Genomic DNA, 56868 nt, shown 5'->3' on the forward strand with positions numbered 1-56868 from the left:
TTTGGGGCAGGCCTGGGTATGGCGCTGCCGGATCTTGCCAGACCTGCGGTCAAGGCAAGGCATGCGAAGCCCAGCACGGCATAGTCGGGGGTCAGCCGATCCATCAAAAAGCCAAAGAGTGGGGCGCCAGCCGTCTGGCCGATCGCGATGGTCAGGAAGCCGATCATCAGGCCTGTGGCGGGCCGGTCGGGCAATGCCGTGACGCCCCATACCAGATAGACACCTGTCACCATGATGTAAGCAGCGCCGAACAGCATGCCGCCGACGATTGCCAGTAGAGGAGTGGTGGCGCTGGTACCAACCAAAAGAATGCCTGCTGCCAATACGCCCAGAAAGAGCCAATGCACCCGGTCGATCCCGAAGCGCGTCACTAACGTGCCTGCGCCGGCACCCACAATACCGGCGGTGCCGATAGCGATCCAAAGCAGCCCGGCTCCGGTATTGTCCCAGCTAAGCTGCAGCGCGACGAGTTTGCCGCCAAAAGACCAAATAGCGGTGCTGGACGCGCCCATCAGAAAAGCAGCGGCGATCAAGCGCATAATAACGCTGTTAAAGGGGGGCAAGCCGCCCGAGACCTGGGTCGCCTTGGTGCCGCCTGGTACGCTGAGCGCGGCAACTACCGCCATCACAAAAGCGGCCACGGCAAAACAAGCGAAAGCCAGCCGCCATTGACCTCCCATCAGTAACGCGACCGGCCCTGAAAGCACCACACCGGCACTCGTTCCGGCATTAATGATCGTGTTGGTGGCACTTTGCCGATCACGTCGCACGGCAGTGGCCACCGCTGCCGCCATGGGCGGCGATGCTAGCCCCGTACTTGAGCCTGCCAGCATGACCGCGCTGGCGAGCAATAGTGGGGAGGGCGCCGTGGCGATGCCTGCCATGCCGACTGCCGCGACCAGTGCCGCGCCAATGGCGACGGCGCGGGCGCCGATGCGTTCGGTTAGGTACGCTGACAAAATGATGGCGAGACAGTAGCCCAGAAAAGCCCCGCCCGATATGAAGCCACTCAAGGTGGGCGTGAGAGCAAGGTCAGTATCGATCTGGGGCAGAAAGAGCCCGAAGGCGAAGCGTGCAAAGCCATAGCACACTGCAATCAGTCCAAACCCCGCCGCACCGAGGTACACGCTGGGACTCATGATCGTGCCTGCTTGAGCAGTGCTGATGCGGCTTTGTGTGCCGAGACTACCGCCTTGGGGCCACGGTAAATCGCGGCCGCGGTGGCGCCTTCGTACAGGATAAGGATCTGCTCGGCGAGTTCCGGTATCGCCTGACCATCGGTTTCTATCGCGACAATGTCCTGGATCTTGTCATAAAGCCTTGCTTTGTGAGCCAGTACGGCCTCAGTGATTGCCGGTATGTCTCCGCCGGTTTCGCCGTAGGCACGCAGAAAAAGGCATCCTCTTGCGCTCTCGCTCCTTATCCATTCTTCCAGCGCGTCGAAGAGTGCATCAACGCTGCCCACTTCGATGTGTGGCTGGAACCGTCGATGGCGCTCTTTAAGCACCTCCGTTATTAGCGCCGTTTTACTACCCGCATGCTTGTAGAGCGTTCGGCTCGACATGCCAGCCGCCTTGATTAGCTTGTCCATCCCGGTAGCGGTAAAACCGTGCCGGTCGAAAAGCTGCTCTGCTGTCGAAATAAGCTTTGTTTTGGTATCCATGTGAGCAGTGTAAAACGATCATTTTACATCGTCAATTGTTACCTACTCGTACTGAAATACGAAGAACTCACATCTTGTTGAGCATCTCCACCACTTCATCGAAGTGGCCGTCGCGCTCCGCCCAGCGCAGGAAGTTGACGTTTTCCACAAGAATTTCCTTGGGTGTGGGTTTTTGTTGGAACAGCGTAATGACTTCGTCGATAAAGTCATCGAGCGGCATATAGCCTTCGCGAGTCGACTGGCCGGGTGTCAGTTCCGTCTGCACGGCGGGGGGCGCCAGCTCAATGAGCTCGACCTTGCCCTTGAGCTGTTCGCGGAGCGAAATCGTATAGGAGTGAATGGCCGCCTTGGTGGCGTTGTAGGTAGGCGTGCCGCTTAACGGCACAAACGCCAACCCGGAGGATACGTTCACGATCGTCGCGTCTGGCTGGCTTACCAAGTGGTCGGTCAGTGCGTTGGTCAGCCGGATAGGCCCTAGCAGATTGGTGACGACCGTCTGTTCGGCATCAATGAGGTCATGGGTACTGGTCAAGTCCTCGCGGCGCATGATACCCGCATTGTTGATCAGAATGTTAAGGCGGGGGTGCTCGGCGATAACACGCTCAGCAAAGGCCACAATTGCTCGCGGATCCTCTACATCGACGACCATCGCGTGCATGTTCTGCTGACCGGCAATGGTTTCCTCCAGCGTTTCCATGCGCCGTCCAGCGACGATGACGGTGTTGCCCAGCGCGTTAAAGCGTAGAGCAAGCTCACGGCCAATGCCGGAGCCACCGCCGGTGATGAGAATGGTGTTTCCTGATGTTTTCACTGTTATACACTCCGCCTATCATTAGGATTCAATGCCATCAATATCGATAGTCGCGCTGCTCGAACCGCTTCGTTGGTGAGGCCCCTGAACGGCTGCGCTTACCTTTACTTTTTAACAATTCCACGGCGGCAGGGCTTGCCAACCCTTGCGCAAAACTTGCCTGATCCTGCAGGGGCGGGTGAATACCTTCAGCATCTTGCTAACGTTGAGTTGAAAAGCGGGAGAAAATCAGACGAATCCACTCAAATAGGCCACCCGGACGTATGCCAAGCGCAGCTAAACAGGCTGCGCTGTCAGAAAACTATCGAGGCAGCCAGTAACCATGCAGCGATGTCCCTGCGAATAGGCGCTTGTGCCACATGGCACTTGATTACTCGGGTAGTCTGGCAATGACCTTGATTTCAAAATCGAAACCCGCCAGCCAAGTGACGCCGACCGCCGTCCAGTTTGGGTAGGGTTTTTCTGGAAACGCGCGCGCCTTGGCTTCCAACCAGATAGGGAATTGGGCCTCCGGGTCAGTATGAAAGCTCGTCACATCGACGATATCGTCAAAGCTTGCGCCCGCTGCTTCCAGTACTCTCTGTAGGTTGTCGAAAGCAAGCTGCACCTGAGCAGCAAAATCTGGCTCGGGCGAGCCGTCTTCACGACTGCCGACTTGGCCCGAGACAAACAGCAAATCGCCCGAGCGAACGGCGGCGGAATAGGTATTCTGGTCATAAAGTGCCTGGCGGCCCGAGGGGAAAACAGCGTCACGCTTAGCCATGTGAATCTCCATCAGTAGGTCAAAACCGACCCGTTGTTTACGATGAAGTCACTTTAGCCCTCTATTTTTGGTGGATAAACGACGAATTCTGTTCAACATTGTTTGTAGTTTTCAAACAATCACAAGGACTGGTATAGCCATGGATCGCTTTAACGCCATGCAGGCATTTGCCCGGGTAGTGGAAACGGGCAGCTTTACCAAAGCAGCTGAAACACTGCACATGAGCAAAACCAGCGTGACGCAACTGGTGCAACAATTAGAGGCAAGGCTGCGGGTAAAGCTGCTCAACCGCACCACGCGTAAGGTTAACGTCACGGCTGACGGTGCTGCCTATTACGAGCGCGTTATAAAGCTATTAGCCGATATGGATGATGCTGAAACGAGCCTGTCCAACGCCTCGGTGTTGCCTCGCGGCCGACTAAGGGTGGACGTGCCCAGCCCGTTCGCGCGGATGATCTTGATACCAGCGCTACCTGCTTTCCACGCTCAATACCCCGATATTCAAATCGATATGGGGGCGAGTGATCGCATGGTGGATCTGATAGGTGAAAGCGTGGATTGTGTGGTGCGTGGTGGAGAACTCACGGATTTATCGTTAGTGGCGCGCCGCGTAGGCGACCTGAAGATCGGTATTTACGCAGCGCCGAGCTATCTGGAAAGTGCTGGTTTGCCTTCGCACCCGCAAGAACTCTCAGCTCCCCCTCACTACATTGTAGGGCTCCGATGGGCCCGTGCCGGGGTGGGTTCTCCCTACGCCATGTACCGCAGCGGAGAGCGGGTCACTGTACAAGGGCGCTATGTGATTTCGGTTGATGACGGAAATGCTGGTCTTGCAGCAGGCATAGCGGGGCTCGGCGTAGTTTGGCTTCCTGACTACATGGCCAGTGAGCACGTATCTCGCGGGGAGCTGGTTCGCCTATTTGATGGCTGGCATCTCGACCCAATGCCGATGTACGTCGCTTTCCCACCGAATCGGCACGTAAGCGCCAAGCTGCGCGTGTTTATCGATTGGATCGTAGAGTTGATGGCTCAGCATGCGCCCATGGTGGATCGACGGGAGCAACCGCGATACAAGTAACTAGTTCACTCGCGCTTTACTCTGGTAATTCCATGAGAGGACACTTATTTTTTTAGCACGGGAGCGCTCGTGGCTTTAGGCATAGACTTAATCTGTGGCCGCTCCGCCATAATGCGTGCAAGGCGCTCTAGGGCTAGTTCGAGCCGCTCAATCAAGCCTTCCAGCAGTACCCGGCGGTCGGCGGGGACATCGCCATAGGCCATAATCGCTTCGTCCAGCTGTTTACCTGCTTCACGAATCCCTTGGGGCGGCCGCCCGTTGGCGCTCTCTTCAAACCCGCTAGCTAGCGTGCCTAGTAGGTGGCGATGCGCCTTGCGGATGCGCGGGTGAGGTGCATCATCAAGCCGATCACGCAGGCGTAGGGTAGCGGTGCCAACATCCAGCCCGGTCAGGCCTAGAATAAATAGGTGGCGCTGGTCTTCAGGCAGCATGTCGTCATGCTGCGCCAGTTGCAGCAGTCGATCCGCCATGTGGCCGCTGAAGCGGGTTTCGGCGTCGCGAATCGAGCGCTGGCTTAGCTCATGGATATCGGTGGAAATCGCCTTGATTAAACGCCGCCGCCGAAGTCGAGTACCCAGCCCCGGCAGCAGGCGAAAGCCCATGACCACACAGCTTAGCCCGATTACTACGGCCACCACCCGGTTGGCAAAACTATCGAACGAGAAGTCCATGCCGTTTCCGGGCATGGTGAGCAGAATATTGAAAATGGTAAATGCCAGGCAGTAACCCATGGTCGCCGGGTTAGTGGCGCCCAGCAGGCCTAAAAACAGCGGCGTGCCAAACAGCATGGCCAGCATCGGGAAGCCATTGGCCTGGGAGAGCAGCACATGGCCGAACAGAAAAGCACTGGGAATCGCCGCCAGCATACCCTTATAAAACATCATGGTAATGGCGATGGGATTGTCGCGGCTGGCGAAAAAGGCGGAAAACAGTGTGCCCAGCATCATCGCGATCATGGCGCTCTGCCAGGCGGTGACGATCCAGAAAGTCGCCAGTAGCGAAAATACTAGCCCTGAGCGAATGGCGTTAATACCGGCGGCGAGGTGATCGCGGTGCCAGGCCAGCGGTGATGAGCGCAGTTTATGGCTCTCCGGGGAGGCAATCGCTTCCCGGGCATCAAGCATGATCATGGCGTGGCCGATCGATTCACGTAGCCCCAACCGCAGACGCCGATCGAGGGGTGCTAAGCTGTTCTCTTCTTCGCTTTCATGAACCCGGTGGCGTAGCGACTGGAGGGCTTTTCTGGCCTCAACGACCCCTTTGACGTGTTCGGCATCGCGAAAGCCTTTTGCGATCTTGCCCGCGAGTTCGATACTTTGCGGAGCTAGCCGGTCAGCGTGGTCGTGCATCAGTTGGTGCAGCGCTTGCAGGTTGGCGAAAAAGCGCAGCGTGCGGCGGGTTAGCACGTGGGTTGCGCGCACTCGGCCGGGGCCTACCGGGCCTTCAAAGCGGGCGGCCTGGCTGTCGGTTTCCAGCAGGGTTAACGGCACGAGGCTGCTGCGCAGGGCTTTCTGCATCGCTGGAATATCGTCGCTGGCTTCTAAACGCAGGGCGGCATGCTCGAAGGCTTCGTTGATCACGCTGTCGGCCTGAGTAGCCAGGTGCGTGCCCACATGGGATGGCCAGAGCAGTGAGCTAACCAGCATGGCACAGATAGCGCCTAGCCCCAGCTCGGTAAGGCGCGCCACGGCGATATCGAATATTCCGGCGGGCGAACTGCCGCTGGAGATGACCACGATCAGCATGGCCGTTACGGAGGCCATCAGGCAGCCGTAAGTGTAGTTATTACGCCACAGCGAGCCCACGTAGGTGCACAGCATAATCCAAGCGGTCAGCACGATAAGCGCAGGTACGCGGGCCTGAGCGAATAGGGCCATGATCGCGATGCCCGCAACGGCACCAATAAAGGTGCCGACAAGCTGGCAGATGCCTTTCTCTACCACCATGCCACTCATGGGGCGGACCTGCAGAAACGCCGCCGACATCAGCGCCCAGTAGGGGCGCTCCAAGTCGAACATCAACGCGATATAGAGAGCGAGCATCATTGCCAGAGCGGTCTTGATGGCAAACTTGACCGCCGTGGCGTTAGGCGTCAGATAGGTGCTAACAAACGGCGACATGGGTTACTCAGGCTGCTCAGCAGCGTTTCCGGCAGGGCGGACACGCACGGTTGCCGTCATGCCGACGCTTAGCAGAGTGTCATCAGGGACGTCTTCCAGTGAAATGCGCACCGGAATACGCTGAGCCAGGCGCACCCAGCTAAAGGTGGGCTCCACTTGCGGTAGCAACTGCTGGTTAAGGGTTGTGTTGCTATCGGCAATGCCTCGGCCAATACCCGCCACTCGGCCCTCCAGATGGGTGTCGCCGTTCATCAGAATCACATCCACCGGATCGCCCATGTCGATCGACGTCATTTTGGTCTCTTCGAAATAACCCACGACATAGAAGGAGTTATCCGCGATCAGCGCCATCACCGGCGTGCCGCGATTAGCGTAAGTGCCAGCGGTAAGATGGACATTGAGGATATGGCCGCTAACCGGCGCGGTTATTTGGGTGCGCGCTAAATCAAGCTGGGCGCTGGCCAGCTCCGCCTGAGCCTGCTGTAAATCAGCGGCGGCAATGCGCGAGTTGATCTGGGCAATCTGCTGGTTTTCTGCGCTAATCGCACGATTGTTGCTCAACTGGTTACGTCGGCTCTCCTCGGCGCGGCTTAGCTCCAGGGTCGCCTGGCGATGGTCAACCGTGGCCTGGGCGCTGTCCACCGCCGCTTGGTAACGCGTGTTATCGATCTCAAACAGCGTATCGCCTTGGGCAACCTGATCGGTGTCCACTACTTCAAGTGTGCGTACCCAGCCAGATACATCGGGGGCAATCGTCACCACTTCCGCATGAACCCGAGCGTCGCGCGTCCAGGGGGTATAGAGGTAGTAGTGCCATAGCCATGCACCGGCGGCAACGGCAATGGCGACAATAACGAGGGTGAGCAAAATACGGAGCGAAGGGCGCATCGGCGATTCTCTCAAGGGCTGTCTTAAGGGCTTTGAAGCAAAACAGTAAAAATGAACGTGGTGGCAGCGGTGAGGATGACAAACAATGAAATGTCGAACCACGCCTCGTACCAGAGCGCGTACTCGCCGACCACCCAGTGCAGTAGTGAACGAATGGTCAGCGTAGCCACAAAGCCGATCAGCGCGTAGATCAACAGAGGGCTTAAGTAGATGCCACCGACAGCAATTTCTTGAACACCCATAACATCCTTAAGTGGCCTGGAAGTAACGACAATGCGAGGCGCTAAATGGGCTAATGACGTGCCAGACATTTATCCCCTGCCAGTGAAAGTGACTCAGCACCAGTATAGAGAGCGAGAGCATAGTTTGCCTTATAACGGCGAACGAGGTGTAGGTGCGTGTGCGGTGGCCCTGGTGGGGTTCATTCCCAGCCTTATTCGCGGGTGTGCTAAAGTGCAGCTTCGTCGTTTTCCTTTGTTTATCCGCTGAATAGTTGACTGTTGCCCGTGAGAACAGATAGCCGCCTCTCTCGTATGCTGCATGTGCTGCTGCACATCGCGCGGGAATCCCAACCGATTACCTCAGAGCAGATTGGTGCCATGCTGGGCACCAATGCTGCCGTGGTGCGGCGCACTATGGCGGGCCTTCGTAAGGCGGGCTATGTAAAGTCTGAAAAGGGCCACAACGGTGGCTGGCGCATCGCCTGCGATTTGCACAGCGTAACGCTGCTGGATATACACAACGCCGTAGGCGGGCCGCGCATTTTCGCCATCGGCACCGACCGTGATAATCCGGACTGCGCGGTAGAGCAGGTGGTTAATGCGGCGCTTTTTGATGCCATGCGCGAAGCGGAAGCGCTACTGATCGCCCGCTTGGGATCGATCACGCTGGCGGAACTAGCCACTCAGTTTGACGATATTGCGACGCGCAAAGGCTACCAACTGCCGACGCCTTAATACTTCACCACCTACCCGATTAACGTTAATCGGCATTCTCAACATTGCCATTGACCTCTGTGTATCTTTTAATGTATCAATAAAAGATACATGAAATGAGTTTATTCACCATGGGCTTAAAAGGCTGGGTGCACACGGAGGAAGGGCAATGAGTTTTGATGCAGTGGTTATCGGTGGCAGCTACGCAGGCATGGCGGCAGGGCTAAAGCTGGCCCGAGCAAGGCGGAAAATATTACTGATAGATGCGGGACAGCCCCGCAACCGTTTTGCTTCCCACTCCCATGGTTTTTTAACCCAGGATGGTGCACCACCCGCAGAGATAGCAGCAGAGGCCCGTAGCCAACTGATGGAGTACCCAACGGTTGAGTGGCGCACGGGGCGGGTGGAAACCGTAACGGGGGAGCCAGATAACTTCTTGGTGGCACTGGCGGATGGCAGTTCCTATCAAGCACGGCGCATTATTCTGGCCGCGGGTGTCACCGATGAGCTTCCAGGCTTACCGGGGCTCGCCGAACTATGGGGCAAACGCGTTTTTCACTGTCCGTATTGCCATGGCTATGAGCTGGGCAAAGAGGGGATTGGTGTGCTGGCAACCTCGGAACTCGCGATGCACCATGGTTTGATGCTGCCCGACTGGGGCGCAACCACTCTGTTTCTTAATGATGCCTTTGAACCCAATGCCGAACAGCTGGCTCAGCTTAAGGCGCGCGGTACCCATATCGAATATGGCGCAGCAGCACGACTAGACTCCCAAACGGAGGTTGGCGTTGAGCTGGTAATGCAGGATGGTCGGGGTTTCCACTGGTGGGCTTATTCGTCGCGCCGCGTATTCACCTTAGCCCGTTAGCGGCTCAATTGGGATGCAAGCTAGAGGAGTCTCCAATGGGCAGTATCGTCAAAACCGATGCAATGCAGGCTACTTCAATCCCCGGCGTGTCCGCTTGCGGCGACGTAGCGCGTGCTGCGGGCTCTGTCACCTTTGCGGTAGCCGATGGCGCCATGGCCGGGCTTTCTACACACCGGTCGCTTATGTTTGGGTGTTAAGCAAAAGGTTGATCTATGCAGAACCGCCAAGGGGCATGAAGATTGCCCCTTGGGGTGCATGAACGAGTTCATTGTTTTGTGGCACTTGCAGCGCCCAGCCCACAGCCCCCAATAAGGAAACCGCCAGAATGGCCATGGCATGAGGGCTTCGCAAAATAGCGAGTTTGCGAACAAGTGAAAGCACTGGTGCGGATGGCAGTGTAGGCAATTTGGTGTAAAGCCCGCCATAGGCGTCTAACCTGAGTACTGAAATAAGCCACACCGCGGACTCCCAGCCTAAACGTTCGGCCAGCAGCAGGCTGATAGGCACGCCCAGTACCGTGCCACCGCTGGTTCAAACATTGATGGACGACCTGCCTACGCGACCTGCGTATATCCTGAACTTGCGCTGGGATGTGCTGGCGTGGAATAGCGCAGCCAATAAGCTGTTCAGCTTCTCTTACCATGCACCAGAGCGCCGCAATATGCTGTGGCTGTTATTTACCGACCCTGCCATGCGTCAGCGCTTGTCACCCTGGGAAGCGCAAGTCAGCCAAATGCTATCCAGCTTTCGGCGCGACTTTGCCCGAGCGGCGCAAGATCCCGCCATTGATGAGCTGGTTGAAGAGTTATCCAAGGTATCGCCTGAGTTTAAGCAGTTGTGGAAAACCCAAGAGGTCAACGCGCCTTGCCAAGGTGTGCGTCATCTTTATCTTGAGGGGCTGGGTGAGGTGGCGTTTGAGCACACCACTCTCACCGTCGATGAAGAGCGCCACCTACGGCTGGTCTATTATGCCCATAAAGGGAGCGACTCCGAGAGGCAGGTCTTTAATGAGTGGGTAGTGAGCTGATTGATCTTGGAGGTCACCCTTGCAAATACCTACCCGGCAACTGTTCTGCTAGAAACTCCATAAACAGTCGGGTGCGCTGTGAAAGCGTGGTTTGGCGGTAATACACGGCGTTCACAGCTTGGGTCTGTATTTCTGTACAGCCGGGTAGTACATCCACCAGTGTGCCGTTGTGACGGGGAGTGATGGTCATAAAGTCGGCCAGGCAAACGATGCCTTCTCCGGCAATGGCCAGCTCTATTAGCGTACTTCCGCTGGAGGCCGCCAGGGTTGGGGTGATATGTAAGGGTTGGCCATCGGCGCGGCACAGTGGCCAGCGGTTGAGATGATCGAGCTGACTGAAGCCTAGCAGGCTGTGCTGTTGAAGGTCGTCGATGCTTTGCGGTGCGCCGTGGCGTTCAAGGTAGGCGGGGCTGGCCAGAAGGCGCAGCGGGCTGTAGCCAAGGAGGCGGGCGTGCAGCGACGAATCTTCAAGCTTGCCAATGCGGATGGCCAAATCAACCCGCTGTTCCAACAGGTCGACAAAGCGGTCGTGGGTGTCGAGTTCCAGCGTAATACCCGGGTAGCGGGCGCGGAACTCGCCAATCACCGGCACAATCACGAATTGCATAAAGCTGGGTGCGGCGTTGATCCGTAGCCTGCCTTGAGGCTGATTATGGCGATTCAGCATTGCCTCTTCGGCTTCATTCACGGCGGCTAAAATACGGCGGCAGTGACCAAGAAACGTCTCTCCCTCCTCGGTCAGCTCCAAGCGACGAGTAGTTCGGCGCAGCAGGGTAGCGCCGAGTTTTTGCTCCAGGCGGTTGAGCGCACGGCTAACCCCAGAAACGGTAATGCCAAGCCGTTCGGCGGCACCGGTGATTGAGCCGCTATCGACCACCGTCACAAATGCTTGCTGTTCTTCAAGGGTGCTTTTCATAGAGTGCTGTTCATAACGTGCTTTTCATAAACTTACTGGCTGCCTTAATAGTAAATATCAGAACTGTTGATTTTAAATCAAAAGTGTCTTGCTGAAGCGTCGCTATTCTTTCGCATGCCTTGAACTCACAATACCGCTCATTAAACGCCATGCCAAAGAATATAAGCATGGATATTAGGCTGTCTTTAGAGGTTTTATTGATGAAAATTCTGCTGATTAACGGCGGCAAGGCATTTGCCCACTCTGGCGGTGAACTCAACAATACGTTGCACGGTGTGGCGGTGAGTACGTTGCAGGAAATGGGCTATGAATTGCGCGAAACGGTGATTGATCAGGGTTATGATCTTGATACCGAGGTGCAGAACTACCTATGGGCGGACACCATTGTGTATCAAATGCCTGGTTGGTGGATGGGCGCACCCTGGATTGTGAAGCGCTACATCGATGAGGTGTTTACAGAAGGCCACGGTTCGCTCTACGCCAGCGATGGCCGCAGCCGCCAAGACCCGACCAAGCAGTACGGCAGTGGTGGCCTGCTGCAGGGCCGTCGCTATATGCTATCGCTGACATGGAACGCGCCTTTGGAAGCGTTCAATGAGCCTGACAACTTCTTCGAAGGGCGCGGTGTGGATGGTGTCTACTTCTCTTTCCATAAGTCTCAGGAATTTATTGGCTTAGAAGCGTTGCCGACCTTTATCGCCAACGATGTAATGAAGATGCCGGATGTCGATCACGATAAAGCGGCTTATCGTAAGCATCTTCACTGCGTACTTGGTTAGGTTCCGTCGGTTGATTTTTCTTACAAGCCCTAAGTACGACTCAATCGATGGCGAAGTTTAGGCAGTGTACGGGCAATTGGGGGCAGGCGAGTGGACATGATGAGCGCCGAAATAGCGGCATACATGGCCCACTCCTGCATATCCGCGCGCACTACCCAGAAGAAGTGCAGCAGTACCAGACCCAAAATGGCGTAGGAGAATTTGTGCAGCGGCTTCCAGCGTTTGCCCAGGCGCTTCATTGCCCAGCGGTTGGATGTGGCGCCCAGCACGGCAAGGCCGATCAGCGCGATCATGCCGACGATGATGTAGGGTCGTTTGACGATCTCGCTGCCAAGCAGCGCCCAGTTAAGCCCGAGAATAAACAGCGCGTAGCTGAGCATATGCAGGGTGGCGTAGGCGAGCGTCCATAGGCCCAGTTGGCGTCGGATCAGCGCAAAGCCTTTCCAGCGGGTGAGCTTGGTCAGTGGGGTAAGGCTGAGCGTGAGCAGCAGCAACCACAGTCCGCCGATGCCGATATTCAGTAGCAGGTAACGCCCCGGTTCGGGGCCGGCGGCGTTATTGGCTACCTGCCAACTCCAGAACAGCAGCGGTGCTAGCGCGGCCAGAAACACGCCCACGCGCCATGCTAACCATATACGTGGGCTGGCCATTAGTAATTTTCCTTCAAATCCATACCCGCATAGAGCTCGGCGACTTCATCGGCGTAACCATTAAACATTAGAGTGTCGATGGTGTTGGGGTTGAACAGGCTGTTGGGCAGGCGCCGCTCGGTGGCTTGGCTCCAGCGGGGGTGGTCGACGTTGGGATTCACGTTGGCGTAGAAGCCGTACTCGTTGGCAGCAATTGCCTGCCAGGAGTTAACCGGCTGCTCTTCCACCAGCGATATCCGCACAATCGACTTGATGCTTTTGAAGCCGTATTTCCAGGGTACGACTAGCCGCAGGGGGGCGCCGTTTTGGTTGGGTAGCTCGCGGCCATACATGCCCATAGCCAGTATCGTCAGCGGGTGCATGGCTTCGTCCAGGCGTAGGCCTTCCACATAGGGCCAGTCGATGATCGAAAACGAGGAGCGCTGCCCGCGCATTTGCTCTGGATCCACCAGGGTTTCAAAGCGTACGTATTTGGCTTTGCTGGTAGGGTCGGCGCGTTTGATGATATCGGCCAGCGGAATACCCAGCCAGGGAATCACCATCGACCATGCCTCAACGCAGCGCAAGCGGTAAATGCGCTCTTCAAACTGTGAGGGCTTGGCGAAGTCCTCCAGGGCAAAGCGCCCGCCGTTATTGACTTCGCCATCGACCACCACGCTCCAGGGTTGGGTTTCCAGACTGCCAGCATGGCGTGCAGGGTCGCCCTTGTCGGTGCCGAACTCGAAAAAGTTGTTGTAGCCACTGGCGTCGTCAAAGGGGGCGATTTTGTCCTTGTCAGGGTTACTAGGAGTGATGGCGCGCCACTCGGTCTCGCTGATTTTCTCCTTTAGCCACGCGGGTGCATCGCCTTCGGGTACATCGGAGTAGTCTTCATTGGCGTGCACGTGGCCGGATAGGGCGAGCCCTGCGCCTAGGCCTGCCATGCCGCCCATAAAGCGCCGCCGGGAGAGGTAGATGGATTCCGGTGTGACATCGGATTCGTGTAAGTCACTGGGTTTGGCAATCTTAATGAGCATTGGGTGCCTCCACTCGCGATGGATAAGATGTTATAGCTGTGACCATCTTGTACAAGATTTATCACAGAAAATTCGCAAAGTTATTACGTTTTTTAAACGTCGCTTCATAAGGACGTGTATATCGGCAAACGTATGCAGAAGGACGCGCCGCCTGAAGCACGGTTTTCCACACGGATATCACCCCCCTGAAGGGTCATGATTCTGCGCGCAATGGCCAGCCCTAGCCCTGCATGGCCAGAGCCGTCAGTAGCTTCACCACGATAGAAGGGATCAAAAATATGCGGCAGATCCTGCTCTGCAATGCCGGGGCCGCTATCCTGCACGTAAACCTCGGGTTTACCCTCCGCCTGGCCGACAATAACGTCAATACGACTGCCCGGCGGACTGTAGGCAATAGCGTTGCTGATCAGGTTGTCCAACACTCGTTCGGTCATGGCCAGATCGGCGTAGGCGGTGGGCAATGCCGGATCACCACTGAGGCTGAGCTTTAGCTGGCTTTCCTGTGCGGACTGGCCGTGTTTCTGCACTACATCGTGAACTAGCTCGGCCAGCGGGAAGGGCTCCGGCACCGGCTGTTTTTCCTGCGCTTCAAGCGCAGCAAGCTCAAAGAGCTCATCCACCAAGCGACTTAGGCGGCGGCCCTCTTTGAGGGCGATATCCAGAAAGCGATCCTGTTCTTGGGGGCTGAGGCGGTCACGTCTTAATTTCAGACTTTCGATATAGCCCTGTATGGAAGCCAGCGGCGTGCGCAGATCATGGGATACCTGGGCAACCAAGCGGCGACGCTGGGCGTCCTTTTCCTTCAGTTGTTCAATCTGAGTGACAATCCGGCTAGCCATATCGTCGAAGGAAGCCCCTAGGTAGTCGATCTCGTCGCGCACCACGGGCCGTCTGTCGCGCCATCTTGTCGTGTGAAAACCAGCGCTGGGCGAATTCTGGCTCATATCGCTGTTTTCAAATTCTGCTACCAGTCGCGTTAATGACCTCAGTCGGCGGGTCAGTAGGTGGAAAATAGTCAGCCCCGCGACCATTGCCACTGCCAAGCTAACCAGCAATGCCCAGGCGCTCATCTCCAGAATACGGCCACCACGGGCCATGGTCTCCGCCGCGTCATACTCTTCTCCCCGCAGCACCACATAAAGATACCCTTCCGGGTTGTCTGCGGAGGGCACCGGGGTAACGGAAAAGACTTTCTGCCGGTCATGGCTGCGGGGGTCGTCGCCGAGCAGCGGGTAAAGGCTCATGTCATCCATTAGCTTGTGTATGGGCCCCAGAGAGACCTGGTTGCGTTTGATCTTCGCTGGGTCTGCCGAATAGGAGAGGATAGTGCCATCGAGATCCAGCAGATAGATCTCGATGCTGGGGTTAATGGCCATGTAAAGGGCGAACAGTTCTTCCAGGGCGCTACGGTCAAGTTCACCGTCACGGACTAGGTTCCTGTCAGACACTAGGTTCTGGGCCAGATCCTGATGCAGTGCCTGGTTGACTGAAGCACTGTATTCACGCAGCGAATACAGGCTAATAAAGGTGTAAAGCAGGCCGACGGCCAGCAACAGCAGAAATAGGCCGAGGGCGAGCCGGGTGTAGAGTGTTTTCAGCATGGTTTATTCGCGGAAGCGATAGCCCACCCCCCAAACCGTCTGGATAAATGCCGGGTGCGCGGGATCCGTTTCGATCTTGCCGCGCAGCCGATTGATATGGGTGTTGACGGTATGCTCGTAGCCTTCATGGCTGTAGCCCCATACAGCGTCGAGTAGTTGAACACGGCTAAATACCCGCCCCGGATGGCTGGCAAAGTGCCAGAGCAGGTCAAACTCTCGGGCGGTGAGTTCGACGACATGCTCGTGTATAAATACACGCCGACGAGCGGGGTCAATACGCAGCCCATCGGCGGTTAGCGCTTCATTGTTGGTTTCTACTGCAGGCGCGGACGCCATGGCATCCACGCGTCGGAACAAGGCCTTCACCCGGGCAGAGAGTTCGGCCACGCTAAAGGGTTTGGTGAGGTAATCGTCCGCTCCCATTTCCAGGCCTAGAACCCGATCCAGCTCAGTGCTTTTAGCCGTGAGCATGAGTACGGGAACATAGCCTGGGCCGGAGCGGATTTCGCGGCATACGGAAAGCCCGTCCATACCGGGCAACATCAGGTCGAGAATCACCAGGTCGATTCCTCCTTCACGAAAACGCGCAAGCCCAGTATCCCCACGCTCACAAAGAACGGGGTTCATGCCGAGTTCGGCCACGTGTATACGGACGAGCTCACCAATACCCGGGTTGTCCTCAATAATCAGTACGTTTCGTGTCATAGCTGCCTGGCTTTTCAATGTTCGCGATAAGTTTGTGTGCTGAGGCTTACATGCCCTCGCTTTCCATATCCTCTTCCATTTCCATATCACCTTCAGACATGCTGTCATCTTGCATATCACTGTCCATTGAATCGGTCATGGAATCGCCCATGGCGTCATCCATAGAGTCGGACATATCGTCCATCTTCATGTCATCATTATCCATGGACTCATGCTCCATTGACTCATGCATGTCGTCTTCCATCATGCCCTCTTCGGACATTTTCTCATCGGCATGGCTGGCCGTTGCCATTAGGCTGAGCAGGCAGATGGCAGCGAAGGTAGTGAACTTGTTCATGGTGATTTCCCCTGGATTTTAAGTCTGCCGGGTTGGCAGGCTTAAAACCATCCTCGTTGCTCACCATCACAGTAGGGTCACGCGGTGTTAAAGAGTGTATCGCGCAAATCTCACAAAAGTGTCACAGGTGGACGAATGATAGTGCGATGGCAAAAGTATCAACTCCTATATGTCAAAAAAGTTGGATTCAACAAGTTAGTTTCAACAAGGAGCCCCCATGGCATCTACCCGCCGTGAACTGATATCACTGATTGAGCAGGGTGTGATACCGCCTGAACAGGTGACGCGCGCAGTGCAAGCTTCTGGCCTGCTCCCTTCGCCTCGCGCTTGGGCGCTGTTTATTGATCGCCTACTGCTGTGGCTAGGCGGGCTGGCGCTGGTCTTCGCGGTGCTGTTTTTCATCGCTTATAACTGGGCCGAGATGGGCCGTTGGCTGCGCTTTGGCGTGGTGCAGGCAGCGATGGTGCTGGCGGTAGGCATCGCTGTTTGGCCCAAGGCCAGCCCGATGGTTCAGCGTGTGGCGTTAACCTCGGTCACTTTATTGGTGGGTGTGCTGTTGGCGCTGTTCGGGCAGGTGTACCAAACCGGTGCCGACCCCTGGCAGCTGTTTTTTACCTGGGCACTGCTTGCTCTGCCCTGGGTCTGGGTGGCGCGCTTTGAGCTGCTCTGGGTGCTGTGGCTGGGGTTACTTAATTTGGCCGTCGGGCTCTATTTTCGTACCTGGGGCGGGCCGTTTGGTGTTTTGACCAGTAGCGATGCTGCGCTTTGGGGGCTGTTTGGGCTAAACACCCTGGCATTAATAACCTGGGAGTGGGGTGCCCGTTACCGGGACTGGCCACGGCAGTGGGCGGTACGCTTGCTCGCGGTGGGCAGCGGGATGCCGATAACGCTGTTAATGATAGTGTCGATCGTCGATGTAGGCCTCGTATGGTCACCTGTGCTGGTGATTTACTCACTCTGGCTGGCGGTGCTGTATAGCATTTACCGCTATTGGCGGCCTGACCTGTTTATGATCGCGGGTGGCTGTGTCTCGGCGTTAACGGTGACCACGCTGCTGCTTGCCAGGCTGTTGCTCTGGGAAGGTGATTGGCAGGAGGGAAGTCTGCTGCTGATCACCATCGCAGTGCTGGCGATGGGCGCCGGGGCCGTGGTATGGCTAAAGCGGCTACATCGGGAGATTTCCCAGTGACGAACAACGTTAATGATTTAAGCGTTCGGTTGAGCCAAGCAGGCATTCCGTTAAACGAGCCTACTACGCCAGCGCAGTTGCAAACGCCTTGGTTTGTACGTGCGCTGCAGGCCTTTTCCGGCTGGTTGGCGGCGCTGTTCTTGCTCGGCTTTATCGCCATGGGGGTGGTGTTTGTGGTGGAGAGCCCCGCGGCGTCGTTAGGCCTGGGACTTGTGATGATCGGCGCGGCTTTTGGGTTGTTATGCAAAGCTCGCGGTGATGTGCTCGAACACTTGGCGCTTGCGGTTAGCTTAGCCGGGCAGCTGCTAATAGCGTGGGCGCTGGTCGAGTTCTGGAATTCGTCCACTTATTTGTGGTGGTCGCTGCTGGCTTTGCAGTGCGCATTGACGTTGGTGATGCCGAGCCAGGTTCATCGTACGTTTTCAGCGTTTGCCGCCAGCTTGACGCTCTATATGGCTTTGGCAGTGAATGCTATGGCGCCTGTAGCGGGTGGATTGATGCTGTTGGCTTTGGCGCTGCTCTGGCTGAATGAGTTTCGCTGGCCTGGTCGTATTCATGATGTGCAAGCATGGGGCTACGGGCTGTTGATAGGCCTCTTGGTGATCCAGGGATTAGCGCATAGCGGCCACTCCTTTGCCTTCTGGTTTGACGCACAGAGCACTAACGCTTTTGCATGGTCAGCACCCTGGTTGAACGCCGTGTTAGTGGCACTCTCTCTGGCGGTGCTGCTCTATAAAATTCCTCATTCCAAAACCCATTGGGGTTTATATCTTAGTCCTTTCGCGCTGTTGCTGGTCTCATTTTATGCTCCGGGTGTGGGCCAAGGCTTGTTCGTCGTACTGTTAGGGTTTGCTATGGGGCATCGTCGAGTGATGGGACTTGGAGTGCTTTCTCTGCTGACGGGCATTGGCAGCTATTACTACTGGCTGGAGGCAACGCTGTTAACCAAGGCACTCACGCTGTTGGTGTTGGGGGGTGGGCTGCTGGCGCTGCGTTGGGCGCTGCACAAGTGGTTGAGCGAAGCGGAAAATAGTCCGTCGACCTCTGTAGGAGGACACGGGAAATGATGCTGAAAGCCAAGCGAAATCGCTGGATCATAGTGTTAACCACCGTCGTTGTGCTAATGGCGGTGAACTGGGCCGTTTGGCAGAAAGAGCGTCATTTATCCGAGGGAGAAATTGTTTACCTGGAGCTGGCGCCTGTCGATCCGCGCTCATTGATGCAGGGCGACTATATGGCGCTAAATTTTGCACTGAGTGATCAAATTCAAAGCGCGCTTCATCAAAGTGAGCGTTATGAAGACTCGCTGAAAGCTCGTAACGGTTATGTAGTGGTGCGTTTGGATGAAAAGCGTATCGCCCACTTCCAGAGGTTGGATGATGGCTCCTCTTTACGCGACGACGAACGGCGCCTTCGCTACCGTTTGCGCAATAGTCAAGTACGCTTCACCACGGATGCGTTCCTCTTTCAGGAGGGCCATGGGGAACGCTATGAGCCAGCACGTTATGGCCAGTTGAGGGTGAATACCAAGGGCGAGCCCTTGCTGGTGGCTTTATACAATGCGGAATTAACTAAGTTAGGAGAAAGCGTTAAGTAAAGTTTGCTTTATATGACGAGCTCTTCTCACTTCATTTCTCACTATTGCATTCTGTCTTGCTTCATTCAGTAAGGTAGGCTGTACTTTGTTCCTCCACTGACATGGATAGTCCAGTAATGACGCTGGACTGGCTCGACAGGGCCGGTCGGTGGGTAGTCAAACTCACCCACTTCAATGAATAAGGCATTTATGAAAGAAAACAGCTCGTGGCTCGCATGGGGTTTATTGGTGATGGCAATGACCTTTTCCAACCTATGCGCGGCACAAACTCAGGGAGGAGAGAGCGAAAGTGAGCGATGGTTTACGGTCGATGCATTAAATACGGGGCTGGGTGAAGCCCCCGAAGAAGCAAATCGAGTAACACCAAGGGAGTCGATCAGAAGTTTTCTGGATCTGACAGGGCAGGAAGAGTATGAGGCTGCCGCTCACATGCTCAACCTTGCTGATTTTTCAGAAGGCGAACAGCGCGAGCGGGGGAGCGAGCTCGCTCGCCAACTGGCAGAGATTTTCCAACGCGGTGAGTGGCTGAGTGTTTCTGATCTGCCAGGTCGAGAGGACGCCGTTATTGAAGACTCTTCTGGACAAAATCCTCGCGTGGGAGAGACTCGCCGTAATGTCGAAGTGTCATCCATGCAAGCCAATGGAGAAACTTACGATATTCGCCTGGGCAGGTACCGGGTGGGCGATCAGGAGCCTGTCTGGCTCATTATGCCGATCAGCGTGTCTTACATCCCGGTGCTTTATGAGCAATACGGCCCTTCAATGTTGGAAAACTATATCCCCAAACGTTTTCAGGCATCGTTTGGCATTCTTAGAATTTGGGAATGGATTGCGATTCCACTCTTTCTGGTTTTCGTGGTTATGTTTGGGTGGGGAGTTCACCGGCTGATTGGGTTGATGTCGAAGTGGCTGCCTTCAGGGATGTCGAGCATTTTTGCCAGCCAAATTGGTACTCCCGCCGCGCTTATTGCGATGTCTCTAGTCACCCAAATGTTGCTGGATTACGTGGTTTCGTTTTCGGCCGTGGCCACGACCACTTTCCGGGTGTTATTGATCAGTATTTTGGCTTGGGCTGTCGGCACCATTTCATTGCGCTTGGTGGATACCATCATGCTGCGTTTGACGCGACGTATTGTCGGTGAAATCGATGATACGAAGCCCAGGGATCAGCGTAGGCTGTTGACCTCCCTGTATGCGCTGCGTCGTCTTATTATTTTGATCACCGTAACCGGTGTTTCAATTTATATTCTTGGGCAAATTCAGCTCTTTGAATCACTGGGCTTATCCATTCTGGCTTCTGCCAGTGTGCTGGCGGTGCTGGTCGGTGTCGCGGGGCAAGCGGTGTTAGGCAATATCCTTTCTTCGTTTCAGCTGTCGTTTGCCAAGCCGATTCGCATAGGGGATCTGGTGATTTTTGAAGGCCAGTGGTGTTATGTAGAAGGCATTTTTTATACCTTTATTCGCTTAAGGACATGGGACGAGCGGCGTTTAATCGTGCCAGTCACCTACTTTACGTCCAAGCCTTTCGAGAACCTGTCGGTCAAGAGTACCAAGATGTACCGGTTCTTGGAGGTGAGCCTTCATTTGAGCGCAGATATTGATGTATTAAGGAATAAATTCATCGAGTTCGCTAAAGAAGAAGACAGCGTTATCGAGCACCACAAGTTGCTATGCTACGTGACCGCACAAACGGGCACGGCACAAACCGTCACTTGCTACTTAATGACCTCAGACCCCATGGCAGGCTGGGCAGCCGAAATGAGTGTAAGAGAAAAACTGTTGGCCTTTATTCGCGATAATTATCCCGAGTGGTGGCCTAGAGAGATCGTGGTCATCAGTCACAATGACATCGCTCGTGGGACGCAAGGGAAGAACTCGGGGGAAGTGGATAGTGTTGAGGTGAAGCCATCAGAGTAGGTGGCCGCTAAGCAGCGCTGCTTTCTCGTGTATAGCAATTTGCTATTTATCGCATTTTGCTATAATGTAGTCATATAAATGAGGGTTTAGCTAGTGCACGTCATCACACAGAAGCGTATTTGGGAAGCTATAGAAGCAAACCCGAATACTGCCACTGCCCTAGAAGCATGGTATCGGCTGATGAAGTCTAATGACCCAAAAGATTTCAATGCCATGAAAGCGCTATTCCCAGCCACTGATAAAGTGGGAAACTTTCACGTTTTTGACATAGGTGGCAACAAGCTGAGGTTAATCGCTGTTGTTCACTATCAGAGTAAAAAAGTATTTATCCGCCATATCCTTGATCACAAAGAGTATGAAAAGGGTAAGTGGAAAAAGGAGTGACCATGCACACACTCGTTGAGCAAGCGACGGAACACTGGGTTTATCTTGCCCCTCTTCTTAGCGATCCACATACCGAAGCTGAATACGATGCCCGGGTCGAGGCGCTTGATGAAATTCTTGATCTTGTCGGTGACGATGAGACACACCCACTTGCCGGCCTGGCGAATCGCTTGGGTGATATCATTGAGTCCTATGATGAAGTACATCGCCCGATGCCGGAGGTGTCTGGAAGTGAGGTACTTCGCTACCTTATGCAAGAGCATGGGATAGCGCAGAGCGAGCTACCTGAAGTTGGCGCTCAATCGGTGGTGTCTGAAGTTCTCAGTGGGCGCCGCAAGCTTAACTGGCGCCAAATCTGCGAGCTTTCGGAGCGGTTTGGCATCGCAACCGACTCGTTTAAAGAACCCAGGGAAAAGCTACGCGTTTTGACCTGATAAAGCCTTATGGCGCTGAGAGTACCTAGGTACAAGAAGTGACCGCTTTCTACATGACTTTCACTCTTTTTACTGTGCTTGGTAAGTATCATGGTGAGGAAAGAGAAGTTTACGGTGAAAGAGGGGGTGGCTAGATGCCTTTAAATATCGTGCAGCGTTTGATAACCGGCTGGGGCGTTACCTATGGCCCACCAGGCGATGGGCCTTTTCCAGCTGTCATGCTGCTGCATGGTTCTGAAGGCGCATGGGCGGGGTGGAGTCATCGTGACGCGATGCTATTCGCCGCCCATGGCTTCTTGGCGTTCCCTTATGGCTACTCAAGCGGCGGTAATGCCTGGAGCGCGGGGCATATTATCGATTACCCACTGGATCGCAGCGTAGAGGCATTTAAAGCCCTACGGGAATTCCAGTTCGCTGATGAGCGAGTAGGGCTCTATGGCATCTCACGCGGCGCCGAGCATGCATTATTGCTCGGCTCACTGATGGCAAGAGATAAGATCGAAGGTATGCCTGATGCCATCGCCGCCCATAGCCCGCCCGATGTGGTGTGCGGTGCCTTTGATGCTCGTAGCTTTCGCGATGCGGGTGACCCGGGCTGGCAAGCCTGGGATGTCAGCAAACGCGCCTGGACATGGTGTGGTAGTCACGAAGACTTGCTGCCGACCACGCCGATAGAAATCGAACGCTACCCAGGGCCGCTACTGCTTTCCCATGGCACCAAAGACCGAATGTGGTCGGTGGAAATGACCAAACGTTTGGAAGCGCACCTGCTCGAGCATGGCCGCTCCCCGGAAGTGCACTACTACGAAGGTGAGGATCATATACCTAGCAGCTCAGGGCAGAATAAACATCATGAGCTGCTGCTAGACTTCTTTTCAAAACACCTTTAAATCCAGAGTTAATTGAACAAAGGTTCACTATTTTCCCATCCAAAAGAAGCCCCTCTTGGCAGCCAAGAGGGGCGTGCTGGCACAGCATTTCTGTTCTTTAGCGCCTAATCAGCATCTTCCAACTGCGCTTGAGCCAAACGTTTCGCCCCTGCAAAGTCCGCTTTTCCAGAGCCAAGGTGAGGGATGGTCTCTACCGTAAACCAATGGCTGGGGATCATCATGGGTGGCGTACCGTTAGCGAGCATAGTGGCCTTAACAGTTTTGGCGTCTAACGCTGTTTCTGAGAGCAGCACAATGCGCTCACCTTTGCGGCTATCGGGAATATTCACCGCCATCAGTGCGGTGTCTATATCCTCCAGAGCCGCCTGAACCGCCGTTTCAACGACGCTGAGACTGATCATTTCACCGCCGATTTTGGCAAAGCGGGCGTAGCGGTCAATCAGGGTTAAGAAGCCGTCTTCATCGATAAAGCCTTTATCCCCCGTTATGTACCAGCGGTGGCCATCGATCACATGAAGCGCCTTGGCCGTGCGGTTGGGGTCATTGAGGTAGCCCTGCATTATCTGCGGGCCGCTAATCAATATCATGCCTGCCTCGCCGGTGGGCAGCTCTTCAAAGCTCTCCGGGTCGACGATTTTGAAGCTGGTGCCGGGCAGCGGCATACCGACGGTGCCTACCTTGCTGCCCCGCTGCACCTGATGATAGTGAACGCCCATGGCGTCGGGCAGGTTCACTGAGGCGACTGGGGCGATTTCCGTGGCACCGTAGCCTTCATACACAGGCTTGTGGAATTTCAGCGCAAAGCTATTACGCACGTTTTCGTCGAGCTTTTCAGCCCCGGCAACCACCACCCTCAAGCTTTCCAGCATTAACGGATGCACTTTTGAGCTGCGCACAAACAGCCTTAAAAAGCTGGAGGTGCCGAACATGATAGTGGCTTTGTGCTTGGCAATAGCGCCTGCAATGCCGGGGGCATCGGTGGGGTCGGCGTGGCACACCAGCGGTAGCCCTTCAATTAGCGGTAGCAGCTGGGTGACCGTGAGGCCAAAGGCGTGGAACAGCGGTAGTGAGCCCATTACAACGTCGTTGCTCTGAGTGTTGAGTACATCGGAGGTCTGCTTGATATTGGCCATCAGGTTGCGGTGACTGAGCATCACGCCCTTGGGTTCGCCTTCGCTTCCGCTGGAGAACAGGATGGCGGCAGTGGCATCGGCATCTTGGCCGTGGCAGAAGCAGCGCTGTAGTATCCAAGTCGGCAGTAGTCTTACCGCCAGCCAGGTACTCAAGCGCTCAGCGCGGCCAATCGTGGTTTGCAGGTCTTCTAAAAAGACCACCTGCTTCTCGCAAAGCAATTGGCTAACGTCGAGCCCGCGCTGCTCAAGCTTCTTCACAAAGCGCTGTGAGGTGAAGACGGTAGCGATTTCCGCCTGGGAAAGGGCAGAGGCAAGCGCCTCATGGTCGGCGGTGTAATTAAGATTCACCACCGTTTTGCCCGCCAGCAGCGTGGCCATATTGGCGATCACCCCGGCGCTGCTGGTAGGTAGCAGTAGGCCAACGTTCTGTCCTGGGTTGAGCTTGCGAAGTCGTTTTTCCATCAGCAGGCTGGCGGTGAGCGCTTGGCTTGCGTTGAGTGGGCGGCCCAGGGTATCGGCCAGGGCCAGATCGCTAGGGCGGCGCTTAACGCTCTGAATCCAGGCGTTAGGCAGGGTAGGTAGCTCGCCCATGGCCCGTTGCCAAGAGCGGGTAGCCTGCTCAAAAATACGCCGTTTAAGCACATCGGCAGAGGTGTCTTTGGGCAGCGGCTTGCCAAAAGCGACCACTACCGAGCGGTGGAATGGCGAATTGCGCAGCTCTTTAAGCTTGCTGGATGAGCGGGAGAACTGACTGCCCCACAGGCCACGTAAATAGAAAGGCACAATTTTGACATCTGGATTCGCCATTTCACAGGCGCGCTCGTAACCACGACGGAATTCACCTAGCTGACCAGTACGGCTGATCGCCCCTTCAGGAAAGATGCACACCACCTCGCCTGCATTGAGCTGTTCAGCGACATCGGCCAAGGCCTTTTCGGCACCGCTGCCGCGCTCGATGGGAATACAGCCCAAGGCTTTGAAGAACCAGCGCAGGTACCAACGCTGGTAAACCGATCTGAGCATTACAAAGCGCACTGGGCGGGGGCTGGCGATTTGTACCATGGCCCAATCCACCCAGCTGATATGGTTGCCCAATAGCAGCACGCCGCCCTGAGCGGGCAGGTTCTGCAAGCCATGGACGTCTACACGATAGCGGCGTGTCAGCAGGAAACTCAACAGAAAGCGCACCAAGCTTTGGGGCAGCTTAACAATGGTGTAACCACCGCCCACCATGGCCACGGTAGCGATCAGTAGCAGCAGATAGTGGCTATTCACTCCCGCCAACGCGAATAGCGCCGTGAGCACCAAAAAGCCCATCATGGCGATGTTTTGAATCCAGTTATTAGCGGCCAGCACGGTGCCTAGCTCGTTGTCGGCGGCGTGAAACTGAATCAGCGCGTTAAGCGGCACAATGAAAAGCCCGCCCATGATGCCGATAAAAACAAAGTTCAGCGCCTGGCTTACGGGCGTGGTTAACAGCGGCAAGCACCATAAACCCACAGCCACCCCAACGGCGCCAACGGGAATCAAGCCGGTTTCAATACGGTTGTGGGAAAGTTTGCTGGCGAATAGGGAACCCAGCGCAATCCCGATGCCGCTAGCGGCGAGAATACCCTGGAGCACTAAGGTGTTATCGATACTCAGGGCATCTTTGGCATATGCGGGAAAAGCCGCCAGCAGTACTTGGCCCACTGACCAAAAGGTGGCCAGGCCGATAATGGAGAGCCTGATGACAGGCTGGCGAGCGATAATCCGCAGATTGTCTTTTAGGGCAGTGCCCCTGATGTAGCGCTGCCAGGTCAGCGGTGTGTCTGACCGAGTGGTGTGATCAGGCGGAAGGCGGTAGAGCGCCACCACCTGGAGGGCACTATTGAGCACCAGCAGCCAGCCCAGAGGGGCTATTTGGCGCAACAGCTGCGCTGGGGTTTGATCGTCCGGTGAGACCCAGGTCTCAAATAGCGCAGTAAATGCCACAGTGCCTGCCAGAATGGCGCCAATCGTAACCGCCTGGATCAGCCCGTTGGCTTCCGCCAAATGCGGCTTGCCGAAGAGCCCTTTTACCAAGCCGTATTTGGCCGGTGAGTAAAAGGCCGATTGAATCGCCAGCAGTAGCGTCATGGAAAAGGCCAGCCAGAACCAGCCTTGGTAGTAAGCGGCGGTGATGCCCAGTGAGACCACGACGGCGGCCCAGGCCGATGTGCGCAGAACACGTACCTTAGGGTAACTGTCAGCCACATGGCCCGCCGGGCTGAACAGTAAAATAAACGGCAGCAGGATAAGTCCGTTGACCAGTGCGGTGAGCACAACCTGTGCTCCGCCATCGTAACTTTTGAAGATCGTGTTCTGAATGACGATCTTGTGGCCTAGATCCACAAAGGCATTGAGAAAAATAGCGATCAAATAGGGCCAAGCGCCCTTCAAGTGCAGTAGTCGATGCATCGTTGTTTAGCCTTCTTAATCCCTGGAAGTCGTAGCACTTTCTCTGTGAGGCTTACTGGTTGCAACTCATTTGCACAAAGTTGTGTCATGGGTGCTGTTTGGTATCATTATTTGCTACTTCCGTGTGTGATACCTTCTCACGACGCTTTAGAGGTTACTATGTCCCAAGCCGATTCACTGATTGAAACGCTAAAGCGACAGCTTCGCGCTCAGGGTAAAACCTATGCCGATGTCGCTCAGTGGCTGGCGTTGAGCGAAGCCTCCGTGAAGCGGCTGTTCGCTGAGAAGCACTTTACGCTATCGCGGCTGGAGTGCATCTGCGACCAGCTAAATATCGAATTCGCCGAGCTGGTGCAGACCATGCAAGCGGACGAGCAGCGTTTGCAGGAGCTAACCCATGCCCAAGAACAGAGTATTGTGGATGATCGTGAGCTGTTTCTGGTGGCTGTCTGCGTCATCAATGGCTATAGCTTCGACGAAATTCATCACCAGTACCAGCTAAGTGAAGCAGAGTGTATCCGTCAGTTACTGAAGCTTGAGCGGCTTAAGCTTATTGATCTACTCCCCGATAACCGGATCAGACGTCGGGTAGCCGCCAATTTCCGCTGGCGAGCGGACGGGCCAATCCAGCGTTTCTTTCAGCAGCATATCGCCAACGAATTTTTCCGCTCCCGTTTTGATAGTGACAGCGAAAAACTCATTGTCCTTAACGGGCTATTATCCCCTGCGGGAAATGCTGAATGGCAGCAGACCATGCAGCGCTTGGCAAAAGAATTTCATGCGCTATGCGAACGAGAGAGCGGGCTACCCATTCATCAGCGGTTTGGCACGACCTCGGTGCTGGCGGTACGGCAGTGGCAGTACGGACTGTTCCAAGGCTATAAGCGCGAGGGTTAAGTAAGAAGGTAGATGAAATAAAGGTTGAGACTGCCACCGCTATAGTGATGTATCACGAAAGCTGGCAGCTTCGTGTTCAAGCCACTCCGTGAATCTAGCTACCGCCGGTGGCGCTTCTCCATTACTAGGTAGAATCAGTTCGTAGGCGAATGGAGAAGCGAGTGGATATTGCTCCGCAAAAGGGCGTACCAGAACACCGCTCGCTAGCCGGTCAGCTACCAGAGGGTAGCTGGCGAGTACCACGCCTTGGCCGGCAATGGCCTGATCCAGAGCCAGGCTGTAAAGCGAGTATTGCCGCTGGTTGGGCATCTTGGTGAGCGCTACCCCGGCGCTTTTAAACCAATCACTCCAGCCTGGGATATGGTGGCCTGCGTGGCTGCACCATTCCACGGTGAGCAGCGTCTGTGCCAGCAAATCGTTGGGGGTTTGTATGCTTGCCTGCGCTAATAGGGAGGGCGAGCAAACCGGAAATAGCGTGTCTTCAAATAGACGCTGGCTGGTGACGCCGGGCCAAGGGCCCCGGCCGTAGCGAAGTGATAAGCGTGCCCTGTTGGGCAACCACAGCGGTGGCGTTAAGCGCGCCTCGGCATCCAGAGAGATTTCTATTTGCCGCTCATTAGCTTCAAAGCGGGGTAAGCGGGGGAGCAGCCAGAGTTGTAGAAAAGAGGGCGGTGCACTCAGTAGCAAGCGAAAAGCCTCTTCTGAGCGCTCGGTGACGTTCTGTATGCCGTTGGCGATACGCAAAAGGCCCGCTTGAACATCTTCAGCCAGTACCCGGCCTGCCTCGGTGGCAAAAACTCCATTGGCATGACGTTCAAAAAGTACCACGCCTAAGTGATCTTCCAACTGTTTGACCTGTCGGCTAACGGCGCCAGGCGTCACCCCGAGACGATAAGCGGCGGCTTTGAAGCTATTTTCGCGCACGGCCTCGGCAAACGCGCGCAGGGCATTCAGCGGTAGCCTTTCTATTCTCATAGCGTGAGTTTTCCTAAGCCTAGACCCGATAAGTAATCGTTTGTACGCACAGATGCTTACTGTTGCAATGGGCACCTATAGGTTATAGGAGCCCGCAATGAGTAATCAAAGAGTAGCCTCAAATCCCCATTCTGGCTGCATAATTGGTCGTGCACAGCGAAAGACAGTGGACGCAACGGCAGCATCGCTGATGCTGCTATTTTGCCTAGTGTTGGGTTTTCAGCAAGTGGCCATTAAAGGTGTGGCTGAGGATATATCACCCATGGTACAGATGGCCCTGCGCTCCATTATGGCGGTTTGCCTGGTCGGCGGGCTGGCTTATTGGCGAGGCATTCGGTGGGCGGATGTGGGTCACCATTGGAGCCCTGGGTTACTGGTGGGCCTCGGGTTTGCTGCTGAGTTCGCTTTTATCGCCTGGGGGTTAACCTATACCTTGGCGTCCCACATGTCGGTGTTTCTGTATACTGCGCCTATCTTCGCTGCCCTGGGTTTACATCTTTGGGTACCTGGCGAGCAACTCTCCATTCGCCAGTGGTGGGGCGTCGGCTTGGCATTTCTGGGAATGGTGATTGCCATGGCGCCAAGCGGCGCCTATAGCATCGAGATTGTCATCGGTGATGCACTGGGCTTGCTCGCAGGTCTCTCATGGGCAGCCACGACCGTTGTGATCCGCAGAACATCGCTTTCCGAAGCGCCAGCAGAGCTCACTCTGAGCTATCAACTGAGTGTGACGGCGTTGTTGCTCCTGCCGGTGGCGGCTATATCCGGACAGCTAATGAGCGCGCAGTTTACCCCGATGGCGATAGCCAGCCTTGGCTTTCAGACGCTGATCATTTCGTTTGCTGCGCTGCTGTTATGGTTTACCTTGTTGCGCCGCTACCGCGCTTCGCAGTTAGGCGTGTTTTCTTTCTTGGCGCCGCTTTTCGGTATTCTGTTTGGTACACTGCTGCTCAATGAGCCGCTGAGCATTAATTTTGTAATCGGCGGTGGCGTTATTTTAGTTGGCATCATTCTGGTGACTCGCTAAACGCATGCACCCATCTATCTCTGCGAAGACACCGATATGAGCATTACCCCTTTTCAAGCACTGGCGTGCCCGCTAGACGGAAAACCACTCAGTTGGTCGGATAGCGTTTGGCGATGCTCTGATGGTCACAGCTTTGATATTGCTAAGCAGGGCTACGTTAATTTACTGCCGGTGCAGCAAAAACGTTCCTACGATCCGGGGGATAGCAAGGCGATGGTGGCCGCTCGCCAGCGTTTTCTTGGTGCTGGGCATTACCAAGCTATTGCGGAGGCGGTTAGTAATGCCGTGTTGAGCCATGCTGAGGTTCAAGCGGTGGGCAACCCGCCATTTAGCTGCCTGGATGCCGGCTGCGGTGAAGGTTACTACCTTCGCCAATTAGCTGATGCAGCGACTAACACGCATCCACTTTCGCTGATGGGGCTGGATATCTCTAAATGGGCGGTATTAGCCGCTGCAAAGCAAGACAATAAACAGGCACCGTTAAGTAGTTGGGTGGTGGGCAGTAATGCGCACTTGCCCGTGCAGACGGAAACGCTGGATTGCGTGCTGTGCATGTTTGGCTTTCCGGTATTAAGCGAGTTTGCCCGTGTGTTGAGAACCGGAGGCGTACTACTGCAGGTCGAGGCGGGGCCCAATCACTTGAGGGAGCTGCGGGAGGTTATCTATCCCACGTTAAAGCCTGAACGCTCGACTGAGATAGAGGTGCTGGAAGGCTTTACTCACCATAGCATCGAGAGAGTAAGCTACTCGCTTGCGCTAAACGGCAGTGACGAAATTGTCGATCTGTTGGCGATGACGCCGCATCTTTACCGGGCCAGCGCTGAGGGGCGTGTGCGTGCAGCGGCTCTTGAAATGCTGTCCGTAACGGTGGATGTGCGGCTGGTGATCTATACGAAAATATAAGGGTTATTCGTCATCTGATGCGGATTTAAGATTAATCGGCCATTTTGTGTCTTAATGGCTGTCAGCCTAATTGGTCGCGAGCTAAAGCTACGTCCCACAGGTCAACTATCAGGCTGGTAGAAATAATTTTATACTGAATGACGAATAGCCAATATAAAAGGGTAGTGTAAACGCCGTTTTAGTATGCTCCAAACGCAACAAGGCCCGCATAAGCGGGCCTTGTTATCCGAACCTCGAAAGGTTCGAGCAAATTCTTAAGCGCTATGTCTTAAAGACTTAGACTTAGGAAATTTGCTTGATGTTTGAAGCTTGAAGGCCTTTCTTACCCTGGGTAACGTCAAAAGAAACGTTAGCGCCTTCTTGCAGGGTTTTGAAGCCGTCTGCTTGAATTTCAGAGAAATGGGCAAACAGGTCATCGCCGCCGTCAGAGGGAGCAATAAAACCGAAGCCTTTAGTATCGTTGAACCACTTAACTGTGCCAGTAGACATAGTAAAAATCCTTTCGCGCAAAGCGCTTAGTAAAGTTCCTGGTATCACCCAGATTAATAGCGGATAAAACAAGGAATACAATTACAGGCTTGCCGAAAGATCTCGTACACGTCTATCTCGTACATTTCCAAATCTTTTTCGTACACTTCTGAAACCATGCTTGCTTGCTAACCAACTGACGCTACAGTGTCACGGATTGCTCGATGTGTCAAAGCCTTTCTGGATTATCTTGCCTATGGGGCAGTGAGAGCCTCTATTGCCAGCCCATTCTTCAGTACGCAGCTCTGCCCCGTCCCCTCCCTTAATCCTCTTGGTTAATCCGTGGACATATTCTGTTGGCGATATAACACCATTCCAGCGTGGTAAAGCACATCGTCAATGAATTCACCGTCAGCGGTAAAGCCAGTGTCGTCCCAGTATTCGATGTGGTTACCCGTCACTTTATAGCGCCCCTGATAAGCGCTTTCACGCTCGCCACGGGCTTCATCGTAGCGGTTGTTGGCTAGAAGCTCATGACGTATATAACCGTCTTTGGTTACCCACGTTCCAACATAAGGATGGTCTGCCATGGCGTCATTTCCTTCGTTTAGGATAGGTTGAGCAGAGGTGGTCGTTGGAAAAATAGTGATAATGCCTGCGACCACCAGGGCACGTTTCCAGTAAATGGGAAGCTTGTTTTCTTGCATGAATATCGCTCGCGCTAATGTTTACGTTCGGCCAAAAGCTCGCACAGCGCCTGACACGCAGTTAGTGACTCGCCGTAGGCCGTACTACGATATCGCTGGTATCCACGTCATCGGGCTGGTTGATGGCATGCGCAATGGCGGAGGCGATAGCCTCGGGCTTGAGTGCAATTTGGCGGAAAAGGTCGATTGCCTTGGCGGTTTCAGCGTCGGTGATGGTATTGGCCAGCTCTGATTCCACTACCCCTGGGTAGACACAGGTCACGCGGATCTTGTCGGTTTCCTGGCGTAGCCCATCGGAAATCGCGCGCACCGCATATTTAGTGGCGCAGTAGACTGCTGCGGTGGGCATAACAGTGAGGCCACCGATGGAGGAGATGTTGATCACCTGGCCACTTTCCTGGGCCTGCATAGTAGGCAGAACAGCGGCGATACCATTGAGTACGCCGCGAATGTTGACATCGATCATGCGGTTCCACTCATCTACTTTGAGCGCTGCCAAAGGCGATAAGGGCATGACGCCCGCGTTGTTGACGATGACATCTATGCGGCCGTGGGTATTGATCGCGAAATCCGCAAACGCCTGCATGTCTTTAAGGTCGGTGACATCCAGCGCCTGGAAATCCACGCTGCCGCCCTCTTCGCGAAGTGAGTGTGTCAATGCTTCCAATCGGTCAGTTCGGCGTGCGCCAATAATCAAATGGTGCCCTTGACCTGCAAGCCAGCGAGTAGTGGCTTCACCGATGCCGCTGCTGGCACCGGTCAGTAAAACGACTTTGGAAGATGGGGTTGTTAAAGCAGTCATTGGATAATCCTCAGGGTGGTGGGTACCCAGAGAAGATTAAGCTGCTGCGGCTGGCATCTGTATAGGCAATCCTATTGCATGCTTGCCTAATCCTATTTGATTGTTAAAGGAGGGCGGCGAGACAAGCAACAAAGTATGTATATTGCTCTTATGGTGTTATTGGCTCTTAGGGATTGGTTGAGGTGCCGACACGTATTACCGAGGTGGTTAACATGATACTGAAGAGCGATTCTATGGTTTACAGCAATATCGCCGAATGCTTATACCAACTCGCACCACACGAAGGGTATACCCAGTCGCTATTGGACGGCGTACGCTTTATGCGCTCTAACCGCCCGCTCAAAAACACCTCTGTGCTCTACGAGCCGAGTATCGTCATCATCTGCCAAGGCCGAAAGCGTGGCTATTTGGGTGATGAGGTGTATATCTACGATGCACAGCGCTATTTGGTGTTATCTGTGCCCCTGCCGTTTACTTCGGAAACAGAAGCCAGCCCTGACAAGCCAATGCTGGGTATTGCTATCCGCCTGGATGCGGTGGTAATCGCCGAGTTGGTGACGATGTTGGAGGCGTCAGGCGAGTATGGGTTTGAGGCGCCGCGCGGCATGCTTTCAAGCCCGCTGGAAGAGCCGCTGGCAGATGCGACATTACGTTTACTGAGAGCCCTTTCTTCACCAACGGATGCGCATATTCTCGCCCCTTTTATCGTCAGGGAGATCTGCTACCGGGTATTGACGGGAGAGCAGGGCGGCAGTGTTCGAACAGCACTCTCCCATTATGGGCAATTTGGTAAAATTGCTAAAGCGCTCAACCGTATCCATGCTAACTATGCCGATGCGCTGGAAGTAGGCAGCCTGGCGAGTGAAGCCGGCATGAGTGCGCCCGCCTTTCACGTACACTTCAAGGCAATCACCCAGACCTCTCCTATCCAGTACATTAAATCCACCCGCTTGCACCATGCTCGGCTGTTAATGATACGTGATGGGTTAACGGCTGCCGCAGCCGCGAGCCGAGTGGGCTATGAAAGCCCCTCCCAGTTTAGTCGTGAATTCAAGCGCTTCTTTGGCCGCCCGCCAGCGGAGGAGGTACGCACCATGAAGGCAAGCCTTGATTTATTGCCGCCTACTCACTTGGTGGATATCGCTGTGCCACACTAATAGAGTGTGATGTACGCTTATTAAATTAGACCTACCAACTTCTTCAAATCTGTAGAGATGCAAATGACTCGTATATGGAAGGCCTATGCTCAGGCATCGTTGATTTTACGCGTCACTGTTGCGCTAGTACTGGGCGTTATCGTCGGGCTGATTGGCGGTGAAACAGTCGCTGTTTGGCTAGCGCCGTTGGGTGACCTGCTGCTACGGCTGCTTACTTTTCTGATTGTCCCCATTGTGCTGTTTACGCTGATGGTAGGGGTGAATCAGTCCCGGGAGGGAAGCGCTGGCCGCGTAGGCGGCAAGGTGTTTGGCTATTACCTTACCTCTTCTGCGCTGGCGATCATGGTGGGCTTAGCGGTTGCCACGCTGTTTAGCCCTGGCAGCGGTATGACGTTGGATGAGAGCGCCAGTTTCTCGGTGCCCGAGAATCCCGGTGTTGTCGATACGCTGCTGAATATAGTGCCGGATAATATTATTGGTGCGTTTGCCGAACTCAACATGTTGGGCATTATTTTTACGGCGCTGGTGTTTGGCATCGCCCTGCTAAAAATGCGCCAGTCAGAGCGTCAGCATGCCATGGGGGAGCGTCTTTATGGGGTGATTGAAGCGCTAAACGAGGTCACTCTAAAAGTGATGTCGGGTGTATTGCACTACGTGCCTATCGGCGTGTTTGCGATTGTCGCCGAAACGGTGAGTCAGCAGGGGTTGGAAACGCTGCTCTCACTGGGCGATATGGTGGTTGTTCTGTATATCGCGCTGGCAACCCAACTGCTGATTTATTGCGTCATCATGCGGCTGTTTGGCGTGAAGCTGCGCACCTTCTTCCGCGAGGCCCGTACGCCGATGGCCACGGCGTTTGCCACCCAAAGTAGCTCGGGTACGTTACCGCTAACGGTTAATGCTGCCCATCGCTTAGGAATTCCCAAAAGCATCTATGCTTTTAGTCTGCCGTTAGGGGCTACTTTAAATATGGATGGGGCGGCGATTCGTATCGCCATCTCGTCGGTGTTTGCCGCCAACGTGATTGGTGCACCGCTGGATTTCATCAGCATGGTGCAAATCGTGTTGATCGGCACACTAGTGTCGGTGGGCACGGCTGGGGTGCCGGGGGCGGGAATCATAATGATTGCCACGGTGTTTGCTCAAGTGGGCTTGCCAATTGAAACCGTCGCGTTGCTCACCGCTATCGATGCGCTGGTGGGAATGGGCTGTACGGCGCTGAACGTGACAGGCGACTTGGTCGGCACCTCTGTGATAGCCCGTAGTGAAGGCGAGGAGTTGCAAGAGGAGTTTGTCGAAGAAGCACCAGCGACGGTAAAGGGGTAAAAACAGTAGGGCCATTGACGACTACAAGGAAAGCACATGTTGAATGATCGAGAACTCGCTTACTTAACGCGTGCCGTTGAGTTAGCCGAAGAAGCCCTTGAGGCGGGTGATGAACCTTTTGGTAGCGTACTGGTAAGTGCCGAAGGAGATATCTTGGCCGAAGACCGTAACCGCATTGCCGGTGGGGATTCTACTCAGCACCCGGAGTTCTTCCTGGCGCGCTGGGCTGCTCAGAATATGACGCCGGAGGCGCGAGCAAAGGCGACCGTTTACACTTCAGGCGAGCATTGCCCGATGTGTGCCGCTGCCCATGGCTGGGTAGGGCTAGGGCGAATTGTCTACGCCAGCTCGTCTGAACAGTTGGGTCGTTGGCTTGCAGATTTAGACGTGGCGCCTTCCCCAGTTGCGACCTTGCCTATTCAACAGATTGTGCCAGGGCTCAAGGTAGAAGGCCCGGTAGCTGAGCTGGATGAACGGGTTCACGCTTTGCATAAACGGCGCCATGCCAGCCCTACTTTAAAGGCCTAAAAAAGCCGCCTAAGCGTTAGCTTAGGCGGCGTCGTATTCGCTAAACCTAGTTATTGAAGCCTAGTTATTAAAATCCAGCTATTAAAACCTAGTGCTTCAATATCACATAAAACGCATGAATGATGCCCGGTACGAAGCCAAATAGCGTTAGAATAATATTCAGCCAGAAATGCCCTTTAAAACCGACCTCAAAAAATACGCCGAGTGGGGGAAGTATTACGGCAAAAATCATCTTGATTGGATCAGTCGCTGTAAACGCCATGAAGCCTCCTTTGCTTTCATTAGTGTAACTTGTACAAGTGTAGGCACGATCAACCTATTTATCCATGCCTTGGCGAACCCTTTGTGACTAGCCGAGTAGGCAATCGTTCAATTCCGCCATTTATTTCCGCTCTACGCTGTTTGGGAGGGACCCCGTGTTCATCAAAGTGCCATTAAAAGTAACCACCACGTCTTTTTGCTTATTAAGCTGTCTTGGCGCTGGTCAGAGTTGGGCTCAAGAGAGTTCGGTGAGTGATAGCACAATGGCCACACTTCAAGTGACGGCGCCACGATTATCGCGAGAGCTTTACGCCACGCCCGCTGCGGTTTCAACGCTCGACCGTGAGGCGATTGCTCAGGGGCAGCAGCGCACGCGTCTGGATGAGGCGTTAGTGCGCGTGCCTGGCATGTTTTTGCAGAACCGCGATAATTTCGCCCAAGGCCAGCGAATCTCTATTCGCGGTTTTGGCGCTCGGGCGCCGTTTGGCGTTCGCGGTATTACCGTCATGGTGGATGGCATTCCCTATACGCTACCCGATGGCCAAGCCCAGTTAGATGCCATTGATCTGGACAGCGCTGAGCGCATCGAAGTGATCCGCGGGCCCTCTTCGGTACTTTACGGCAACGCGGCGGGTGGGGTGATTGATATCACCACCGCCGATGGGCGCGATAACCCAGGCTCAAGCGTGCGCACCGAGGTGGGCAGCGATGGCTACCGTAAGGCAGTCGTACAAACCGGTGGAGCCCAGGGGGACTGGTCGCACCACGTCAGCTTCTCTGCTCTTAATGTGGATGGTTACCGGGAGCAGAGCTCTACAGAGAAATACCTGTTGAATGCCAAACTGCGCCGCGAATTAGGCAGCGATCGGGCGTTAACCGCGATTATCAACCTGCTTGAAAACCCCCGTTCCGAAGACCCCGGCGCGCTGAACGCCGGTGAAGTGGCCCGTGGCCGCGATCAAGCGGCGCCGAACTCATTAGCGTTGGATGCCGGACAGAACGTAGATCAGCAGCTTATCGGGCTACAGTACGAAGATCTGTCTGCCGGCCCTGGAGCGCTCTATTTAAAAGGCTTTGTTGCCCAGCGCGATTTTGAGCAGCAGCTACCCTATGTGGGCGATAGCCGTATCGGCTACCAGCGTGACTATCTGGGCGCGAGCGCTGAGTATCACCATGAAGTCAGCTTGGGCAGCCTGCCGCTGAGCTACATCACCGGTGTTGATGTGGCCCGCCAAGACGATGAGCGCTTTCGTAATGCGGTAAATGGCCAAGGTGTGGTCGGCGAGCAGTTGGCGGAAGAGACCCAGACGGCGACCTCCGTCGGGGTATTTGCCCAGGGCGATTTAGCGCTGACTGAGCAGGTAACGCTCTCGCTTGGCGCGCGCTTCGATAGCGTGGAGTTAGAGGTAGACGATCGTTACCTGAGCGATGGTGATCAGAGCGGTGAACAAACCTTCAATGAGTGGAGCGGTTCAGCGGGGCTTAGCTACCGTTACCGCCCTCAGCACCAGGTCTACGTGAATACCGGTACGGCGTTTGAAACGCCGACCTTCTCAGAGTTTGCCAATCCAGTGGGGGGCGGTTTCAACCCGTCCGTGTCGCCGCAAAAAGCCTGGAACCGTGAAGTTGGCGCGCGTGGCTACATTGCACCGCTTGCCATGGACTACGATTTAACGCTGTTTTCGGTACGCGTGCGTGACGAGCTGGTGCCTTATGATGACGGCGGTCGCACCTTCTACCAAAACGCAGGCGATACCGACCGCGACGGCATTGAGCTGGCGCTGGGTTGGCAGCTTGCTGACCAGTGGCGGTTGGATAGTGCCCTGACGCTGGCAAGCTACGAGTTTGATCGATTTACTACACCGTCAGAGAGTTTTGGCGGTAACCGCATACCTGGCTTACCCGAGCAGACCTGGGTCAATCAGCTAACTTGGCAGGGCCTGGATGAGCGCTTTGCCACGCTGGAGACCCAGTACGTAGGCGATATGGTGGCGGACAACGCCAATGAGACAGAAGTCGATAGCTATTGGCTGGTGAACCTGCGGGTGGGTGATGGTTGGCAGTTGGGAAGCGATACGCGGCTAAATGCGTATGTGGGCGTGCGCAATCTCTTAGATGAAGAGCACTACGCCAACGTGCGCTTGAACGGCACCTTTGGCCGTTTCTACGAACCTGCCCCGGGTCGCAGTGTTTATGGTGGCGTAGAAGTTAGTTTCTAAGACTTTAAAACTGGCTCTTAGTCACTCAATGTTGAATTAACTCCACTAGGCGGAAAACTAAACCTGTGGGAGGGAGCTTCAGCTCGCGAAGGGTGCCGCAGGCACCCCTTAGACTAAGCGGGCGGGCTATGAGCTCAAATATTCGCGAGCTGAAGCTCCCTCCCACAATACAGCGCATCCACTGAGGGTTGTTCTAGCGGCTCAGACATCCAGCGTCCAGATGTAGAACGGGCGGCGCTCTTGCTTGAGGCCGCCCGTTTTTCGTTACGTTAGTGGTGTGCTGGCGCTATTAATCTTCCGGTAGCGCGTAGCCAATCACGTAATCGCCCATCTTGGTGCCAAAGGTGCCGTGGCCCCCCGCCGTGACGACCACGTACTGACGGCCATCTTGGCCGGTATAGGTCATTGGCGTGGCTTGGCCACCTGCTGGCAGGCGCGCTTTATACAGCTCCTCGCCGGTAGTGATGTCGTAACCACGCAGGTACTGATCCAGGGTGCCGCTTAAGAACGACACCCCGCCAGCAGTCGTCAGCGGGCCGCCTAGCGCAGGAACGCCGACGTTCAAGCCAATCGGTAGATCAAACGGCATGCTGTCACGGGTAGTGCCATTGCGGTGCTTCCACACCACTTCGTTACTTTGCAGGTCAATACCGGCTACATCGCCCCAGGAGGGCGCTTGGCAGGGTAGGCCCAGTACCGAGAGCAACGGGCCAAGCTCAACGGCATAGGGGGCGCCTTCATTGGCTTGGAGTCCTTGTTCGCTGGCCGAGCCCTGGCCCTCTTCTACTTCTTCACGAGGGATTAGCGTGGATACAAACGCTAAATATTTAGCGCCGGTGAAGAGTGCTTGGCGTTCGGGATCAACGGCGACACCGCCCCAGTTCATCACGCCCACATTACCCGGATAAACAATGCTGCCTTCCAACGAAGGCGGAGTGTACTGGCCTTCATAGCGCAAAGAGTTGAACTGAATGCGGCACATCATTTGATCAAACGGCGAGGCGCCCCACATGTCGCGCTCGGTGAGCGGCGGTGGCAGCAGGTTAAGCGCTGAACGCGGCTGAGTCTCGGCTGTCCAGTCGCCTTCCACGGCGCCCTGAGGTGCAGGCACCTCTTCAATGGGCACAATCGGCTCACCGGTTTCGCGGTTCAGTACATAGAGGCTGCCCTGCTTGGTCGGCTGAATAACCGCGGGCTGGGTGCCATCACTCGTGGCTAGGTCAATCAGTATAGGTTGCGCAGGTGAGTCCATATCCCAGAGGTCGTGGTGTACGAACTGGTAAACCCACTCAACCTGACCATCTTCCAGGTTGAGTGCCACTAGACCCGCGCTGTAGGTTTCATCGTTCTCGGTGCGGTCAGCGCCATACTGGTCAGGCGTGGCGTTGCCCATCGGCAGGTAAACCATACCCAGTTCTTCATCAACGCTGATCGGTGCCCACACATTAGGAGAGCCGCGGGTGTAGGTTTCGCCTTCTGGTAACGGGTCGGTGTTGTCAGGATTGCCGCTATCCCAGTTCCACACCAGCTCGCCGGTATGCACATCAAAGGCACGAATAACGCCTGAGGGCTCGTCAATGGAGCTGTTGTCGGTGACATGGCCACCCAGAATGACCAGATTTTCGGTTACCGTCGCAGGGGAAGTGGAGTAGTAACCGCCAGGTGAGAAATCGCCAATATTGTTGGTGAGATCAATTTCGCCGTTATTGCCAAAGTTAGCACACCGCTCACCCGTATCCGCATTTAGCGCAATCAAGCGGGCATCTGCCGTGGGCAGGTAGAGCCTGCGTGGGCACATGACGTCGGTCTCGCTGAGCATGGATTGCTGCGGGGCGCCGTTGTCTTCTTCAGCACCGAACAGTAGTGACAAGAAGGAGAGATCCAGGCTGAAAATATCGCTGTCATCGAAGATATCGAAAGAGAGTGCGGTAGCACTACTCGGCGCAGCGTCGCTGTTCGCCGCTTGGTCGTTAGGTGTGCTCTCAGCAGCTGAATAACTGGCCGCATCGTAATAAGCGAGGCCACGGCAGGTCATGTGCGCCCAGCCGGAGAAGTCATCTGCACCCATGGTGCTGATTTCAGGGTCAAACGCCCACAGGGTTTCGCCGGTTTCAGGGGAGAGAGACATCGCCCGACTGTGAGAGGTACAGATATACAGGCTGTCGTTCACTTTTAACGGGGTATTCTGGTTGGTGATCTCCGGGGGCGCATTCGGGCCCGCCTCATCACCGGTTTGAATGCGCCATACCTCTTCAAGCTCGCCGATGTTGTCCGGCGTGATCTGATCGAGCGAGGAGTAGTGGGTGCCCGCGTTGGTGCCGCCATAGGCAGGCCAGTCATCGCCCGCCACTTGGGCTGGGTTAACGCTATCGGCCGTTGATTGGTTATTAGTGGCTAGCGAGCCTTCGATAGTGCCGGGATCGTTAAACTGGCTGGCAATGGCCACGATAACGGCGGCAGCAATGCTGCCAACAAGCGCCAGGCTGCCGCCTTTTGAACGTAGTGGCTTACGCCACCAGGGCAGGAGCAGCAGAATACCTATTAAACAGAGAATGGCAACGCGGGGTACTAACTGCCACCAGTCGAGACCCACCTCCCACAGCGCCCACATTAATGTGGCAAAAAGAATCAGCGCGTAGAGCCACAGAGCGGCGCCTTTGCGCAGGGCAAATAGAACGCCGCAGGCAATAATACTAAGCCCGGCAATTAAGTAGTAGGCGCTGCCGCCTACGCTAACGAGCTTGCTGCCGCCAAAAGCAAGTACCAAGCCGATAATAGATAGTAGCAGGCCAACGATAATCGCTGGCCATTTACTGTGATCGCGCGTGCTTTCTTCCATGAGATGTCCCCTAGTGAAGCGTACTTAATACGTTAATGCATGCCGCTTAAACCCTAAATTCCAGCAATAAGTGCCAAGCGACGAACCCACAACGCGCTTTAACCCATCGGCGGCGCCGATGGGTTAAAACACACCGCTATTATGAATGATTTTAATAATCAATTCGCTATTGGTCTAACGATTTGATGTTTTTTCTAAGGTGGGCACCCTACCGCCATATTGTTGACGTTGCGGTAGGGTTGGCTCGAAGACGTGAGGGTTATAGCTTGACCAGCATTTTACCGGTATTGCCTCCGTCAAACAGGGCCAGGAAGGCGTCGGGCGTACTCTCAAGGCCTTCTTTCACTGTCTCTTTATATACCAGTTTACCTTCCGCTACCTGAGGGGCTACTTCGTTCAGGAAATAGGGATAGCTAGACCAGTGGTCAGCCACAATAAAGCCCTGCATTTTGGCTTTGCGCACGACCAGCTGAGCGAGATTGCTCGGGCCGGGAGTGGGTTCTTTTGCATTGTAGCTATCGATCATGCCGCATACAGCAATCCGCGCGCCTTCATTAAGCTGGCTCAATGCCGCTTCCAAGCAGATGCCACCAACGTTTTCGTAATACACATCGATGCCATTGGGGCTGGCAAGCTTAATGGCGTCGCTTAATTCCTGTGCGGTGCGGTCGCGATAGCTAACCGGTTCGACGCCCAATGACTCAAGCCAGGCCAGCTTATGCGCAGCACCGGCAATACCGACCACATGGCAGCCCTTGGCTTTGGCCAGCTGCACTGCCAGAGAGCCTACAGCACCGCTAGCCGCGCTAACCAAGACATTGTCACCCGGCTTGCATTCAGCAATCAGGTTGAGGCCTGTCCAGGCAGTCATGCCGGGCATGCCCAGTACACCCAGGTAAGCTTGCTCGGGAACGTCGATATCGGGTAATGCCGTGACGCCCTTTGCAGGTAGTTGGGCAATATCCCGCCAACCGCCCATATGACTGACTTTATCGCCCACTTTTAGGCTTGAATCATTGGATTCGATTACCTCGCCAATGGCGCCACCTTCCATGGGCTTGCCGAGCTCAAACGGCTCCACATAGGTGCGAAGGCCGCTCATGCGGCCGCGCATATAAGGGTCGACGGAAAGCCAGCGGTTACGAATACGTACTTCACCTTCGGCTAGGTCGGGTAGGGTTTGTGTTTCCAGCTTAAAGAGCGCGCGGTCGGGTAGGCCGTTGGGATAATCGGTAAGCGTATAAAATTGTGACTGCATTGGTGTGCCTCCTGCGAATACTTAGCGTGTATCGAACTCCTTGCAGCATAGAGACCATTAGCCTGCTTGCAAGTTCGTTAATGTGGTTATTCGTCATCTAATGTGGATTTAATATTAATCGACCATTTTGAGTCTCATAATTCTGATTGTAACCACTAAGCCAACTATCTGTTGTGGGAGGGCGCTTTAGCGATGGTTCGACACTTCGACGAAGTGTGCCGTAGGCACCCCGGTATTATCGGATTGGAAGCATAAGCAATCGCGAGCTGAAGCTCCCTCCCACGGGGGCAGTTATCAGTTTGGCAGCCTAAACGGTCACGAGCTTAAGCTACCTCCCACAGGTCAACTGTCAGACTGTCAGAAATAATTCCATACCGAATGACGAAGAGCCGTTAATGTATTGGGAAGTAGCCACATAAAGAAACAGGGCGACCATTGCTGGCCGCCCTGTCTGTTGACTGCTTTGAGATAACGGTGCTTCGTGTGCTGTCGCATTGATTAGGCTAAGGGGTATCACACAATAATCAAGGATGTGTTATCCGTTAATCCAACAGCGTTACCATCACTGGAGCTGTACCGCGGCGAATCATGCCAAGCTTCGCTGCCGCGCGTTTAGATAAATCAATAATGCGTCCTTGAATGAAAGGGCCGCGGTCATTGATCAGTACTTCTACCTCTTGCCCCGTGTCCGGGCGAGTCACCAACACCTTGGTTCCAAACGGCAAACTCGGGTGGGCGGCGGTCAGCGCCTGTTGGTCAAAGGGCTCTCCACTGGCAGTGGGCGCTCCTTGAAAGCGGTCACTGTAAAAAGATGCGACGCCTTCCTGTGTTTCTGTTTCGTGTGCAAAAGCACTATTGGCAGCGCTACTCGCTATTACCGCTGCCAAACATATCGTTCGGATCAGTCGTTTTTGGGCTCCCATAGGAGTACCTCGGTTTTGCGTGTTACGAATCTCGCACTCTGATGAGGTGCCTGATAGGCTTGTCGATACTACCCTTGTCGCAACGAGTCAGCAAGCTTTGAGAAGATCGATGCAAATAGGTTCAATTTCAAGATTTTTAATCTCTACTGATGTGGCCTTGGGTTTCAGTGACTTATCAGCTCAGGTGTTAAATGAATAGAGAAAGCACTTTGTGCAATGCAGCTTTTTTTATGAAACGCTCACTTTAATTGGTTAATGCCTTATAATAGACATAGTTTATTAATGTTTATCATTACGGCTGAACAAGGAAATGCTCATGGCTAAATCTTCCCCTCTCGCTCGCGTCATTCTAGTCACTGGTGGTATGGCTGTTGGTGCCATAGCTGTTCAGGCGCACGCTTCGTCTACCGCAGAGGAATTAGCGGAATTGGATAGTTTAACGCTAGGCGAGGAGACCCGCGGTGAGATCACTACGGCGAGTGAGCTTAACGGTAACGACGGCAGCCGCTTCAACCGCTATGTGATTTCATTAGAGGAGGGAGAAATCGTCGAGATTTCTTTAGAAGGCGCTTTGCAAGGCGTGGTAGCGCTTTTCGACGACCAGCTCCAACTGCTCGATAATGCCCCTATCGTTCGTCACCGTATTGAAGAGAGTGGCGACTATGTAGTGGTGGTTAGCGGTGCCGATGCGCATAGCTATGGCCCGTTTACGGTTGATAGTCGTACCGTTGAGCTGTCGGATGTTGATACAGTGGCAGTGGGTGAACCCATTGATAGTTGGCTGCAAGGGGATGCCCGTGAAATCACCTTGAACATAGAAGAGGCGGGCCTCTACCAACTGGAAATGCGTTCTGACGACTTCGACGCCTATCTAGAGATTGAGGGGCCGAACGGCTACGCTCGTGAAGACGACGACAGTGCCGGTGATCTAGACGCGCGTATTGCTGATTTCCTGGAGCCCGGTGAATATACGCTAACGGCCCGCAGCGCCTACGGGGATGGCAATGGCGTTTATACGCTTTCAGTAGAGCCTCACGAGTTACCGGGTGATGGTGAGCTGCGTAATGATGGAGCGCTTACTCCCGGTGACTCTCTCAACGGCTGGTACAGCGGCCAGGAGCTTAGTTACCAAATAGAGGTAGAAGAAGCGGGCATGTACCAAATTGATATGCGCGCCAGCGACATCGACTCCTACCTGGTGCTCGAGGGGCCCAACGGTTACTACCGTGAAGATGATGACAGTGCTGGCAACCTGGATGCGAGCATCGCTGATTTTCTTGCTCCCGGTGAGTATCAGTTAACGGCACGTACTGCCTATGGCGAGAGCAGTGGCATGTTCACTCTCTCCATGGAGCCGCGTGATATGCCAGATGTCGATCTGCGTAATGAAGGCACACTGACCCCTGGCGAAGCGCTTAACGGCTGGTATAGCGGTGAACCGCTGACGTATCAGTTGGAGGTAGAAGAGAGCTCGTTAGTGACGTTGGAGATGCGCTCTGCCGATTTTGATACCTTTATTGAGGTTAGTGGTCAGGGCTTTGCCGCCAGCGATGACGACGGCGCGGGCGGTACCGACTCACGGCTTCAAGAGCAGTTGCTGCCCGGCACTTATACCGTAAGCGCACGCGGGTTTAGCGCTACCGGTAGCGGCTTATTTGAACTAAGCCTCGAAATGGAGCCGACGGAAATCCCACCAGAGCTTTAATGGTTAGCGCAAATCGATAATACCCAACGCCCCTTTCGCTTACGCGATAGGGGCGTTGGTTTATTGGTCGATGGTGAGGCGTAAATAGTTAGGCGTGAGGAGGTTAACGGCTCGCTTTTAGGCAGCCTACTACTACCAGCACTGCTGCGGCGGGTAAACGCCAGTCGAGTACGCTCATGCCTGCCAGCACCAACAGCAGAGCGGCCAGAATCGGCACGCCATAGGCCAAGCTGCCCACCAGGCTCGCGTGCCCCCAGCGCAATGCTTTATCCCAGGCCACCATGGCTACTCCGTACGGCCCTAACCCCAGGGCGATACCTGCCAGCAATGCCTCCCCGCTGGGAAAAGCTAGCGTGCCTTCCAGTGCCAGGCTCGCGGTCAAGGCAATAGCACAGGCGATGAGCAGTAGTCGCGGCAGCAGCGGCGTTAACGCCACCGGTGCTGCTTGGCTTAACCATGAATAGATTGCCCAGCAGCAGGCGGCCAACAAGGCTAGCGCGTAGCCCGTGGTAGCGCCTCCCAGGCCTCCATTGATGGCTTGAGGAACCAGCAGCAGCGCCGCACCCGAAAACGCAATCAGTGCGCCGACAACCCCCGCAATCTGCAGGCGGCCAAAACGGCTCCATTGGCTGAGTAGTACAAACAGCACCGGCCAAGTGTAGGTAATGAGCGCCGCTTCGGCGGCGGGCGCTAAACGCATGCCAATAAAGTAGGTGCTGACGGCGCCAAAGATAAGCAGCGGGATACCCACCCAAACGCTGAGCTGCCAACCCGCGCCGCTGGCAGCGACGTTTACGCGGCGGCTTAACGGTAGCGTCGCCAATGATCCCGCTAACAGGGTCACTGCAGTTAGCTGCAAGGGCGGTGTCGCTTTGGCAAACTCAGCCAGCAGCGGTGCCGCACTCCAAAGCATCACGGCCACTAGCGCCGCACCAACACTGTACCAACGTGGGAATAACGCGGGGGAGTGAACGGGATGCATAAGAGTTCTCCTTGATTTGAGCATGTGCCGAGCAGCATACTCATCATCAATGCATCACAATATCGATCTTTTATGATCGATTTCATCAAGCTTGGTGATATATGCGTGCCCCTACGTTAGACCTAACCCTGCTACGCACTCTGGTGGCTATTGCGGATACCGGCAGTGTGACCGCAGCCGCTAAACGGCTGGCGTATACCCAGTCCACTGTGAGCATGCAGCTCCAGCGGCTAGAAGCGCAGCTATCGCTCACGCTGCACGAGCGGGAAGGGCGGCGAATACGCTTTACCTCAGAAGGCGAACGCTTGCTTAACCACGCCCGTCGGCTATTAGCGCTTAACGATGACGCGTGGAGCGATATGCAGGCGCGCCAGGTAACAGGCGATCTTACCCTCGGCATACCTGAAGATTACGCCTCGCTGCTGCCCTCGGTGTTTGCCTATTTTCATCAGCTCTACCCCGCCGTGGGGTTAAAGGTGATCTGCGGCACCAGCGCGCATCTCGTTGAGCAGGTTAAAGCTAAAGAGCTGGATCTCGCCCTGGTGACTCGGCAGCGTAACTCGCCGGGCGGGGATGTGATTCGTCGGGAACCGCTATTGTGGGCGGTCGGTATGAACCAGCAGCCGCTGCTAAGCGACCCGTTGCCGTTGGCGCTCTACTCCCCGGGGGCTGACGTATTCCGTGAAGTGGCCGAGCAGGCCTTGCAATCGGCGGGGCGCAGCTGGCGCGTTGCCTATACCAGTCAATCCATGGCGGGGCTGGCGCCGATCGTTACCGCTGGGCTGGCTATCGTAGTGGTGACTCGCAGCATGCTAACCCCTGCGCTTAGACCGCTGGATGAGAGCAGTGGGCTGCCTGCTCTACCGATGATCGAGTTGGCGCTGCACCGGGCGCCGCACCGACCTTCGGAGCCTGCGCGCCGCTTGGCAGAGTTAATCCGCGAGCAGCTAGCAGTGCCCGAACAAGCGCTATAACGTGGTTTTGGTTATTCGTCATCTAATGTGGATTTAATATTAACCGGCACATTTTGTGCCTCACGGTTCAGACAGAACCACCAAGCCAACTGTCTGTTGTGGGAGGCCGCTTCGAGCGGGCGAAGGGTACCAAAGGTACCCCCGGTGTTGTCAGGCTGGCAGCCTAAACGGTCGCGAGCTAAAGCTACCTCCCACAGGTCAACTGTCAGAAATAATTCCATACCGAATGACGAAGAGTCGTGGTTTTATATCTCAAGTAGAGCCTAAGTAATGCTTAGCGTTGATGGCCGTGTAGTGCTTTAATCAGCGTAAGGGAGCGTTACTGACTAGAATGAAAAGCAAATGAATTGGCTGTTAGGAGCACTGCATGCACGAATTGGATCACTATATCTACCCGCATCGGGTGCTGCACTGGCTGGTGGCTGGCGCTGTGTTGCTCTCCTTAGCCAGCGGTTTAACGTTAGGCTTTTTGGGCTATGAACGCACCGTCGCTTTAGTCGGCAATATGTTGACGAACTTGCTGTATACCAGCCATAAGACGCTGGGTGTGCTGATCCTGTTGCTAATGACGCTACGTATCATTACCCGTCTGGCCTTTGTGGTGCCTGACCATGAACCGCCCCTAAATGCCTTCGAGAGGGTGGTGAGTACCAGCGTTCACCATTTGCTCTACTTGGCGTTGATTGTTATGCCTTTATTGGGCTGGGCGGCTACCGCAAGCGGCGGCTTTCCAGTGGAGTTTTTCCACTGGCATTTACCCGGTTTGATTGGCGAGCGCGAGCAACTGTCTGAACAACTCTTTATGTGGCATGGGCGCCTGGGGTGGGCCATTCTAGGCTTGGTGGTACTGCACGTCGCCGGTGCTATGTTCCATTGGAAAATCAAACGCGATAACGTTATGAAGCGTATGAGCCTGTTTGATTAATGAACAAGCAATTGGTTAAAAAAACGTGTGGCTACCAGAAAACTAGGGATTAGCTGAGCCGTAACGGCAACAACCTGTGGCTCGGCGTGATTTAACGGCGTACATTTGGCTATCAGCTTCACGCAGAAGACTTTCAAGGGTGGCGCATTCAGCTCCCTGGCAGGTACTTATACCAACGCTGACGCTAACGCTGACACGCTTGCCGCAGGGTAGCTCGATCGGTGAATGAATGGCCTCCCCAATCCGTGCCTCGATCGTCGCGAGAGTATCGTCGTGCCCGATGTTCTCCATAATGATGATGAACTCATCACCGCCGAACCGTGCGCAGTGGTCTCGCTTACGGGCTAGGTTGGAAATACGTTTGGCCACTTTTTGTAACACGAAGTCGCCTGCTTCATGGCCGTAGTCATCGTTGATGGGTTTGAATCGATCCAGGTCGAGCATCAGTAATGCCAGCCGGTGATTATGCTGACGAGTCCGTTCCAAGGCTCCTGCTGCGGAGCGCGCTAGCCCATGGCGATTTAATAAACCCGTGAGCACATCATAATTGGCTAAATGCTCTAGCGCTTTAGTGCGGGCAGCGACTTTTTGTTCCAGAACGGTTTCCTGTTTTTTAAGCGTCATCACCATGTCGGCCTGGGCGCGCTCTTTCTGACGTTTTAACTTGTTGAATCGGGCTGCGAGTGCAAACGACAGCAGTAGCATTTCCAGGGCAGAACCAATTTGAATACCGTGTAGGGTAATAAAGTTAGCCGGTAAAATGCCTAAATTACGCAGCGCAAACACACAAGCCCCGACTAAGAATAGCGACCAAGCCACCACGAAAAGACGGGAGCTAGGTACGCGCTGTGTCACGCAGTAAATTCCACAGATCAGCATGAGTAGCGCTGCCATAAAGCCTGTTACGTCCATGAGTCGTAAGGCGGGCTGGATGGGCAGCAGCAGGGTTGCTATTAGAGCAAGCGAGCAGTAAATACGAAAATAGCTCAGTACACGATGCCAGCGAGGAGTATAGCCTTTTGTATTAAGAAAACTTTGGGTGAAGAGTGTGGCCATGGTGGAAGCAAATGTAAATCCGATGGCGACCAGTCGTGAGGTATTATCACCCAAGGCACTCCAAAACATCAGGGTGCCAGTGCCGTTAAATGTCAAAATCGCAACGGTAAAACCTAATGTGAATAGAGAGTAATAGAGGAAGACACGCTCTTTTAAACCGAAGAACAGCATTAAATTGTAAAGTCCAAGAGCGAGGAGTATGCCGAAGTAAGTGGCTAACCAAAAGTTGTGCCGATCATTCTGAGCGTAAAATGCCTCTGGTGTCATTAAGTTGTAGTTCAACATCTTGCTGCCAGAGGCGGCGACATGAGTGTAGAGGGTAATGGTTTCTTGAGCGGCCATTTCGATTGGGAAAACTGCCTGACGATGGGCGAGGGCGCGCTGGTCAACGGGAAGCGCGCTGCCACTCTGCTGCGCCTCAATCGATGTCTGACGAAGCGTGTAGAGGGTAACGTGATCCAGAAACGGATACTCAAACTGTACCATCCAGCGCTGAGCTTCCGATGAATCATTGCGTACCTGGGTTCGCAGCCATACATCGTGCTGGGTGTAGCCTAGGTTTAAATCCTCAGCGTGGGAACTGGGCTCAAAAACAGGAGGTTGGACGAGTAATTCATTAAGCGTTACATTTTGCCCACTGGCGTGCCAAAACACGCTATTAGAGGCGAGGGGGTAGCTCTCTTGGTTAGGTGATGCTAGCAAAATGGTGTTCGCTTGCGCCCAAGAAGCCAAACAAACGCTCAATAGCAACAATAGGCCGGTATAAAAAAACGCCGTTAAATATCGTACATGCATAGGGTACCGCTATTTTTAGTTTTCTCCCCCGTTCTTTATTTCCTGGGTTCCCTTGCCCATCGGGGTCTTTCTTTCGCCGACAAAGTGCTGATGCACGGTTTGCATGCCGTCTTGCTCATAAGCAGAAAACTGACAGCGCAAGCAAATTTCCTTGTGTCGTACGATAAGTTATCTGAGTGTAGTCGGCTTTTAAGGTTTGTAACATTTAAAAGCCTTATTGTTGTTGAACGATACCACAAAAATGTTGCGTAAGTCGTTGAATTAACTCTCCGCTATGCCGCCAGAAATGCCAGTACAAGGGCACTGCTAAAAAATGACCGGGGGCAACACTGGCTAGTTGGCCACTGGCCATTAATTCGCCGACCTGCAACTGAGGCATCATGCCGTAGCCGATCCCGGCTGCAGCTAAGCGCACAAACCCCTCTGAAGATGGGCAGAGGTGATAAGGAAAGTGGCCGTGGTAGCCGCACTGAGCAAGAAAGCGGTGCTGCAACTGATCGTGAGGGCCGAAGACGATGGCTGGCGCGGATTGAAAGCTCTCTTTGCAAGGGCCTTCTGGAAAGTAGCGTTCGATATAAGCCGGTGTCGCCAAAGGGTGGTAGCGCATTTCTCCCAGCGCAACACTGCGTGCACCGGCTATTGGTTGTGGTGTGGCGCATAGGCAGGCCACCACATCGCCATCGCGCAAGCGCTTGAGTCCCACATCCTGGTCTTCAATCACTAGATCCAGCAGTAGACCCTCCTCTTGGCAGATAGCGGCAACGGCCTCAGCCCACCAGGTGACCAAACTATCCGCATTGATGGCGATCCGCAGGCGCGGTGCCTGGTCATCCAGCGTGGGTAGAGAACCGCGGAGGTCGCGCTCTAAAAGCTGTACCTGCTGGTAATGGGTCAACAACCGCTGGCCCGCAGGGGTGGGAGCTAAATGAGGAGAGCGTATAAGCACCGGCTGCCCAAGGCGAACCTCCAGTGCCTTAATGCGCTGGGAGACAGCTGACTGCGAAAGCCCCAGCACATCGCCTGCGCGCTCAAAACCGTCGCACTCCACCACGATCGCCAAGGCATGAAGCAGTTTATAATCCAGCATGTCGGTTTTCCCAAGGCAGCAAAAAAGTGACACAGAGCAAAAAATGGTTATGAAACGGCGTAGTGCTGTTTATTTAGGTTTAAATAGGATTGAATCTCATAGGTCAATGAATTACATTTCAATGGAGCTAGAGCACCAAACCCTCAGGGGTCGCCTAGCACTTTATGTGAGTAGTTTCTGTAATGCCACAGCCTAAAGGACACTGTAATGCCCGCCATCATGCTCCGTCGCCCTCTTGCTGGCATCGTTGCGCTTAGCGCGCTGATGCCTTTTGCCCCAGTTGCTGTCGACACCGCTGCTGCTGACGGCACCGTTAGCGCTGACGCCGTGGTTAAACACTACGCCGATCTGGCTCATGCCAATTACGCCGATGCACTGAATGCTGCCCAAGCATTGAACGAGCGTATCGACGAATTGCTCGCCAATCCCACGGCCGAAACCTTGAGCGCAGCCAAGCAAGCCTGGCTGCAGGCGCGGGTGCCTTATCAGCAGAGCGAAGTATTTCGTTTCGGTAATGCGGTGGTGGACGACTGGGAAGGGCAGCTCAACGCCTGGCCCCTGGACGAAGGCATGATCGATTACGTCGAAGGTGACGACTACCAGCATGAGCTGGGTAACGAAGGCGCCACCGCCAATATTATCGCCAACGAGCAAATCTCTGTCGGCGGCGAATCTCTGGACGTCAGCGACATTACCCCGGAACTCCTTGCTGATCTGAACGAAATCGGCGGCTCGGAAGCCAACGTCGCCAGCGGCTATCACGCCATCGAGTTTCTGCTCTGGGGGCAGGATCTGCATGGCTTTGAGGAAGGCAACGGCGAACGACCGGTAAGTGATTACCAAACCGGCGACGACTGCACCCATGGCCACTGCGATCGCCGCCGCAGCTACCTGGACGCAGTGTCCGACCTGCTCGTTGACGACCTTGAGTGGATGGTGACCCAGTGGGCGCCGGAAACCGAGGGTAACTACCGCCAGGAACTGCTCGCCGAAAGCGATCAGGAGGGCCTGCGTCGTATGCTGTTCGGTATGGGCTCGCTCTCCCTGGGTGAGCTGGCAGGTGAGCGCTTAAAGGTCGCCCTGGAAGCCAACTCTTTTGAGGATGAGCACGACTGCTTCAGCGACAATACCCACAACTCCCACTACTACAACGGTCAGGGTGTTCAGAATATCTACACCGGCAGCTATCAGCGTCTTGATGGCAGTGTGGTAGAGGGGCCTTCGCTACAAGACTTACTGTCTCAGGCAGATAGCGAGCTAGCCGACACCCTTGGTGAGCAGCTTGAAGCCACCATGACGCGGCTTGATGCTATCAAGCAGGCGGCTGAGGCGGAAAGCTCCCCGATGGCATTCGATATGATGATTGCGCCGGGTAACGAGCAGGGCAGTGAATTGATCAACGAGGCGATTCTCACCCTGGTGGCGCAAACAGGGTCTATTGAACAGGCCGCAGGTGAACTGGGCGTGACCTCCCTACAGCCTGATGATGCCGGTCATCGGTTCTAGACTCGACTAGCGTTTACCAAGAGCCGCCGATAGTGTTGCTATCGCGCGGCTCTGTTGGTTTTGTCAGTATCCTCCTTCTCAAGGTATCACCATGTACCGCTTACCCCGGTTTATCGTCCTAGCCAAGTGGGTGCCCAGCACATTAGCCCACAGCAGTTTCTTACTGTTCTTGCTGACCGCGCCCTTACAGGCAGCCGAATCACCTATACAAAATGTGCCACCTAGCCAAGATTATCCCATTCAAACGACGCCCATGAGTGGCGGCGATGGCTCGGTAGAGCAGTTTGACCATAACGCCTATTCGCTGCCGCTGGGTAATATGTCGATGACCAAGCGGCTGGATTTCAGTGTCGGCAACAGCTTCTTTCGTAACCCCTGGGTGGCGGCGCCCGCCAGCACCGAGGCCCGGGATGGCCTGGGGCCGCTGCTCAACACCAATAGCTGCCAGGGTTGCCACCTTAAAGATGGTCGGGGGCACCCACCCACCGGCGACGAAAACCCCATCGCGCTGTTTCTGCGCCTCTCTTTACCCGCTAGCCAAGCGGATCCAGAGACACTGGAGCAGCGGGGCGCGCTTCCGGTACCTAACTACGGTTTGCAGCTACAAACCGCGGCGATTAGCGGTGCCAAGCCCGAGGCCAAGCTGGTGATTGAGTATCGTCCTCGGGAAGTGAGCTTCGCCGATGGTACTAGCGTCACTTTGCAGGAGCCGATCTACTCGATTGCCGAACCCGCCTACGGAGAGCTGCCGGAGTCACTGCAAACCTCGCCACGGCTGGCACCGCCAATGATTGGCCTGGGCCTGCTGGAAGCGATTCCTGAAGCTGACCTTATCGCTGCCGCAGACCCTGATGATGCTGATAACGACGGGATTTCCGGCCGCTATAACCAGGTGTGGGATGTGCGCAGTGGAGCCACGGTAATGGGGCGTTTTGGTTGGAAAGCCGGCGAGCCCAGCATTGAGCAGCAGGGCCTGCACGCCTTTGCCGGGGATATGGGGCTAACCTCCAGTCTGGTGCCACAAACCGACTGCATGGAGAGCCAAGGGTGCGATGAGTTTCCTAACGGTGGCACGCCCGAAGTCAGCGATGACGTGGCCGACTTCGTGACCTTCTACGCTTCCAGCTTGGCGGTACCGATGCGCCGCGATATGGATGAACCAGCGGTAAAGCAGGGGGCTGAGAGATTTAACGCCCTGGGCTGCGCGAGCTGCCACACACCGCGCCAGCGCACCGCTGCGGATACTGCCCGTCCGGCGTTAGCCAATCAGGAAATATGGCCCTATAGCGACTTACTGCTCCACGATCTGGGCGATGCCCTGGCTGATCATCGCAGTGAGTTCCAGGCCGATGGCCGCGAATGGCGCACCCCGCCGCTGTGGGGCATCGGCTTGGCGCAAACGGTTAACCCCCGGGCGGGATTTCTCCACGATGGTCGCGCCCGCACCCTGGAAGAGGCGATACTCTGGCACGGTGGTGAGGCAGAAAGCGCCACCCAGGGCTATCGAGCATTGCCCGCCGACCAGCGCGCGGAACTTATACGTTTCCTTGAATCCCTGTAAGTCATTCTGTTAAGGAGTTACCGTGATCGCATCTCTTCGCCGCCTGAGTTTGCTGGCCTGCGCGCTACTCGCGACGCCGCTCTCTTTTGCTACGGACACCCCTACGCCGCGGGAAATGTGGCACGGCGCGGTGGAACTTCAGTATGCTGAGTTGAGTGCCGCCTCCGAGCGCCTGGAAGCCAGCGCCGCGCGCTTTTGCCAGGGCTCAGACGAGGCCCTCAGGCAGCGGCTGGAAAATGACTGGCTGAGCGCCTACCAAGCCTGGCAGGCGGTGCGCTTTATACAGTTTGGGCCCGTCGAGCAGAATAGCCGGGGCTGGCAACTGCAGTTCTGGCCGGATCGAAAAAACCTGGTGGGCAGCAAGGTGCGCGGCTGGCTGAAGGCAGCCGAAGCGCCGGATGCCCAAGATATCGCCAGTGACAGCGTGGCGATCCAAGGCTTTCCCGCCCTTGAATACTTGCTTTATGACGACGCCATGGACGAACAGGCCCTGAGCGATCCTAAAGCCTGCACGCTGATGCATGCCATCGCCACTTATCTTGCGGATACCACGAGCGCTCTGCATCGCGACTGGCAGGCCTTTGGCGAGCACTATCTTGATACTGCCGACTACACCGAAACCACACTGGCCAGCGCCATCCAGGCCCTCGAAATACTCGAAGATAAACGGCTCGGTGAGCCCATGGGCCTCAAAGGCGCACCCGCCAACGGCTACTTGGCGGAAGCCTGGCGTAGCGGGCAAACGGTTCGGTTGGTAGAGAGCAGCCTGGAGGGCCTGCGTACCGGCCTCCTGCCGGGCCTTACCGCTCTGCTGCGCGAGGCCGATGCGCTACCGCTTGCCGAGGCGTTTCGTGACCAGTTGGATAAGACACTCGTTCAGGCCAGCGAACTGCCACCGGGCTTGGTGCCTTCCCTTGAAGACGAAGAGGCGTTTCGCGGTCTGCAGTCGCTCTACCTCGACATCAGCCAGCTACGCCATCTACTGGGTAACGAGATCGCTGGTGAACTGGGGCTGGTACGAGGCTTTAACTCCAGCGATGGGGATTGAACCATGCAGCGACGCCAAGTACTCAAAGTAGGGTTGGGCAGCGTCGCCATGGCGCTGACTCCGCTGAGCTGGGCGCTGCCCGCGCGGGAGGAAGCCGCTTGGCTGTTCAGCGCGGTAGACGACCCCAGCGGAGGGCATTACATCGCCGGGGTGGCATTGGATGGTCAGACCCGCTTTATGATCGAAGTACCCGAGCGCTGCCATGGAGGCTGTCTGCGGCCCGACTCTCGCCAGGCGGTATTGTTTGCTCGCCGCCCTGGCACACGGATGCATGTGATCGATGGGGACAGCCGCCAATTAGCCCACACCATTGCGGCCGGGGAGGGCTACCACTTCTACGGGCATGGCGTTTTCGACCTGAGCGGGCGCTATCTGTATGTCACCGCCAATCGTTTGGAGGACAGCGCCGGGCTAGTGCGCGTTTATGACGCTGCCAACGACTACGCCCATGTGCGCGATATGCTGCTGGACGGTATTGGGCCCCATGAGCTTAGGCTGATGCCGGATGGTGATACCCTGGTGATTGGTTTGGGGGGTATCCAGACTCACCCTGACTATGGTCGGGTTAAGCTCAACCTGGACACCATGGCACCAGCGCTGATGCTGCTGGATCGCCACAGCGGTGAGGTCTTGGCCCGTCACAAACCCTCCCATCACCAGCTAAGCTGCCGTCATCTTGATGTAGCGGCGGACGGTACCGTGATCGCTGGCTACCAGTTTGAAGGCCCCGAGTGGGAGGCTCACCCGTTAATCTGTCGCCTGGATATCAACGGCCACTTCTCTGAACTGTCACTGGCCGATGAAGTCACCGCCAGTCTGAAGCACTACACTGCCAGCGTGGCGTTTAGCCGTGTTTCTGGCAATGTTCTGGTGACTGCCCCTCGCGGCAATCGGGCACTGCTGCTGGATGCCGAGCAAGGCAAACTTGTTGCCAGCTTGGCGCTGCCCGACGCCGCTGGCGCCCGCTGCGACGGCAACGGCGGCTTTCTGGTCTCCTCCGGCCAGGGCGGGCTTTACCTTGTAACGCCTGACTCGGCAACGCCCGAGCTGCTCGCCAGCCTGGAAATTCGCTGGGATAACCATCTGACATAAAAGACTTTAAATAGTTATTAGTAATAGCCCGTCGATACGAACTGTCAGGCCAACGGTTTACTATCCAATATAAATGACGCCTTCTTGGTGAGAGGTGCTGCTGGTAGACTTCAGCGCTCTTGACAGGAAGGCAAGGAGCCCCATGGAACTGCTGCGCTTAGTATTTCATCACTACCGCTGGCCCTTTTTAGGCGCCATTGCTTTGAGCCTATTGAGCGCTGGCTTAGGGGTCGGGGTAATTGCCTTTATCAACCAGCGGCTTATTGAAGTAGGCAGTATGGCGGCGCTGCCGCAATTTCTCGGCCTGCTGGCGGTGCTCCTGGCGGTCACACTCAGTACGCAATTGGCGCTGACCGTGCTGGGGCATCACTTTGTGTTTGATCTACGCTCGCGGCTGGTGAAGCGGATTCTCGACACCGATATTGAGCGCTTGGAGCAGTTGGGCAACGCCACCTTGCTGGCCAGTTTGTCCAGCGATGTGCGTAACATCACTATTGGCTTTGTGCGTCTGCCGGAACTGATTCAGGGCGTGGTGCTAACGCTCGCCTCGGTGGCCTATTTGGCATGGCTCTCGCCGCAAATGGTGGTGATCACCGTTCTATGGATCGCGTTCACCATGGGCGTGGGTTGGGTGCTGGTGTCGCGGGTGTATCGCCATTTTCGCCTCGTGCGTGAAAGCGAAGACAGTCTGTATAAAGATTTCCAGGCGGCCATTGAAGGGCGCAAAGAGCTGGCGCTCAACCGCGACCGTGCCCGGCGCTTTTATGATGAGCGCTATATCGCCAATGCCCGCGACTACCGTCACCACATTATTCGCGCCGATACCTACCATTTAAGCGCTAACAACTGGTCTAACATTATGATGTTGGGCGCCATCGGGGTGGTGTTTTTCCTCTCTAATGGGTTGGGCTGGGCGAATACCACGGTGGCCTCCACCTTTGCGCTGACGCTGCTGTTTCTGCGCACGCCGCTGATCCAGGCGGTGGGCGCTTGGCCAACGCTGATCAGCGCCCAGGTCGCGTTTGATAAATTGAGTAGCCTGGAGCTAGCCGAGTACCAGTCAAGCTTTGCCGTCGACGATACGCTGTCCGATTGGCAGCGCCTTGAACTGGAAGAAGTCACCTACCACTACCCGAACACTGCCCAGGGCGAGGGCTTTCAGGTGGGGCCGCTCAATATGACCCTAGAGCGCGGTGAGCAGGTGTTTCTGATCGGCGGCAACGGCAGCGGTAAGTCGACCCTGGCAAGGCTGCTCTCGGGGTTATACCGCCCCCAAAGCGGCACTATTAAGATTGACGGGCAGGTGGTCACTGCTGCTCAGTGGGAAGCGTTCCGCGCTCGCTTTGCCAGTGTGTTTACCGATTTCCATCAGTTTGATCAGACCATGGGGCCGGAAGGCCTGCCTGCTGACCCGCAGGTCGTTGATACCTGGCTTGAGCGACTGCAGATGCAGCATAAATTGCAGTGGGAGGGTGATCGTGTCATCAACACCCAGCTCTCCCAAGGGCAGCGTAAGCGCCTGGCACTGCTATTAGCGATTGCCGAAAAACGCGATATTTTGCTCCTCGACGAGTGGGCGGCGGATCAAGACCCGCAGTTCCGCCGGCTGTTCTACCGCGAGCTGTTACCGCACTTAAAAGCAATGGGTAAAACCGTGTTTGCTATCAGCCATGACGACAGCTACTTCGTCCACGCTGATCGGTTGCT

General features: G+C 55.2%; 54 protein-coding genes (2 of these 54 running past the window's edge). 28 read left to right on the forward strand and 26 right to left on the reverse strand.

Features of this window, described 5'->3' with window-relative positions; all coding sequences use genetic code 11:
- The 4 genes from SR894_RS03790 to SR894_RS03805 all read right to left on the reverse strand — a co-directional run.
- Positions 1-1139, reverse strand: the 5' portion of a protein-coding gene (locus SR894_RS03790) for an MFS transporter (protein ID WP_133733068.1). 10 nt of this gene lie to the left of the window's left edge; 1139 of the gene's 1149 nt are visible here — the first part of the coding sequence; it begins with the start codon at positions 1137-1139; the stop codon falls past the left edge of the window.
- Positions 1136-1663 (reverse strand): TetR/AcrR family transcriptional regulator, encoded by a 528-nt coding sequence (locus SR894_RS03795; RefSeq protein ID WP_133733069.1) that lies wholly within the window; start codon positions 1661-1663, stop codon positions 1136-1138. Before SR894_RS03795 ends, SR894_RS03790 begins: the two co-directional genes overlap by 4 nt.
- A 67-nt stretch (positions 1664-1730) precedes the next feature.
- On the reverse strand, positions 1731-2474 hold the full coding sequence (locus SR894_RS03800; protein ID WP_133733070.1) for an SDR family oxidoreductase: 744 nt from the start codon (positions 2472-2474) through the stop codon (positions 1731-1733).
- A 370-nt stretch (positions 2475-2844) separates the two neighbouring features.
- A complete protein-coding gene (locus SR894_RS03805; protein WP_133733071.1) occupies positions 2845-3237 on the reverse strand; it encodes a RidA family protein in 393 nt (130 codons plus the stop codon).
- Positions 3238-3376: 139 nt separating this feature from the next.
- On the opposite strand from SR894_RS03805, the gene SR894_RS03810 reads away from it, so the two are divergent.
- The gene (locus SR894_RS03810) at positions 3377-4315 is read left to right on the forward strand and encodes a LysR family transcriptional regulator (RefSeq protein WP_133733072.1); all 939 of its coding nucleotides are present in this window, start codon (positions 3377-3379) and stop codon (positions 4313-4315) included.
- A 44-nt stretch (positions 4316-4359) separates the two neighbouring features.
- On the opposite strand, the gene SR894_RS03815 is transcribed toward SR894_RS03810, so the two are convergent.
- Genes SR894_RS03815 through SR894_RS03825 form a run of 3 tightly spaced genes read right to left on the reverse strand, consistent with a single transcriptional unit; the run spans position 4360 to position 7565 of the window.
- Complete coding sequence (locus tag SR894_RS03815; RefSeq protein ID WP_133733073.1) at positions 4360-6435, reverse strand: FUSC family protein; 2076 nt, start codon at positions 6433-6435, stop codon at positions 4360-4362.
- Positions 6436-6438: 3 nt separating this feature from the next.
- Positions 6439-7323 (reverse strand): efflux RND transporter periplasmic adaptor subunit, encoded by an 885-nt coding sequence (locus SR894_RS03820; protein ID WP_133733074.1) that lies wholly within the window; start codon positions 7321-7323, stop codon positions 6439-6441.
- A 23-nt stretch (positions 7324-7346) separates the two neighbouring features.
- Complete coding sequence (locus SR894_RS03825; protein ID WP_088700759.1) at positions 7347-7565, reverse strand: DUF1656 domain-containing protein; 219 nt, start codon at positions 7563-7565, stop codon at positions 7347-7349.
- Between the two features lie 264 nt (positions 7566-7829).
- Here SR894_RS03825 and SR894_RS03830 point away from each other — a divergent pair, with 264 nt between their 5' ends.
- The 3 genes from SR894_RS03830 to SR894_RS03840 all read left to right on the forward strand — a co-directional run bounded on the left by SR894_RS03830 (position 7830) and on the right by SR894_RS03840 (position 9323).
- Positions 7830-8279, forward strand: a complete 450-nt coding sequence (locus SR894_RS03830) for an Rrf2 family transcriptional regulator (protein ID WP_133733075.1) — start codon at positions 7830-7832, stop codon at positions 8277-8279.
- 148 nt (positions 8280-8427) lie between these two features.
- Positions 8428-9126 (forward strand): NAD(P)/FAD-dependent oxidoreductase, encoded by a 699-nt coding sequence (locus SR894_RS03835; protein ID WP_322535503.1) that lies wholly within the window; start codon positions 8428-8430, stop codon positions 9124-9126.
- 35 nt (positions 9127-9161) lie between these two features.
- Positions 9162-9323 (forward strand): hypothetical protein, encoded by a 162-nt coding sequence (locus SR894_RS03840; RefSeq protein WP_322535504.1) that lies wholly within the window; start codon positions 9162-9164, stop codon positions 9321-9323.
- A 13-nt stretch (positions 9324-9336) separates the two neighbouring features.
- Here SR894_RS03840 and SR894_RS03845 read toward each other — a convergent pair whose 3' ends face one another.
- Positions 9337-9633, reverse strand: a complete 297-nt coding sequence (locus tag SR894_RS03845) for a hypothetical protein (RefSeq protein WP_244286592.1) — start codon at positions 9631-9633, stop codon at positions 9337-9339.
- A 10-nt stretch (positions 9634-9643) separates the two neighbouring features.
- On the opposite strand from SR894_RS03845, the gene SR894_RS03850 reads away from it, so the two are divergent.
- On the forward strand, positions 9644-10153 hold the full coding sequence (locus SR894_RS03850) for an MmyB family transcriptional regulator (protein WP_244286593.1): 510 nt from the start codon (positions 9644-9646) through the stop codon (positions 10151-10153).
- A 13-nt stretch (positions 10154-10166) separates the two neighbouring features.
- On the opposite strand, the gene SR894_RS03855 is transcribed toward SR894_RS03850, so the two are convergent.
- Complete coding sequence (locus SR894_RS03855) at positions 10167-11069, reverse strand: LysR substrate-binding domain-containing protein (protein ID WP_223287859.1); 903 nt, start codon at positions 11067-11069, stop codon at positions 10167-10169.
- Positions 11070-11269: 200 nt separating this feature from the next.
- Here SR894_RS03855 and SR894_RS03860 point away from each other — a divergent pair, with 200 nt between their 5' ends.
- Entirely contained in the window at positions 11270-11848 is a 579-nt protein-coding gene (locus SR894_RS03860; protein ID WP_133733093.1) for an NAD(P)H-dependent oxidoreductase, read from the forward strand.
- A gap of 29 nt (positions 11849-11877) precedes the next feature.
- On the opposite strand, the gene msrQ is transcribed toward SR894_RS03860, so the two are convergent.
- The 5 genes from msrQ to SR894_RS03885 all read right to left on the reverse strand — a co-directional run bounded on the left by msrQ (position 11878) and on the right by SR894_RS03885 (position 16157).
- Complete coding sequence (gene msrQ, locus SR894_RS03865; RefSeq protein WP_133733077.1) at positions 11878-12498, reverse strand: protein-methionine-sulfoxide reductase heme-binding subunit MsrQ; 621 nt, start codon at positions 12496-12498, stop codon at positions 11878-11880.
- Positions 12498-13514 carry a protein-methionine-sulfoxide reductase catalytic subunit MsrP gene (msrP, locus tag SR894_RS03870; protein ID WP_133733078.1) on the reverse strand — a complete coding sequence of 339 codons (1017 nt, stop codon included), beginning with the start codon at positions 13512-13514 and terminating at the stop codon, positions 12498-12500. The genes msrQ and msrP overlap by 1 nt, the downstream gene beginning before the upstream one ends.
- 104 nt (positions 13515-13618) lie before the next feature.
- Positions 13619-15115: a HAMP domain-containing sensor histidine kinase gene (locus SR894_RS03875; protein ID WP_133733079.1), complete on the reverse strand. Its 1497-nt coding sequence runs from the start codon at positions 15113-15115 to the stop codon at positions 13619-13621.
- Positions 15116-15118: 3 nt separating this feature from the next.
- Entirely contained in the window at positions 15119-15820 is a 702-nt protein-coding gene (locus tag SR894_RS03880; RefSeq protein WP_133733080.1) for a response regulator transcription factor, read from the reverse strand.
- A gap of 46 nt (positions 15821-15866) precedes the next feature.
- Positions 15867-16157 (reverse strand): hypothetical protein, encoded by a 291-nt coding sequence (locus SR894_RS03885; RefSeq protein ID WP_133733081.1) that lies wholly within the window; start codon positions 16155-16157, stop codon positions 15867-15869.
- A gap of 217 nt (positions 16158-16374) precedes the next feature.
- On the opposite strand from SR894_RS03885, the gene SR894_RS03890 reads away from it, so the two are divergent.
- The 7 genes from SR894_RS03890 (at position 16375) to SR894_RS03920 (ending at position 22568) form a co-directional block, all read left to right on the forward strand.
- Positions 16375-17346, forward strand: a complete 972-nt coding sequence (locus SR894_RS03890) for a DUF2157 domain-containing protein (RefSeq protein ID WP_133733082.1) — start codon at positions 16375-16377, stop codon at positions 17344-17346.
- On the forward strand, positions 17343-18413 hold the full coding sequence (locus SR894_RS03895; protein WP_133733083.1) for a DUF4401 domain-containing protein: 1071 nt from the start codon (positions 17343-17345) through the stop codon (positions 18411-18413). Before SR894_RS03890 ends, SR894_RS03895 begins: the two co-directional genes overlap by 4 nt.
- Positions 18410-18943, forward strand: coding sequence for a GDYXXLXY domain-containing protein (locus tag SR894_RS03900; RefSeq protein ID WP_133733084.1), 534 nt, complete (start codon positions 18410-18412; stop codon positions 18941-18943). The genes SR894_RS03895 and SR894_RS03900 overlap by 4 nt, the downstream gene beginning before the upstream one ends.
- A 189-nt stretch (positions 18944-19132) precedes the next feature.
- Positions 19133-20860 (forward strand): mechanosensitive ion channel family protein, encoded by a 1728-nt coding sequence (locus SR894_RS03905; protein ID WP_133733085.1) that lies wholly within the window; start codon positions 19133-19135, stop codon positions 20858-20860.
- Between the two features lie 93 nt (positions 20861-20953).
- Positions 20954-21244, forward strand: a complete 291-nt coding sequence (locus SR894_RS03910; protein WP_133733086.1) for a type II toxin-antitoxin system HigB family toxin — start codon at positions 20954-20956, stop codon at positions 21242-21244.
- Positions 21245-21246: 2 nt separating this feature from the next.
- Entirely contained in the window at positions 21247-21678 is a 432-nt protein-coding gene (locus SR894_RS03915; RefSeq protein ID WP_133733087.1) for a helix-turn-helix domain-containing protein, read from the forward strand.
- Between the two features lie 134 nt (positions 21679-21812).
- Positions 21813-22568 carry an alpha/beta hydrolase family protein gene (locus tag SR894_RS03920; RefSeq protein WP_133733088.1) on the forward strand — a complete coding sequence of 252 codons (756 nt, stop codon included), beginning with the start codon at positions 21813-21815 and terminating at the stop codon, positions 22566-22568.
- 104 nt (positions 22569-22672) lie between these two features.
- Here the strand turns inward: SR894_RS03920 and SR894_RS03925 are convergent, their stop codons facing one another.
- Positions 22673-26140 carry an acyl-[ACP]--phospholipid O-acyltransferase gene (locus SR894_RS03925; protein ID WP_223287858.1) on the reverse strand — a complete coding sequence of 1156 codons (3468 nt, stop codon included), beginning with the start codon at positions 26138-26140 and terminating at the stop codon, positions 22673-22675.
- Between the two features lie 159 nt (positions 26141-26299).
- Here SR894_RS03925 and SR894_RS03930 point away from each other — a divergent pair, with 159 nt between their 5' ends.
- Positions 26300-27037: a helix-turn-helix domain-containing protein gene (locus tag SR894_RS03930; protein WP_223287857.1), complete on the forward strand. Its 738-nt coding sequence runs from the start codon at positions 26300-26302 to the stop codon at positions 27035-27037.
- Between the two features lie 39 nt (positions 27038-27076).
- Here the strand turns inward: SR894_RS03930 and SR894_RS03935 are convergent, their stop codons facing one another.
- The gene (locus tag SR894_RS03935) at positions 27077-28012 is read right to left on the reverse strand and encodes a LysR substrate-binding domain-containing protein (protein ID WP_133732993.1); all 936 of its coding nucleotides are present in this window, start codon (positions 28010-28012) and stop codon (positions 27077-27079) included.
- A gap of 97 nt (positions 28013-28109) precedes the next feature.
- Here SR894_RS03935 and SR894_RS03940 point away from each other — a divergent pair, with 97 nt between their 5' ends.
- Positions 28110-29039 (forward strand): DMT family transporter, encoded by a 930-nt coding sequence (locus tag SR894_RS03940; RefSeq protein WP_133732992.1) that lies wholly within the window; start codon positions 28110-28112, stop codon positions 29037-29039.
- Positions 29040-29075: 36 nt separating this feature from the next.
- Positions 29076-29942: a putative RNA methyltransferase gene (locus SR894_RS03945; protein ID WP_133732991.1), complete on the forward strand. Its 867-nt coding sequence runs from the start codon at positions 29076-29078 to the stop codon at positions 29940-29942.
- Between the two features lie 282 nt (positions 29943-30224).
- On the opposite strand, the gene SR894_RS03950 is transcribed toward SR894_RS03945, so the two are convergent.
- From SR894_RS03950 to SR894_RS03960, 3 genes are all read right to left on the reverse strand, one after another.
- Entirely contained in the window at positions 30225-30431 is a 207-nt protein-coding gene (locus SR894_RS03950; protein ID WP_007111402.1) for a cold-shock protein, read from the reverse strand.
- Between the two features lie 314 nt (positions 30432-30745).
- Positions 30746-31117, reverse strand: coding sequence for an Atu4866 domain-containing protein (locus SR894_RS03955; RefSeq protein ID WP_133732990.1), 372 nt, complete (start codon positions 31115-31117; stop codon positions 30746-30748).
- 61 nt (positions 31118-31178) lie between these two features.
- A complete protein-coding gene (locus SR894_RS03960; protein WP_133732989.1) occupies positions 31179-31919 on the reverse strand; it encodes an SDR family oxidoreductase in 741 nt (246 codons plus the stop codon).
- Positions 31920-32131: 212 nt separating this feature from the next.
- Here SR894_RS03960 and SR894_RS03965 point away from each other — a divergent pair, with 212 nt between their 5' ends.
- From SR894_RS03965 to SR894_RS03975, 3 genes are all read left to right on the forward strand, one after another.
- Positions 32132-33076, forward strand: a complete 945-nt coding sequence (locus tag SR894_RS03965; protein WP_133732988.1) for an AraC family transcriptional regulator — start codon at positions 32132-32134, stop codon at positions 33074-33076.
- A gap of 63 nt (positions 33077-33139) precedes the next feature.
- Positions 33140-34402 (forward strand): dicarboxylate/amino acid:cation symporter, encoded by a 1263-nt coding sequence (locus SR894_RS03970; protein WP_133732987.1) that lies wholly within the window; start codon positions 33140-33142, stop codon positions 34400-34402.
- 36 nt (positions 34403-34438) lie between these two features.
- Positions 34439-34930 carry a nucleoside deaminase gene (locus SR894_RS03975; protein WP_133732986.1) on the forward strand — a complete coding sequence of 164 codons (492 nt, stop codon included), beginning with the start codon at positions 34439-34441 and terminating at the stop codon, positions 34928-34930.
- A gap of 88 nt (positions 34931-35018) precedes the next feature.
- Here SR894_RS03975 and SR894_RS03980 read toward each other — a convergent pair whose 3' ends face one another.
- Complete coding sequence (locus tag SR894_RS03980) at positions 35019-35192, reverse strand: YqaE/Pmp3 family membrane protein (protein WP_009722289.1); 174 nt, start codon at positions 35190-35192, stop codon at positions 35019-35021.
- Between the two features lie 262 nt (positions 35193-35454).
- On the opposite strand from SR894_RS03980, the gene SR894_RS03985 reads away from it, so the two are divergent.
- A complete protein-coding gene (locus SR894_RS03985; RefSeq protein WP_244286585.1) occupies positions 35455-37410 on the forward strand; it encodes a TonB-dependent receptor family protein in 1956 nt (651 codons plus the stop codon).
- 289 nt (positions 37411-37699) lie between these two features.
- Here SR894_RS03985 and SR894_RS03990 read toward each other — a convergent pair whose 3' ends face one another.
- From SR894_RS03990 to SR894_RS04000, 3 genes are all read right to left on the reverse strand, one after another.
- Complete coding sequence (locus SR894_RS03990; protein ID WP_133732984.1) at positions 37700-40249, reverse strand: glucose/quinate/shikimate family membrane-bound PQQ-dependent dehydrogenase; 2550 nt, start codon at positions 40247-40249, stop codon at positions 37700-37702.
- A 259-nt stretch (positions 40250-40508) separates the two neighbouring features.
- Entirely contained in the window at positions 40509-41507 is a 999-nt protein-coding gene (locus tag SR894_RS03995) for an NADP-dependent oxidoreductase (RefSeq protein ID WP_133732983.1), read from the reverse strand.
- A gap of 542 nt (positions 41508-42049) precedes the next feature.
- Positions 42050-42430: a septal ring lytic transglycosylase RlpA family protein gene (locus SR894_RS04000; protein ID WP_133732982.1), complete on the reverse strand. Its 381-nt coding sequence runs from the start codon at positions 42428-42430 to the stop codon at positions 42050-42052.
- Between the two features lie 316 nt (positions 42431-42746).
- Between SR894_RS04000 and SR894_RS04005 the strand changes: the two genes are divergently transcribed.
- Complete coding sequence (locus SR894_RS04005) at positions 42747-44135, forward strand: hypothetical protein (protein WP_133732981.1); 1389 nt, start codon at positions 42747-42749, stop codon at positions 44133-44135.
- Between the two features lie 103 nt (positions 44136-44238).
- Here the strand turns inward: SR894_RS04005 and SR894_RS04010 are convergent, their stop codons facing one another.
- On the reverse strand, positions 44239-45117 hold the full coding sequence (locus tag SR894_RS04010) for a DMT family transporter (protein WP_133732980.1): 879 nt from the start codon (positions 45115-45117) through the stop codon (positions 44239-44241).
- Between the two features lie 101 nt (positions 45118-45218).
- On the opposite strand from SR894_RS04010, the gene SR894_RS04015 reads away from it, so the two are divergent.
- Positions 45219-46091: a LysR substrate-binding domain-containing protein gene (locus SR894_RS04015; RefSeq protein WP_133732979.1), complete on the forward strand. Its 873-nt coding sequence runs from the start codon at positions 45219-45221 to the stop codon at positions 46089-46091.
- 367 nt (positions 46092-46458) lie between these two features.
- Positions 46459-47016: a cytochrome b gene (locus tag SR894_RS04020; RefSeq protein ID WP_133732978.1), complete on the forward strand. Its 558-nt coding sequence runs from the start codon at positions 46459-46461 to the stop codon at positions 47014-47016.
- Positions 47017-47058: 42 nt separating this feature from the next.
- Here the strand turns inward: SR894_RS04020 and SR894_RS04025 are convergent, their stop codons facing one another.
- Both SR894_RS04025 and SR894_RS04030 read right to left on the reverse strand, forming a co-directional pair.
- Positions 47059-48804 carry a sensor domain-containing diguanylate cyclase gene (locus SR894_RS04025; protein ID WP_246638018.1) on the reverse strand — a complete coding sequence of 582 codons (1746 nt, stop codon included), beginning with the start codon at positions 48802-48804 and terminating at the stop codon, positions 47059-47061.
- 277 nt (positions 48805-49081) lie between these two features.
- Positions 49082-49954: a LysR family transcriptional regulator ArgP gene (locus SR894_RS04030; RefSeq protein WP_133732976.1), complete on the reverse strand. Its 873-nt coding sequence runs from the start codon at positions 49952-49954 to the stop codon at positions 49082-49084.
- A gap of 207 nt (positions 49955-50161) precedes the next feature.
- On the opposite strand from SR894_RS04030, the gene SR894_RS04035 reads away from it, so the two are divergent.
- The 5 genes from SR894_RS04035 to SR894_RS04055 form a co-directional block, all read left to right on the forward strand.
- Positions 50162-51460 carry an imelysin family protein gene (locus tag SR894_RS04035; RefSeq protein ID WP_208862716.1) on the forward strand — a complete coding sequence of 433 codons (1299 nt, stop codon included), beginning with the start codon at positions 50162-50164 and terminating at the stop codon, positions 51458-51460.
- A gap of 91 nt (positions 51461-51551) precedes the next feature.
- On the forward strand, positions 51552-53021 hold the full coding sequence (locus SR894_RS04040; protein ID WP_133732975.1) for a di-heme oxidoreductase family protein: 1470 nt from the start codon (positions 51552-51554) through the stop codon (positions 53019-53021).
- A 22-nt stretch (positions 53022-53043) separates the two neighbouring features.
- Positions 53044-54069: an imelysin family protein gene (locus SR894_RS04045; protein WP_133732974.1), complete on the forward strand. Its 1026-nt coding sequence runs from the start codon at positions 53044-53046 to the stop codon at positions 54067-54069.
- Between the two features lie 3 nt (positions 54070-54072).
- Complete coding sequence (locus SR894_RS04050) at positions 54073-55161, forward strand: DUF1513 domain-containing protein (RefSeq protein WP_133732973.1); 1089 nt, start codon at positions 54073-54075, stop codon at positions 55159-55161.
- Positions 55162-55303: 142 nt separating this feature from the next.
- Positions 55304-56868 carry the 5' portion of a multidrug ABC transporter permease/ATP-binding protein gene (locus SR894_RS04055; protein WP_133732972.1) on the forward strand. 88 nt of this gene lie beyond the right edge of the window, so 1565 of the gene's 1653 nt are visible here — the first part of the coding sequence; the start codon lies at positions 55304-55306; the stop codon falls past the right edge of the window.

This window comes from Vreelandella neptunia (assembly GCF_034479615.1).
GTDB classification, from domain to species: Bacteria; Pseudomonadota; Gammaproteobacteria; order Pseudomonadales; family Halomonadaceae; genus Vreelandella; species Vreelandella neptunia.

Bases quoted from the DNA above. Each gene is read 5' to 3' on its own strand.
- SR894_RS03795 (WP_133733069.1), bottom strand. From the start codon at position 1,663: ATGGATACCAAAACAAAGCTTATTTCGACAGCAGAGCAGCTTTTCGAC.
- SR894_RS03805 (WP_133733071.1), bottom strand. From the start codon at position 3,237: ATGGCTAAGCGTGACGCTGTTTTCCCCTCGGGCCGCCAGGCACTTTAT.
- SR894_RS03810 (WP_133733072.1), top strand. From the start codon at position 3,377: ATGGATCGCTTTAACGCCATGCAGGCATTTGCCCGGGTAGTGGAAACG.
- SR894_RS03815 (WP_133733073.1), bottom strand. From the start codon at position 6,435: ATGTCGCCGTTTGTTAGCACCTATCTGACGCCTAACGCCACGGCGGTC.
- SR894_RS03820 (WP_133733074.1), bottom strand. From the start codon at position 7,323: ATGCGCCCTTCGCTCCGTATTTTGCTCACCCTCGTTATTGTCGCCATT.
- SR894_RS03825 (WP_088700759.1), bottom strand. From the start codon at position 7,565: ATGGGTGTTCAAGAAATTGCTGTCGGTGGCATCTACTTAAGCCCTCTG.
- SR894_RS03835 (WP_322535503.1), top strand. From the start codon at position 8,428: ATGAGTTTTGATGCAGTGGTTATCGGTGGCAGCTACGCAGGCATGGCG.
- SR894_RS03840 (WP_322535504.1), top strand. From the start codon at position 9,162: ATGGGCAGTATCGTCAAAACCGATGCAATGCAGGCTACTTCAATCCCC.
- SR894_RS03855 (WP_223287859.1), bottom strand. From the start codon at position 11,069: ATGAAAAGCACCCTTGAAGAACAGCAAGCATTTGTGACGGTGGTCGAT.
- SR894_RS03860 (WP_133733093.1), top strand. From the start codon at position 11,270: ATGAAAATTCTGCTGATTAACGGCGGCAAGGCATTTGCCCACTCTGGC.
- msrQ (WP_133733077.1), bottom strand. From the start codon at position 12,498: ATGGCCAGCCCACGTATATGGTTAGCATGGCGCGTGGGCGTGTTTCTG.
- msrP (WP_133733078.1), bottom strand. From the start codon at position 13,514: ATGCTCATTAAGATTGCCAAACCCAGTGACTTACACGAATCCGATGTC.
- SR894_RS03875 (WP_133733079.1), bottom strand. From the start codon at position 15,115: ATGCTGAAAACACTCTACACCCGGCTCGCCCTCGGCCTATTTCTGCTG.
- SR894_RS03880 (WP_133733080.1), bottom strand. From the start codon at position 15,820: ATGACACGAAACGTACTGATTATTGAGGACAACCCGGGTATTGGTGAG.
- SR894_RS03885 (WP_133733081.1), bottom strand. From the start codon at position 16,157: ATGAACAAGTTCACTACCTTCGCTGCCATCTGCCTGCTCAGCCTAATG.
- SR894_RS03890 (WP_133733082.1), top strand. From the start codon at position 16,375: ATGGCATCTACCCGCCGTGAACTGATATCACTGATTGAGCAGGGTGTG.
- SR894_RS03900 (WP_133733084.1), top strand. From the start codon at position 18,410: ATGATGCTGAAAGCCAAGCGAAATCGCTGGATCATAGTGTTAACCACC.
- SR894_RS03905 (WP_133733085.1), top strand. From the start codon at position 19,133: ATGAAAGAAAACAGCTCGTGGCTCGCATGGGGTTTATTGGTGATGGCA.
- SR894_RS03915 (WP_133733087.1), top strand. From the start codon at position 21,247: ATGCACACACTCGTTGAGCAAGCGACGGAACACTGGGTTTATCTTGCC.
- SR894_RS03920 (WP_133733088.1), top strand. From the start codon at position 21,813: ATGCCTTTAAATATCGTGCAGCGTTTGATAACCGGCTGGGGCGTTACC.
- SR894_RS03925 (WP_223287858.1), bottom strand. From the start codon at position 26,140: ATGCATCGACTACTGCACTTGAAGGGCGCTTGGCCCTATTTGATCGCT.
- SR894_RS03930 (WP_223287857.1), top strand. From the start codon at position 26,300: ATGTCCCAAGCCGATTCACTGATTGAAACGCTAAAGCGACAGCTTCGC.
- SR894_RS03935 (WP_133732993.1), bottom strand. From the start codon at position 28,012: ATGAGAATAGAAAGGCTACCGCTGAATGCCCTGCGCGCGTTTGCCGAG.
- SR894_RS03940 (WP_133732992.1), top strand. From the start codon at position 28,110: ATGAGTAATCAAAGAGTAGCCTCAAATCCCCATTCTGGCTGCATAATT.
- SR894_RS03945 (WP_133732991.1), top strand. From the start codon at position 29,076: ATGAGCATTACCCCTTTTCAAGCACTGGCGTGCCCGCTAGACGGAAAA.
- SR894_RS03950 (WP_007111402.1), bottom strand. From the start codon at position 30,431: ATGTCTACTGGCACAGTTAAGTGGTTCAACGATACTAAAGGCTTCGGT.
- SR894_RS03955 (WP_133732990.1), bottom strand. From the start codon at position 31,117: ATGCAAGAAAACAAGCTTCCCATTTACTGGAAACGTGCCCTGGTGGTC.
- SR894_RS03960 (WP_133732989.1), bottom strand. From the start codon at position 31,919: ATGACTGCTTTAACAACCCCATCTTCCAAAGTCGTTTTACTGACCGGT.
- SR894_RS03965 (WP_133732988.1), top strand. From the start codon at position 32,132: ATGATACTGAAGAGCGATTCTATGGTTTACAGCAATATCGCCGAATGC.
- SR894_RS03970 (WP_133732987.1), top strand. From the start codon at position 33,140: ATGACTCGTATATGGAAGGCCTATGCTCAGGCATCGTTGATTTTACGC.
- SR894_RS03975 (WP_133732986.1), top strand. From the start codon at position 34,439: ATGTTGAATGATCGAGAACTCGCTTACTTAACGCGTGCCGTTGAGTTA.
- SR894_RS03980 (WP_009722289.1), bottom strand. From the start codon at position 35,192: ATGGCGTTTACAGCGACTGATCCAATCAAGATGATTTTTGCCGTAATA.
- SR894_RS03985 (WP_244286585.1), top strand. From the start codon at position 35,455: ATGGCCACACTTCAAGTGACGGCGCCACGATTATCGCGAGAGCTTTAC.
- SR894_RS03990 (WP_133732984.1), bottom strand. From the start codon at position 40,249: ATGGAAGAAAGCACGCGCGATCACAGTAAATGGCCAGCGATTATCGTT.
- SR894_RS03995 (WP_133732983.1), bottom strand. From the start codon at position 41,507: ATGCAGTCACAATTTTATACGCTTACCGATTATCCCAACGGCCTACCC.
- SR894_RS04000 (WP_133732982.1), bottom strand. From the start codon at position 42,430: ATGGGAGCCCAAAAACGACTGATCCGAACGATATGTTTGGCAGCGGTA.
- SR894_RS04005 (WP_133732981.1), top strand. From the start codon at position 42,747: ATGGCTAAATCTTCCCCTCTCGCTCGCGTCATTCTAGTCACTGGTGGT.
- SR894_RS04010 (WP_133732980.1), bottom strand. From the start codon at position 45,117: ATGCATCCCGTTCACTCCCCCGCGTTATTCCCACGTTGGTACAGTGTT.
- SR894_RS04015 (WP_133732979.1), top strand. From the start codon at position 45,219: ATGCGTGCCCCTACGTTAGACCTAACCCTGCTACGCACTCTGGTGGCT.
- SR894_RS04020 (WP_133732978.1), top strand. From the start codon at position 46,459: ATGCACGAATTGGATCACTATATCTACCCGCATCGGGTGCTGCACTGG.
- SR894_RS04030 (WP_133732976.1), bottom strand. From the start codon at position 49,954: ATGCTGGATTATAAACTGCTTCATGCCTTGGCGATCGTGGTGGAGTGC.
- SR894_RS04035 (WP_208862716.1), top strand. From the start codon at position 50,162: ATGCCCGCCATCATGCTCCGTCGCCCTCTTGCTGGCATCGTTGCGCTT.
- SR894_RS04040 (WP_133732975.1), top strand. From the start codon at position 51,552: ATGTACCGCTTACCCCGGTTTATCGTCCTAGCCAAGTGGGTGCCCAGC.
- SR894_RS04050 (WP_133732973.1), top strand. From the start codon at position 54,073: ATGCAGCGACGCCAAGTACTCAAAGTAGGGTTGGGCAGCGTCGCCATG.